The organism is Mycolicibacterium komossense (assembly GCF_025822605.1).
Lineage (GTDB): Bacteria > Actinomycetota > Actinomycetes > Mycobacteriales > Mycobacteriaceae > Mycobacterium > Mycobacterium komossense.
This window is the reverse complement of sequence record NZ_JACKTY010000028.1, coordinates 1-56,812: the sequence shown is the minus strand read 5'-3', so window position 1 is coordinate 56,812 and position 56,812 is coordinate 1. Positions and strand designations below refer to the sequence as shown.

Below are 56,812 nucleotides of genomic sequence, written 5' to 3'. Positions count from 1 at the left end.
TACGCTGCGGCCAACCCCGAGCTGGAGTGGATCAGCGGCGGCGGCTGGTCGATGGATTCCTTTCCGGGTGGGCTGCCGACGGCTGCGGCGCTGGATGCCGTCGTTCCCGACCGGCCGGCGTTCTTTCCCAACCGCGACGGTCACGGCGCCTGGGTCAACACCAAAGCCCTGGAGATCGGCGGTATCGACGACACGACGCCGGACCCGTTCGACGGTCGCATCGAACGCGACGCCGACGGCCACGCAATCGGGACGCTACAGGAAGGCGCCATGGGTCTGGTCGCCCGGCACATGCCGCTGCCGACCCAGGACGATATGGACGAAGCGTTGAAAATCGCTCAGCAGCAACTGTTTGCCTGGGGAGTGACCGGGTGGCAGGACGCCATCGTCGGTGCCACCAACGACACCCCCGACCCCCTCGATTCCTACCTGCGTGCCACCGCATCCGGGGTGCTGAAAGCACATGTCGTCGGTGCGCTGTGGTGGGACCGAAACCGCGGTCTCGAGCAGATCCCCGAGCTCGTCGAGAAGCGCGAACGCGCGCTGGCGGCAGGGTTTCGGGCCACCACGGTCAAGATCATGCAGGACGGCGTCGCCGAGAACTTCACAGCAGGAATGCTCGAGCCCTATCTCGACGCGTGCGGCTGCCCCGGAGAGAACATGGGCAAGAGCTTCCTCGACCCCACCACGCTCAAGGAGATCTCGGTCCGACTCGACGCCCTCGGCTTCCAGCTGCACTATCACGCGCTGGGTGACCGGGCGGTGCGCGAGTCGCTCGATGCGGTGGAGGCAGCCCGAATTGCCAATGGCGACAGCGATCTTCGCCACACGCTTGCGCATATCCAGGTGATCCACCCTGACGACATTCCGCGGTTCGCCGAACTGAAGGTGGTTGCGAACATGCAGCCGCTGTGGGCACGCCACGAGGGGCAGATGGACCTGCTCACGATCCCGTTCCTCGGTACCCGGCGGGCCGGCTGGCAGTATCCGTTCGGTTCACTGCAGAGGGCAGGATCGCAGCTGGCTTCGGGAAGCGACTGGCCGGTGAGCACGGCGAATCCGCTGGAGATCATCCACACCGGAGTCAACCGGGCTCCCGCCGGAGCTACGGGCCCGGCGGCGCTGCCCTTCCTCGGCGAGCAGGCACTCTCCCTCGCCGATGCGTTGATCGCGCATAGCCTCGGCACGGCTTACCTCAACCACGACGAGCAGCGCTCGGGCACCATCGAGGTCGGCAAGGCCGGCGACATCGTGATCCTCGACCGTGATATCTTCGCTGCCCCCGTGGCCGAGATCGGTTTGGCCGCTGTGATTTACACGATCATCGGTGGCGAAATAGTCTATGCCGCCACCTCGACCCTGGTATCGGCATGAGCATCATGGACGTGGCCACCGAAACCTCTGCGCCGGTGGCTGCCGCTCCCGGTTCTGTGGAACTGCGCTCGCTGACCAAAAGGTACGGATCGGCCGTCGCCGTGGACAACGTCAGTCTTCACGTGCAGCCCGGTGAGTTCCTCAGCTTGCTGGGACCGAGCGGGTGCGGCAAGACCACGACCCTTCGGATGATCGGTGGATTCGAGTTTCCCGATGATGGCACCATCGCGATCTCGGGCCACAGTGTCGAGAACCTGCCGCCGCACAGACGTTCGGTCAACACCGTGTTCCAGGCATATGCGTTGTTCCCGCACATGAAAGTCGCTGACAACGTCGCCTACGGCCTGCGCCGATCGGGTGTTGCGCGGCCGGAGATAGCCGGCCGAGTCAGCCGTGCCCTGGACATGGTGCGGATGACCGCTTTCGCCGATCGAAAGCCGGCACAGCTCTCCGGTGGGCAGCAGCAACGCATCGCGTTGGCGAGAGCTCTTGTCAATCGGCCAGCGGTACTGCTGCTCGACGAACCGATGAGCGCCCTGGACCGCAAGTTGCGGGAGGAGATGCAAGTCGAACTGAAACTGCTGCAGCACGAGCTCGGCACGACCTTCATCTTCGTGACGCACGACCAGGAGGAAGCATTGTCGATGAGCGACCGGGTCGCCGTGATGAAGGATGGCCGAATTGAGCAGATCGGCACGGCCGCCGTTATTTACGATTCGCCCGAGTCTGCTTTTGTGGCGGGTTTCATCGGCCGGCAGAACTCCTTCGTTGGCTCGATCTCGTCGTTCGACAGCACTGGGGTGAGCGTGCACACCGCCGGCCTCTCGTTGCACTCGTCGCGCCCGACCAAGGGCGACATGGCGGCCGCGAGTGGCGCAGAGGTCACCGCGGCAATCAGACCGGAGTCGGTGGCCGTCACCAGCGCGCCCCCGCCCGCACCTGCGTCGGACACGCCGGTCAATTCCGTTACCGGCACGCTGCTGGGGGTTTCCGAACTGGGACACAGCCTGCAATTGGTGATCCACACGCCCAGCGACGACCAGATCCTGGCCCGACTCCCCCGCTCCGCCAACCCGCCCACAGAGCTCGGATCGCCCGTGGTGTGTTCGTGGTCCCCAGACGCCGTTCGGATATTCACCTCGTAATAGCTTCTCGCCCAATATCTCCCGAGTCTCCCGCCCAACCTGGAAGTTACTCCATGAATCAGCCACAGCACCTGCGCGCTCTCGTTCCCGATGCGCTGAAGAACTCGCTCAGCCGCCGAGCTTTCCTGGGCGGCACCGCAGCGCTCGGAGCCGCCGCTTTTCTCGCGGCCTGCTCCAAACCGTCGGGGGGCGGCGGCTCATCATCTGATGGCCTGAACATCTACACCTGGGGCGAGTACGACGATCCCGCTGTGCTGACCGATTTCACGTCGGCCAAGGGCCCGAAGATCACGGTCGACTCCTACGGCTCGAACCCAGAGATGATCGCCAAACTCAGTGCTGCGAAAGGCACCACGGGTTACGACATCTGCGTACCGACGCACTCCTCCATCCAGCAGATGGCCACGGGCGGACTGCTCACCGAACTCGACCACACCAAGTTGCCGAACATGAAGAATCTCAACGCCAAAGTGGTCAACACTCCTTTCGACCCAGGCAACAAATACAGCGTGTGTAAGGACTGGGGCTCCACCGGCTACGTCTATGACAGCACCGTCATCAAGCGCGAACTGACGTCGTGGGCCGACTTTCTCGACGCCGCGCAGAAGGAGGCATCCGGTAGTTTCTCGCTGCTGGAAGACCAGGGCGAGGTCGCGTTCACCTACTTCTGGGCCAACGGGATCGACGAGAACACCACCGACCCGGTCCACATCGCGGCTTATCGCTCCTTCATCCTCGACAAGATCGCGCCTCATGTGCAGGCCTTCGAGTCGTCGACCAATACCTCCATCTCCTCCTCGGCCCGAACCCTGATTCACTGTTGGAACGGAGATGCCCGCCTGGGCATCCTGGCGAACGCCGAACCCGATCGGTACAAGTGGGTCTGGCCCTCAGAGGGCGCCAACCTCTGGCAGGACAACTGGGCCATCGTCAAAGGTGCGCCTCACGAGGACGCGGCCTACGCGTTCATCAACTATGTGCTCGATCCAACCGTCTCCCTCAAAGAGCTCACCTATATCGGCTACAACACCGGAATCGAAGGCATCGAGGCGGCGGCCACGAAAGCCGATATCAAGCGACCCGACATGGTCTTCATCAGCGATGACATCATGAAAAAGCTTGTCTACAGCCAGATGACGTCGGCAGACGGCACCATCATCGGGATCTACGACGAGCTCAAGGCGGCGGCGGGCAAGTGACCGTGGTAGAGGACCAAGGGGTGCAGGCGCCGAACACGGCGGGCACTCAGTCCGCGGCGCGACGCGTGCGACTGCCCGGCGGGCTGGGCGCCCTGCCGATCAGCGTGTTCATGCTGCTGTTCTTCATCCTGCCGATCGGCCTCGTGGTCTGGTACAGCTTCGGTTACAAACCCGGCCTGTACGTCACCCACGCGAACGATCTCCTCTCCTTCGACCGATACGGTGAGGCTGCCTCGCCTGCCTTCTTCGCGATCTTCGTTCGGACCCTGAAGATTGCGGTCGTCGGAACCGTGCTCTGTCTGGTGATCGCGTTTCCGATGGCCTACTGGATGGCTGTCAAGCTGGTTCCGAAATGGCGCGGTGTCGTGCTGGCCCTGGTTCTCATTCCCTACTGGACCAACTTCCTGGTGCGCACCATCGGTTGGCAGATATCGCTGACCCCAGAGGGTTTCGTCTCGAAGATGCTGCAGTGGGCCAACCTGACCGATGGGCCACTGCATGTGCTCTACACCTCGGCGGCGGTTCAGCTCGGTGTGGTCTACAACTATCTGCCACTGATGATCCTTCCTCTGTACGTCGCGCTGGAGCGTCTCGACCCGAAGCTGCTCGAGGCCAGTCGCGACCTCGGCGGCAACGCATGGAACACGCTGTGTCACATCACTATTCCGCTGTCCTCACCCGGGGTGACGGCCGGAATGCTGCTTGTCTTCGTCCCGTTGATGGGCGACTACATCACCCCGGCCGTCCTCGGCGGCGCCAGCGGCAGCATGGTCGGCCAGATGGTGGCCGCCCAATTCCAGAGCGCACAGAACTGGGCACTCGGCGCCGCCATGGCGGTGTTGCTCATGTTGGCTATTTTCGGCACGACCGCCGTGGTTGGCGGTCTCCTCAAGGTTGCAGGGCGGATCACCACCGCGATGACATCTCTGACACTGCCGGCAAAGGAGTCATCATGAGCAACCGTCGCAGGTTCAGTCCTGCCGACGCCTTCCTGAACGTCTGGGGAATGCTCGGGCTGCTGTTCCTCTTTTTCCCGATCCTCGTCATCGTGGTCTTCTCGTTCAACAGCGGGCGCACCTTGCAGACGTTCGAGGGGTTCGGCATTGAGCCGTACCTGGCGGCCCTGAGCAATCCGGCGATCGTCAACTCCATCACTGTTTCGGTGGTCACCGCCGCCGGCACCGCCGCCGCAGCCACCCTGCTCGGCACCTTCGCCGGGATCGCACTCACTCGTCGACCCGGATGGTGGGCACCTGGGCTGCTCGTGCTGCTGGGCCTGGTGATGGTGACACCGGAGATCGTCTCGGCGATCTCGTTGCTCCCCTGGTTCGTCACCCTGGGTGTCGATTGGGGACTCACCGGTTTCAACATCGGTCAGGTGCGCCTGATCATCGCCAACTCACTGTTCGCAAGTGCAGTAGTGACTTTCATCGTTCGGGCCCGAATGACCGGGATGAACGAGTTCCTCGAAGAGGCGGCGGGTGACCTATATGCCACACCGTGGCGCCGGTTCACCGACATCACCCTGCCACTGATCCGTCCAGCCGTCATCTCCGGTGCGCTGCTGGCTTTTACGCTCAGCCTCGACAACACGGTCGTCTCGTCGTTCGTCTCGGTCGCCGGCTCCACACCCTGGCCGGTCTATATCTTTGCCTCGCTGAAGGCATCGCTGCGGCCGGAGATCGCCGCGATGTCCACGCTGATGCTGGTGCTCACCTTGATCGTGCTCGGTATCGCCGCCCTGATCCTGCGACGGGATCCGGCAGGTTCTGGCAGCGGGGCCGCCGGCTTGACCGACGCGATGGTGGGGCGATGAGGCCGAATGGCATGGCGCGCAGGGAAAGGTACCGCGGCCACCAGTGGTTCGACGATTGCGTCGAGTTCTGCGAGAAGTACGACCAGAACTGTTTCGATGCGTAGTTCGAGCACCGTCCGCTTGAGTTCTTCCGTCCCCTCGTGGAGCAGCTCTTCGCCCGTGAACCGTGGAGACTCCCGCGCTGAACTCTGGATGAGTCGCGCTTCCTGAGTGCGTCGCCGCGGCCAATCGCTACCTTTACTTGGTGAAGCTCGGACTGGACACACGGCTGGCCGACTACCTCAGTGCGGCCCGCGAGGAGTGCTCATGAGCCGCGGCAGGGTTGTTCTTGTCGCACTCTGCGGGCTGCTCGTCGTCGTCGTCGTCGGCGTGGTGTTGCTGCGGGTGCAGTCGACGAATCCGGCGTCCATGAATCCCGCCGAGACAGCGCCCTCCAGCCAGACGACGGCCGTTGCCGGTGTCGCCGCGTGCCCACTGACAAGCTTGCCGCCCCAGGTGAGCGACACTGTTCGGGCCATCCGCACCGGCGGACCATTTCCCTTTCCGCGTCACGATGGTGGAGTCTTCGGCAACCGCGAGCGGCACCTACCCGAGGCCGCCAAGGGCTATTACCACGAGTACACGGTGATCACCCCCGGCGCCCGCGACCGCTCGACGAGGCGCATCATCACCGGCGGCACACCGGTCACCGATCCTCGCCAGTACTTCTACACCAGCAATCACTACGAGTCGTTCTGTTTGGTCACCGGCGCCGGAGGGCAGTGAGGCCGAGCGATGGCGCGCACTTGTACCCCGAAGCGCACAATGGCCCCTCCTTCGCCGGGGTGAAGGAGGGGCCATTGTCGATGCTGCTAGTCGCTGCTGGACGAGCCTGACGACTTCTTCGACGACGACTTGGCCGCCTTGGCCGCCGAATCGCTGCTCTTGCTCGAGCCTGATGCGCTGCCGGACTGGGCGCGGTGCTTGCCCGATCCGGTCGATCCGGCCGGCGTCGACGAGCTGTCGGTGGACGACGAGCCGGTGCCGGCACCTGCTGAGGTGGTGTCCGGAGCCGAGCCGACGGTATCGGCGCCGCCCGACGCTGCTGCCGACTTGACAGAGGACGTCGATCCGGTGGATTCCGTTGCGTTCGTTACCTTCACGGCGGCAGCCGAGGAGCGCGCCGTGCTGGGTGCCGGTGCCGCGGTCGACAGGGTGACCGTCTTGGCGGCCGTCGGCAGTTCCCCAACGGAGTTGGTGACCGCCTGTGCTGACGGCGGGACCGGAGCGCCGATCGCCTGGGCGAAGACGTCGCGAGCATGCAGCAGGGACGCGACGAGACCGGAACTGAACTGCCCCGTGTACGGGCTGAGCAGCCCGACCGTCCCCTGGGATTCGACACCGTTGAGGATCGCATCGGTGAAGGCGGCCGGCGCGTTCACGATCACGTTGATCGCCGCCCCCACATCGCCGACCTTGACCGCGTCGATAATCTGCTGGCCGGTGTTACCAAACACGTACGCCGCTCCGGCCAACGGCGAGAGCGCCGCCAGGCCGATGGGCAGCAGCACATTCGGAATCGCCGCGACGACGTTCGCGAAGTTCTGCGACGCGGTGGTGAAGATCTGCGGGATGTTCAGGAGGCTGATGGCAGGCGCGAGAACCAGACCGAGCCCGGTCTGGAACACGGTCTGGACGGCATCGTTGAAGTTACCCGCGGCAAGCTGGGTGGCCGCGGTGATCAGAGCCTGCGGGATCGACGTCACTCCCGCCACGAGGCTGCCGGCAGCCTGTTCGAGGGCAGGCGCGATGATGTTTGCGTAGGCCAGTTGGTTGGTGATGAACTGCTGCAGGATCGGCGCCGGGTCGGACTGCACCTGCGACCCGATCGCCGCGACGTTGGCGAACGTGGTCTGCAGGACCTGTACCCACTCGGTGATCGGATCGACCGCCGCAGCGAGATTCACTGCGGCCGCCGACGCGCTGAGCGCCGGAACGTGCACCTCCGGAGGTGCCAATGAGATTGGTGAAACTGCGATGGCGCCTGCCCCGACCAACGCGACGCCAGCGGTGAGATATGACCGAACAGCTAACTGCATGACTCTCCTTAAGAACTCCGGAACCCCGCGACAGAACTGACGATAGGGCAACTTACTGGGGGGTAAGCGCAGAATTGCCAAAGTCGGCAAACTGGTGGGCCGTGAGTCCAGCCGCCGGTATCCGGCCGAGTATTAGTGACAAAGTTGCTGGCCAGGAGCAGTTATTCGAATCCGCTCATGACAATATGCCCATATCGTTAGATACGGTAAGTAACAATTCGGAACCGTAGCTTACTTGCGAGTAATGTGATCAGCAGCATAGTTCGAGGTCAGGTAACGTTTCTGTAAAGCCCCGTATTGGCAAAGTGCGAGCCATTGGCCCACGGGCGACAATCCGGGCCGCTGCCAGGCTTGCGGGCGCCAGCAATTTTCAGTCGATGACACATGTTCGCCAGCCCGTGCCGAACCGAAGGCACCAGACCGGGGCGCAGTCGATCAACATCACCCGCGGTACCGTGACTGCCGTGAACTCATCGCGCAAATCTGCCTCCGCCGTGTTCGTAGCCTGCGCCGCAACGCTCGCCATGACGCTCACCGCGTGCGGCTCTGAAGCGGAAACACCCGCGGCGAGTTCGACTTCCGCCATCAAGACCGCCCCTTCCACCGTCACGCAGATGTCTACGGACGCGAACTCCTGCCCGACGACACCTCCGGCGGCTGGGGGCGCCGCCGAATGGACCTTGCCGGGAGCAACCGGCAGCGTCGCGGTGACCGGATCGACGGACACCGCCGCGCCACTGGTGAACGTGACCGCCCCGTTCAGCGTTGCCGAGACCCAGGTGCACACCCTGGTGGCAGGCAGCGGTCCGGTGGTCCCGGGCACCGCCACCGTGTCGGTCTGCTACATGGGCGTCAATGGCCGGGACGGTTCGGTGTTCGACAGCAGCTACCAGCGCGGCGAGCCGGTGGACTTTCCGCTCAACGGCGTGGTGCCGGGCTTCCAGAAGGCCATCACCGGACAGAACGTCGGGTCCACGGTCGCTGTTGCCATGACCTCGGCCGACGGCTACCCCAATGGTCAGCCGGCTGCCGGAATTCAACCGGGCGACACCCTCGTCTTCGCGATCAAGATCCTCAGCGCCAGCTAAAACAGGGTCACCAGCGTCGATTTCGCTGAATTGGCAATACATCTCGGGTAGCACGCTAGCGTCGGAGCCCATGACACAGGTGTCGGTGTGGGTGGGGGCCGGGGTACTGACCGCAGGAGTGTCGGCGGCGCTCTTGGGGGGAGCCGGTACAGCCGGTGCGAACACCGACGGTGGCCCGAACACCGGTCCCGCCAACAAGGCCGCCACAAGCAATGCCACTTCCCGCGCAGGTTCGGCACCCGATCGCGACGCAGCCGCATCGCGGAAGACCCGTGCCGCGAGCGCTTCGAGCACTGCCACAGTGCCGACGGGCGGTACCAGGAAGCTGCTCACCCATACCAGCCAGCAGTCGCCGGTCACCGCGGAGGCCACCACCGCCACCGAATCCACCGCTCCCCCTGCCGCGCCCACGTCCCGCGCCGCCAGTGCATCCCGCGCCGCGCGCGCAGCCGGTGTCACCGGTTCTGCCGCTGAACAGACCGCGACGATCCCGGGCATCGGTGGCATCCTGGGGCCATTCCAACCGGACTATCCGCCACTGGTCAGAGCGCTCGGATCGGCGATCTTCAGCCTGCTCGGTGCCGTCGTGCAGGCAACCGATGGCCCACCTGTCGTGCCGCCGGAGCTGAAGGGTTCCGTTCAGGTCAGCAGCTCCACCCTGGTCATCGCGCCCGGCACCGAGGTCGCGGCCGACTGGTACTTCCCCACCGGCGGCGGACAACCGCAGCGACTGATCTACCTGCAGCACGGCATCCTCGCCACCGGACCGATGTACAGCTACACGGCGTCGTATCTGGCGCAGCGGACCAACAGCATCGTCGTCGTCACCACGATCACCTCGAACCCGTTCGCCGACAACGGTATGTGGCTCGGCGGGGACAACCTGCACAACGCTGTCGCGCAACTGTTCCTCGACGACAACCGGACAGCACTCAACGCCAGCCTCACCACCGCCACCCTCAAAGCCGGCGCGACAGCGCTGACCGTGCCCGACGAGTTCGTCCTGGTCGGGCATTCACTGGGCGGTGGCTTCGCCCCCGGGGTCGCCGGCCACTATGCCGAGGGCCTGGTCGCCCGCCGCGCCGACGCCGGCGGCGAAGGCGACACAACCAACCATCTGGCCGGCGTGGTGACCTTGGACGGAGTGCCCTTCTCCCCCATCATGCCCAATGCACTGGATCGGCTGAAGGCGTTGGAAGACAGCAACAATGGCGATGCTGCCGATTACGTCCCGGTCTACGAGATCGGCGCCCCGCTGAACTATCTGAATTCGCTCAGCGAAATCAACGAGGATCTCACCGCCGCCCGGCCCGGAAAGTTCAACGGGGTGGTCGTCAACGGCGGTGTGCACATGGATTCCATGCTCGGCGGCAACCCGCTGATCCAGGCGGCGGCGTACCTCGTCGCGGGAATCCCGCAACCCCAGAATCCGCCCGCCGTGCAGCTGCTGATGGCGGGCTGGATCAACGACATGTTCGCCGGGACAGTCGATCCCGTCACGGGGCGCTGCCTCGGCCCCGATTGTCAGGGCGCCTACGGAGATCCCGGCGACACCATCGTCATACCCACCGACCAGGGCCAGGCATCGGCAGTGGTGATCGGTTCCGGCGCACTCCCCGCTACCCCGACGATTACGTCGGACCGCTTCGAACCGATTGCGGCGGCGTCGATTCCGCTCAGTATCGCGGTATGACCACGCTGTGGCCAGTCCCGCCGGCACCTATCGCAGCGTAGCGATTCCGGCCAGGATCAGGTCGATCCCGGCCAGGAACTGCTCGCGATCGTCGTGATCACGCAGCTGCGCAGCGATCTGACGCGTGAACGGATAGTGGGCTGGATCATGCTCCGCCCACTTCGTCGCAACGGCATCGAGGAACGCTGTGCGATCGGTATCCCGGGGTAGCAGGCGGGCATTGGCCGCATTCTGTCCGGCCACTCCGAGAATGTAGCTCACCAGTGCCGACCCCGAATTGAACTGCGCCCGTTGCGGAATACCGAGCGCCTGGAGCTGTGCGCCCACGCCCTCGAAGATGTGCAGCATCGCCGAATGCCACGGCTCCCGCGAGAGTTGGGCACCTACCCAGGGGTGCGCGTCGATGGCATCGAAGATGCCGAGCGCGATCGCGCGGATGGCCTCTTCAGGATCGGAATCGTCGGGCACATCCGTCATCACGCGGGTGATCACGTCCTCAGTGGTTGCCGCCAGAAGTTCGTCTTTGTTGGCAACATGCCAGTAGATCGCCCCGGCGCCGGTCGCCAGCCGCGCGGTGAGGGCGCGAAATGTCATGGCGCGCTCACCCCCGGCGTCCAGGATCTCGATCGCAGTCTCGACGATCCGCTCTTTCGAGAGCGCATCGGATCGCCTCGCGTGTGTGGTCACGATATCCATTTTGACATGGCTGGAACGTTGTTCCAAGATAACTGCGGAGCTCCGCCTGGAACGACATTCCAACGAATATCTGGAGGAACGATGACGACAAAGATCACGATTGTCGGGGCGGGTCTCGGCGGCCTCACCCTGGCGCGGATTCTCCATCTCCACGGCATCCCGGCAACGGTATACGAGGCGGATCCCTCGCCGGAGGCGCGCACGCAAGGCGGTCAGCTCGACATTCATCCGGAGAACGGGCAGCTGGCATTGAAAGCGGCAGGCCTCTACGAAGAGTTCGAGTCACTCATCCATATCGGCGGCGAGGCGCTGAGAGTGCTCGACAAAGACGCGACGGTGCTGATGGACGTCCCCCACGGCCCGGAGCCAGGCGATCGACCCGAGGTGCTGCGCGGCCAGTTGCGGCAGATTCTGCTCGACTCCCTGCCTGCCGGCGCGGTTCAGTGGGGCCGCAAAGTGATCTCAGCCCAATCACTGGGCGGCGGCGCTTACCAGTTGACCTTCGGCGACGGCTCCACCGCCGTCACCGAGTTGCTCGTCGGCGCCGACGGCGCATGGTCGAAGGTCCGGCCGCTGCTCTCCGATGCGACACCCGAGTATGTCGGCATGTCCTACGTGGAGGCCTATCTCTACGACGTCGATGAACGCCACACTGTGGCAGCCCGGGTGGTCGGCGGTGGCTCGATGCTCGCGTCCGCGCCCGGCAAGGGGATTCTCGCGCACCGCGAGCCGGAAAATGTCCTACACGCCTACGTCTTCTTGAACCATCCCGCCGAATGGTTCGCCGACGTCGACTTCACCGACGCCGCAGCCGCGAAAACGCGGGTGGCAGCCGAGTTCGACGGCTGGGCGCCCGAACTCACCACGCTGATCACAGACACCGACACCCCACCGACGCGTCGGCCCCTGTATACCCTGCCGATCGGACACCGCTGGGAGCGTGTGCCCGGAGTGACACTGGTCGGCGATGCCGCCCATCTGATGCCGCCGTCCGGCGAGGGCGCGAACCTGGCCATGTTCGACGGCGCCGAACTGGCGAAGGCGATCGTCGCATTCCCCGGCGACATCGAAGCAGCACTGGCCGCGTACGAGGCGGAACTGTTTCCGCGAAGCCGGTCAGCCGATGCCGAAGCCGAGCAACTCCAGCTGACCCTGTTCGGCGACGGTGCCCCGTACGCGCTCGTCGACGCCTTCACGTCCGCCCTCCAGACATGAGGTCAGCTCTTCCTGGCTGCCCCGACGAACAGGGCGCCTCCGAACCGTTGCTCGATCGCCCCCGTGCCGTGCAAACCATGGCGAGCCAGTTCGGCGGCGAATTCTGCTGCCTCGAAACGGTTTTCACGGGGGTGGTCGGTCAGCGTGCGGACCACCCAGGTATCCAACACGTGGCGCGGGAGCTCCTCGAACAAGAGCAGGCCTCCCGGCCGAAGCACCCGGGCGATTTCGGCGATCGATAACTGCCAGTCGGGAACGTGGTGGATTATCCCGAAGTCCACCACAGTGTCTATCGCCCCCGACGGCTGGTCGATAGCGCACACGTCGCCGACCGACAGCGTGACCGGCCGGCCGTGCAACCGCCGCTGGGCCTTGGTCACCATCAATTCGTCGAGGTCGAAGGCGCTCACCCGATCCGCGCCGAACCGATCGAGGATGATCTCGGACCCCACGCCGCGGCCGCAGCCAATCTCAAGTACATGCTGCCCGGACAATGCACCGCCGGCGAGTCTGCGGAACCACGCGGCTTCGACACGGTGCTGATGAGCAGCACGCAACGGATTGTTCATGGCCGCACGCTCGATCGAATTGAGTTTCATGAACTAAGGTTGACCTAACTACGGAGCGCCTACCACCGGTAAGTTGACGGACGATGCCCCAAACCCGCCAACATTCCGAGATGCCCGCGCCGCGCCCGCTCCGGGCACCTCACGGTGCGGGCCGGCTCACCTCCGGTCAGCGCATCGACAGGCACATCCACGCCGAGGGGCAGCTGGTCTATGCGGCATCCGGTGCAGTGGCCACGACGACCGAACGCGGAACCTGGATCGCCCTGACCAATCGGGTCACCTGGACGCCGCCGGGATTTGAGCATGCCCATCGCTTCTATGGCAGAACCGACATCCGGCTCATCGGAATCCCCGACGAGTTCAGCCACTCCCTGCCGCCACTCCCGAGTGCATTCGCGGTAACCCCGTTACTACGGGAAGCCCTGCTGGCACTGACCGATCGGCGAGACATCCGCCCGGACATCTACGCGCGGCTGTGCTCGCTGGTGATCGACGAACTCGCCGAGACCGCAGAACAATCCCTGCATCTGCCCGAACCTCATGACGACCGACTGCGCGCCGTCACCGATCTCCTGCACGCCGACCCCGCGCGGAGCACGACCTTGAGCGAGCTCGGACGCACTGCCGGCGCCAGCGAGCGCACCTTGAGTCGGCTGTTCCACACCGAGTTCGGAATGAGTTTCCATCGCTGGCGGACCACGCTACGAATTCACCACGCCCTGGCCCATCTCGCCGCCGGCCAGTCCGTCACCGACACCGCAATCGTGTGCGGCTGGTCGAACCCCTCGGGCTTCATAGAAGCATTCACTTCTCTCGTCGGGCAGACCCCGGGCCGCTACCAAGCTGCAGTTGCCTTGCGGTGAAAGGCGATTCGTCAGGTTGGGGGTTGTGCTGAAAATGAGTCTGCGCACCCGCTAGCATCGCCCGAACACGTTTGGCGCGCCGCCACGTGGGCTGGGAGAGGGTTATGACGAAAGTGGACAGTGTGGAAGCCACGACACCGTCGATTCGTGAACTGACGGTTAGGGGCGTTGTTCTCGGCGGTCTCATCACCCTGATCTTCACCGCGGCCAACGTGTATCTGGGCCTCAAGGTCGGTCTGACGTTCGCCACCGCGATCCCCGCTGCCGTGATCTCGATGGCGATACTGCGTTACTTCCGCGGGCACACGATCCTCGAGAACAACATCGTGCAGACGATCGCCTCGGCCGCAGGCACGCTGGCGGCCATCATCTTCGTGCTGCCCGGCCTGATCATGATCGGATGGTGGACCGGGTTCCCATACTGGATCACGGTCGCGGTGTGCATCGTGGGCGGCATCCTCGGCGTGATGTACTCGGTGCCGCTGCGGCGCGCGCTGGTGACCGGCTCTGACCTGCCCTATCCGGAAGGCGTGGCCGCGGCAGAGGTGCTCAAGGTCGGCGAGGCCGATATTGACGGCGGCGAGGGCAGCAAACGCAGCCTGCTCGCCATCCTTGTGGGTTCGCTTGTCGCAGCAGGATTTTCACTCCTGGCCGCGATGAAAGTCATCCTCAGTGACGTATCCGCCTACTTTCGGGTCGGCTCCGGCGGATCGATGGTCGGCGCGAGCCTGTCACTGGCGCTGATCGGAGTGGGCCATCTCGTCGGTGTCACTGTCGGTTTCGCGATGGTCGTCGGCCTGGTGATCTCGTTCTTCGTGCTTCTGCCGACGCTGACGTGGGGCAACATCGCCGAAGGCAGCGCCGTCGAAGATATCGTCTCCAGTACGTTCTCCACCGACGTCCGGTTCGTCGGCGCAGGCGCCATCGCGATCGCCGCGGTCTGGACCCTGCTCAAAATCATCGGCCCGATTGTCCGAGGCATCCGGGCGGCCGCCGTCTCGACCCGAGCGCGCCGCGGGGGTGAGCAGGTGGAGCTGGTCGAACGCGACCTGCCCATCTGGATCGTCGGCGGCACGATCGTGGCGTCGCTGGTGCCCATTGCACTGCTGCTGTGGTGGTTCCTCGACAGCACGCAAGTCACCGGCAACCGGCCACTCATCATCGTGGTGACCCTCCTGTTCGTCGTCTTCATCGGCGCACTACTCGCCTCCGTAGCGGGGTACATGGCCGGCCTGATCGGCTCGTCCAACAGCCCGATATCGGGTCTCGGAATCCTCGTCGTCATCATCGCTTCGGTGGTTTTGGTGCTGGTCCACGGCCGCACCGACGATGCCGCGCAGACGCTCGGACTGGTCGCCTACGCCCTGTTCGCCACCGCGGTCGTGTTCGGCATCGCCACCATCTCCAACGACAACCTGCAAGACCTCAAGACCGGCCAACTGGTAGGTGCCACGCCGTGGAAACAGCAGGTCGCCCTGGTGATCGGCGTCGTCTTCGGCGGGCTGGTGATCGCTCCCGTGCTCGATCTACTGAACAATGCCTTCGGTTTCGCCGGCGCACCGGGTGCGGGGGCCAATGCCCTGGCGGCACCGCAGGCGGCGTTGATCTCGTCGCTCGCCAAAGGGGTCTTCGGTGGGGATCTGAACTGGAAACTGCTCGGTCTCGGCGTGGCCATCGGTGCGGCGGTGATCCTGGTCGACGAGGTGCTCAGACGCGCCACAAAGTTCAGCCTGCCGCCGCTGGCAGTCGGGATGGGCATGTACCTGCCGATGTCGCTGACGATCGTCATCCCCATCGGCGCCGTGCTGGGCCGGTCTTACGACAAGTGGGCCGAGCGTAGAGGCGAGTCAGCCCAAGACACCGAGCAGAAGCAGCGTCTGGGCGTGTTGATGGCCACGGGCCTCATCGTCGGTGAGAGCTTGTTCGGGGTGGTCTTCGCAGGCATCGTCGCGGCCGCCGGCACCGACAGTCCGCTCGCGGTGGTGGGCGAGAGCTTCGCGAGCTGGGCGGAGATCCTGGGTGTGGCGCTGTTCGTGGCGGTCGTCGCCGGGCTGTACAAGTGGACGCGGCGGCTGGCCGTGGTCGAACGCTGACCACCCGGACTCGGTCAGGGCGTCGGTGCGTACGGCAACGTCGGAGGTGCCGCCGGGTCGGGGGCCGCCGGGTCGAAATATCCGGGTGGCGGCGGACCGGTTATCGGGTAGTAGCCCGGAGGTAGCGCCGGGCCTCCTTGGTAGGGCTGCGGGCCGGTCCCCGGAATGGTGCCGGTCGAGGATTCCGGGGCAGTCAGCGACACGTACCCAGGTGGCAGCTGCGGCGCGGGACCTGCGCCGTCCGGGGCACCCGTGGCGCCTGGCACGGTCGCCGGCGGCGCGGTCAGGGCCGCGGCTGGGTCAGTGGTGTGCATGGCATGCCAGATATCCCGCAGGTACCCGAGCTGACCGGGGGTCTGCCCCTGCCCGTACACCGGGTTCTGCACCTGTGGCACCTGTGGAGTGAGGTCGGCCGGCGGCGGCGGACCCACGGGTGCGTCGGCGGCGACCGCCACGGGCGTGCCGTCTGGTGGCGGCGGTGCACCTGGATCTGCGGGCACCGGCGTCGGGTAAGGCACCGCCGGATCCGCACAAGCCTGGCCGGCCATGGCCAGTGCGCCGCCGGCGATGATCACACCCGCGGCCGCGACCCTGGCGGCGGTGGCGAATGGTCTCGCACGCTGCGGTTCAGTCATAACTCTGGCTGTCCTCTCTGGTGGCGCTCCCAAACATTCAGGACAAGCGCCTAACCCGACCTGCGAGCAAGGCTAACGCCTATGTGGGCTTGGCGATACCTCATGGCGACACGCCATGATGGTCGGTGTGGAGTCGTCCCGCATCGACCGATGGCTATGGGCCGTCCGACTGACAAAAACCCGGCCGGATGCGGCGGAGGCCTGCCGAGGTGGGCATGTGCGGGTCAACGATCGGGTGGCGAAGCCGTCGACGATGATCGTCCCCGGCGACGAGGTGCGAGCGCGGGTGGGCGACACGACGCGGATTGTCGAGGTAGTCCGGGTGATCCAGAAGCGGGTCGGCGCACCGGACGCCGCGACCTGCTATCTGGACCGCACACCCGCGCCACCACCGACCGCCGCCATCCCGGTCGCTGCCCGCGATCGCGGCACCGGCCGACCCACCAAACGCGATCGCCGGATGCTGGACAAGTGGCGCGCCAGCGGTGTCTAGCGAGGACCGCGACCGCTGGGACGCAAAGTATGCCGCGACCGAGACTGCCGGTCTGCGCGACATCGCACTACCCGCCGTCTTCGCGCCGTATGCGGAGCTGTTCCCGGCGGCCGGACTTGCTCTGGAAGTTGCGTGCGGACGGGGCCGGGCCGCGATCTGGCTGGCCCGGCGCGGCCTGGTCGTGCTGGGGTTGGACATCTCCCCCGTGGCCGTTGCACAGGCCGGTGAACTGGCCCGGGCGGCCGGGATGGGCGCGCGGTGCCGATTCGACGTCGCCGACCTCGATGACGGGCTTCCGGCCGGTCCGGCCGTAGATGTGGTGCTGTGTCACAAATATCGCCATTCCGGGCTGGACAGGCAGCTGCTGGCACGGCTGAAACCGGGCGGGTTACTCGCGATCAGTGCACTCAGTGAGGTCGGCGCCGGCCCTGGCTCGTTTCGGATACCGCGCGGCGAGTTGCAGCAGGCTTTCGGTGCCCTCGACGTGATCGCCGAGGGGGAAGCAGACGGCCTTGGGTGGCTGGTCGGCCTCCTGCCTGCGCCGGACGGTAACGGGTAACCCGCGCGGTACGACTGACGGGTGGGAACGCACTACGCTTTGTTGACACCACCGGAAAGAACCGCACCCCACATGACTGGATCCCAGCGCGTCGCGCACCTGGCAGCGGCGATCGCTGTCGCCGCCGGATCGGCTGTCGGCTTCGCGAGCGGGGCGAATGCCTCCCCCTGCGATCCGATCACCCTGTCGATGACCCCGCAACCCGTCCTGTCGTGCCCTGATCCGGCTGCCCCGGCCCCCGTCGTCGGAGCGTCGGGCCCCGTTCCCGTCGTGGGAACGCCACTGCCCGATGCGCTTCCACCGCCAGGGCAGGCGCCCGCGATCCCGCCCACCTCCAACGCCGACGGCACCCAGGACTTCGGCTCGGACGGTTTTATCGGCGACGTCATGAACCAGTTCGGCAACGGCGTCCCGAGTGAGTTCATCTACGGCCCGATGGCTCCGCCTCCGCCGTCCTGACCTGGAGCACCCGGGCGCCTGTGGAGACATGTAGCTAAACGTCGGGCAGTCCGAACCAGTGGGAGAGCGATTCGCGCAGTGCGCCCCTCGCGGTCCCGGCGGGTTCGTCGACGCCGGCCGCCCAGGCAATATGACCGTCGGGGCGGATCAGGATGGCATCCGCCGGGCGGTTGTCGGCCTCGGCGGTGTGCACGTCGAGGCGGCCATGCCACCCCGGCGTAACCTCGCGCAGGTCTGCGCGGTCGGCGAGGTCGAGCAGGACGGGCCGGCCGGCGTGCAGCGTATCGGCGACGCTGCCGATGCTCCCCCGCAGGGCCAGATCGGGCGCGAAGGTGCCCGCCAACGGGTGTGGGTCGGCCCCGGGCATCGGATAGCGGAGGTCGGCTCCGGCGATGAGCGCACCGACCCGGCGCCGGGCTGGGTCGTCGAGCAGGAGTTCTGCGACCACGTCCCGCAGCGCGTGGGCCGCGGCATCGAGCCCCCGCCGCAGGGCGACCTGAGCTTGGGTGTGCAGCAACGTGCGCGCACCTGCGAGGTGGCGTTCGGCGTGATAGCTGTCGAGCAATCCGGGCGGTGCCCAGCCCTTGACCTCGCCGGCCAGCTTCCACCCCAGGTTGACGGCATCGAGCATTCCGGCGCTGACCGCGACACCGCCGGAGGGGAACAGATGAGCGGCGTCGCCGGCCAGCAGAATGCGGCGGTCCCGATACCGTTCGACATGACGAGCGTGAAAGGTGAAGCGGGTCAACCGGGTCGGTTCGCCCAGCGGGATGTCCGCCCCGAGTACGCGACGGACACTGTCGCCGAATTCGGCCACCGTCATCGGCTGGTCGTCGTCGTAGGTCCGGTTTTCCTCCTCGCTGGTGTACACGCCCAAGTCGTGCGGAGTGTAGGAACTGATGGCGAACACCCCGTTCGCCGTCTGGGTGTAACCCGAGCGGAGCCGACCGAAGCCCGGGACCAGGTAGTCGCCATCGTCGAGCAGTGTCAGCGCGTCCGGCATGCTGAACGACCCGAGCCGGTTCACCTCGGGATATGTGATGCCGGGGAACGGAATCCCGGTCAACTGGCGGACGCGGCTACCCACCCCGTCGCAACCCACCAGGTATTGCGCGCTCACCTGGTACGCATCGTCCGGGCCACAGACGTCGACGCTCACCTGCCCGTCGTCCTGGCGCAACGCCACCATCTCGTGTCCGCGCCGGATCTCCGCGCCCAGCTCGCGGGCCAGTTTCTCCAGCAGGCTCTCCATCTGCGGTTGGGGCAACAGCAGTGCTTGCATAGGGGGATCGACCAACTCGGTGAGGTCGACGTGCAGCCCGCCGAACGGAAAACGTGGAGCGGGACGGGGTTGGCCGCTGGCCGCTTCGAAACGGTCCAGAAGTCCCCGATAGCGCACCATCTCCAGCATCCGGCCGCCGAGGCCACCCGCCTTGGCCACTGCTCTGGGTTCGGGTAGCCGCTCCAACACCAGCGTTCGCACCCCTGCCAGGCGAAGCTCGCGAGCCAGCGTCAATCCCGTCGGGGCAGCGCCCACGATGATCACATCGGTTTCCGCCACAGGCATTCGCATCTCCCATTTGTGCAGGTAGTGGGGTTCGGCGAGCCATTCTGCGCCTGCTTGGGGGTCTTGCGGCAAGCCCCCCAACCGGCTATAAGTTGAGAGTGGGAGACGTTCCCATACTCTTCACCGCCACCCTCTCGGGACTGCGGTGTCGCGTCAATTACTTTGGCAGTCACGCGCTTTGGTGGACTTTTCGAAGCTGTCGCCGCCCGCCACCCAGCCTGTGACTCAGCACACTGTGTGTTCGATGTTTGCGCGGCCCGCGAGTGGGGAACTTAGCCCATCAAAATTATCGATTGAGGCGCTGGGACGTGCGTGACGCTGCCGAGCCCTCGGGGATCACGGAGCTGATTATGGTCAATAGTCTTGAGAACATGTCTTCTGCGGGTGGCGCAGGCCGCAGGATCGGGCAGATGCTGTTCGCCGCGATGGCCGGCGCAGCCGTCGTCTATCCGGTTGCGTCCGCCCCGGCGGCATCGGCCGACCCTTGTCCCGACGTGCAGGTCGTCTTTGCGCGCGGCACGTTCGAGCCGGCGGGCGTCGGGGCGATCGGCCAGGCGTTCGTCGACTCGCTACGGGCACAGCTCCCCAACAAGTCGGTAGCCGTCTATGCCGTGAATTATCCTGCCTCACTTGACTTTGCGCGTGCAGCAGACGGCGTTCTCGACGCCAGCAACAAGGTTCAGGACGTGGTGACAACCTGCCCGAATACCAAGATGGTGCTCGGCGGCTATTCCCAGGGCGCGGCGGTGATGGCCTATACCACCACCGATACTCTCCCGCCCAACTATCAACTGCCCGCTGGGATTACGGGCCCGATGCCCAAGTCGACAGCGGGTCACGTCGCCGCGGTCACCTTGTTCGGCAAACCCTCGAGCGGCTTTCTGCAGATGCTCGACCAGACTGCGCCGCCGATCACCATCGGAGCCGAATACGGCCCCAAGGCCCTCGATCTCTGCGTGGACAACGACCCGGTGTGCTCGGGCAACGGCGGCGACCCCGGTGCGCATGGTTCTTACGCAGTCAACGGGATGACCGACCAGGCGGCGGGGTTCGCAGCGCAGCATGTCACGACCGATGTGACCTAGCCACCGCTGACCCGGGCCGGCTTCGGCCATACCTGATCGAGCCATAGGGTTTCCCCATGGCAATTGTCGCGGCAGTAATCGTGGTCATCACCCTCGCGGTGATGACCACGGGGAGAGCGCCGGCCGTCCTGGCTTTGGTATGCGCGCTGGTGGTGGCCGGCCTAGTCGGAATAGCCACTCCCGCAGAGCTGTTCGCCGGGCTGAGCAATGGCGGCGTGATCACCATCGCCGCAATGCTGGTGATCGCCAAGGGGGTGCTCTACACGGGGGTGGTCTCGCGGGTCACCTACCGGCTCCTCGACGGTGTCAGCAGTTCGGTGCAGACACTGAGCCGGCTCATCCCGCCAGTCGGTGTGGCCTCCACGTTGATCAATACCACTCCGATCGTGGCGATGCTGATCCCGGCCGCGAAGGAACTCGAGCAGCGATCCGGGGTCACGGCGCGCAGCGTGCTGCTGCCCATCGCGCACGCCACCACGCTGGCCGGGTCGGCGACGCTCATCGGCACCAGCTCCAATCTCCTCATCGCCGGCCTTGCGGCGCAGTCCGGGGTGATGGTGTCGATGTTCTCGTTCGTCCCCATTGCCGTCCCGGTCGCTCTCGTCGGGTGGCTCGTTCTTCTGATCACCGCACCGCTGATGCTGCGCGGACGTTCGGAAACCGGCGAGCAACAGCCGTACTGGCACGCCGAGATACCAGTGGCCGCCGGGGCGACCGCCATCGGCCGCACCGCGGTGGAGATCGGCGTACTCGCCACACCTGACTTCGATCTGCTCGAAATTCAGCGCTGGGGCGAAGCGGTCAAGACCGATTCGGCGATCGAGGAGGGTGACCTCCTGATCTACCGTGCCACCGAAGCGGGCGTCCGAATGCTCTGGGGAACACCACGATTCGGCCAGTCCAGGCAGGATCTCTACAAGGTGTCGATCGCCACCGACGAACAGGCCACCGTGCGCGAGCTCGAAGAGGACGACGACATTCTCGTGATCGCCGCCCAGAGCGAAGACCTGTTGCGCGACACACCAGCACGCCAGGGTGAAATGTGCTTTGTCACTGCACGTTCCGCCAGCGTGCTGACCGACCACGCACTGGTCGGGCTGTGGCAGAAGGTGGCGGGCAAGGCGCCGCAGACCAGCAAGACCTGGATCGCACTGACGATCCTGACGGCGGTGATCGTCGCCGGGTCGTTCGGGCTGGCGCCGATCGAACTGGCCGCCGTCGCCGGGGCCACGCTGATGGTGGTCACCAAGGTGCTGACTCCGCGGTCTGCGGTGCGTGCCCTGAACTGGAATATCCTGGCGATCATCGCCGGATCGATCGGATTGGGCACGATCGTCGTTCGGAGCGGTCTGGGCGCCGATATCTCCGCCGCGATCCTGCACCTGTCAGCGGGCAGCACCGCTCTTCTGGTGCTCGTCATCGCGGTAGGCACCACGCTGCTGACCAATATCGTCACCAATGCCGCGGCAGCGGCGATCCTGACCCCTGTGGCACTGACGGTGGCCGAGACCAGTGGGCTGGATCCGGTGCTACTCCTGACCCTGATCGGCACGTGCATCTCGTTCACGTTCCTCAACCCGTTCAGTCACCAGACAAACCTGATGGTGATGAAACCGGGCGGCTATTCGACGGCGCTGTTCATCCGCTTCGGCATCCCGATCACCGTGGTGTCGCTGGCGGTGGCGTTCGGTGTCGGCTGGGCGCTGCTGAGCTGAACGGGTTCTAGGCCGGTAACTGCGGTTTACCGGCCCGATACCCGGGTACGCCGCTCTGATGGTCAAAGCATTCGGATACAGCAGCAATGGCGGTCCCGACGTTCAGGAGTTTCTCGATCTCGAGATGCCTACTCCCCTGCCCGACGAGTTACTCGTCGAAGTCCGAGCGGCAGGCGTGAACCCGGTCGACTGGAAAATTCGCTCCGGCCTGCTGGGTGCCGCCAGCCCCGGCGACCTTCCGGCGGTGCTGGGTTCAGAGGTCTCCGGCGTGGTGCGCGAGGTGGGTAAGGACGTCGAGGGATTTCAGGTCAACGATGAAGTCTTCGGCACCGTGGCGACCGGCTCGGGCGGCTACACCGAGTTCACCGTGCTGCCTGCGACTGCGGCGGCACACAAACCACCGCAGGTGTCGTTCACCGATGCCGCGACACTCGGAGTTGCGGCAGCCACCGCCTACGACGGGGTGACCCAGCTGGGCCTGAAAGAGGGGCAGACGTTGCTGATCAACGGGGTCGGCGGCGGTGTCGGAGTCGCAGCCGCCCAGATCGCGCGGGACCTGAACATCAATGTGATCGGCACGGCGAGCGAGGACAAACGGGCACTCGTCGAAACCCTGGGCGCCACCCTGGTGCCCTACGGCGACGGAGTCAACGGGCGGATCCGCCAACTGCTGCCCATGGCGTCGACGCCATCCTCGATCTGGCCGGCGGAGAGGGCTTGCGCGCGGTAGCCGACCTGCTCGACGATCCGACCAAGCTGATCAGTGCCGGAGATCCGGACACCACCACCGCACTGGGCGGTCACATGATCGAACGGGACCGGACCTCAAAGGTCCTCCAGATCGTCGGCGACCTGGTGGCCCAGGGCAAGCTGGATCCCCACGTCGAGGACGTCCGTCCGCTCGACGACGCGGCCGAAGCGCTCGCGGCGGTCGAGATCGGCCACGCCCGGGGCAAGGTGGTGATCGAAGTCAGTACCTGACCGCCCTGTCCGACAGCTAACCTCGGGCGATGAGCAGCGACGGTCGGAAACGGGTATTGGTCATCGGCGGCGGTTTTGGCGGGTTGTTCTGCGCCAGGGCTCTCGGCGGCGCAAACGTCGACGTCACACTCCTGGATCGGGCTGCCGGGCACGTCTTCCAGCCCCTGCTCTACCAGTGCGCCACCGGGATACTCAGCATCGGCCAGATCAGCCGCTCGCTTCGCGAAGAGCTGGTGCACCATCGCAACGTCACCACACTGTTGGGCGAGGCAGTCGAGCTCGATGCCGAGGCAAGGCGAGTCACCGCCATGCGCCCCGACAACACCCAATTCAGCGTGGACTACGACGTCCTGGTGGTGGCCGTCGGAATGCAGCAGTCCTATTTCGGGCGTGAGGAATTCGCCCAGTGGGCACCCGGCATGAAGACACTCGACGACGCGTTGAGCATCCGCCAGCGGCTGTTCTGCGCGTTCGAGATCGCCGAGACGCTGCCACCGGGACCAGAACGGGACAGCTTCCTGACGTTCGCGGTCTGCGGCGGTGGTCCCACCGGCGTGGAGTTGGCCGGCCAGATCCGTGAGATGGCCACCCGCACGTTGGCCAACGAATTCCACAGCATCGAGCCCGAAGATGCCAGGGTGCTGCTGTTCGACGGCGGTGACCGACTGCTGAAGAGTTTTGCGCCAGCGATGGCCGGCAAGGCCGCCCGAATCCTGCAGGAGCTCGGTGTCGAACTGCACCTGGGGGTGCACGTCACCGATGTGCGACGCGACGGCGTGACCGTCACCCCGAAATCGGGTGGCGCGGCCGAAGAGTACGCGACCAGGACCGTGCTGTGGACAGCCGGTGTCGAAGCGGTGCCGTTCGCGCGCACGGTCGCCGAGGTATTGGGAGTGTCCGCGGACCATGCCGGCCGCATCGCCGTCGCCCCTGATTTGTCGGTCCCCGGACATCCGGAGATCTTCGTGATCGGCGACCTCGTCGGGCGGGACAATCTGCCCGGCGTCGCCGAGAACGCCATGCAGGGCGGACTGCATGTGGCGGCCAGCGTCCGGCGCGACCTCAAAGGTGAGGCCCGCAGAAACTTCCGCTACCGCGACCTCGGTTCGGCGGCCTACATCAGCCACGGTCACGCGCTGCTGCAAGCCGGACCGATCAAACTGACCGGTTACCTCGGCTGGCTGGGGTGGGGGTTCATCCACATCGCCTTCCTGACCGGGCTGCAGAACCGGTTCAGCACCGTGGGCACCTGGTTATCTGCAATAGCTCGAGCCCGCCGAACCGACCGGACGTTCATCCTCGGCAGCGCCGCCTCCAAAGAGCCCTACACCTGGTGACGGAAACGCATGTCGCTTCCGCAGCGAAATGCACGGCGGATACTTGCTAGGGCATGCGTTGGCGCAGTAGCTCTACGGCTTCTGTCTGGTAGGCGTGTTCGGCCCACCCCAGCGGTGTCGCATGGAATCTGGGCTCCGTCATTGACGGGTCGGCGCCGGCGTCGAGTAGTCGGCTGATCAACGCGACGTCACCCTCCCAGGCGGCATGGTGCAAAGGAGTGGCGCCCTCGGCGTCGCGACTGTTCGGGTCCGCCGGAAACTGCGGCGTCACCAGTTCGACGCCCGAAACGTCGACGCCATGGTGGGCCAGCAGGGCGAGGCGTCCGGCAAAGCCGTGCTCGGCGGCCCACTCGACCTGGCGCTGCCACATCTGTGCTCGCGTCTCCATCGCTGCGCCGAGACGCAGTTCCCATGGGCTGGGACCGGCGCCGGCCAGACCGTGAGCGAACAACAGCGTCAGGTGTTCGTCGTCGGACCGGAACATCCGGTTGTAGAGGGCCTGCTGGTCCACGGGATGCGCGCCGCGCGCCAGCAGCAGTGTGGCCAGGGCGGGAGCGAACGGATGTCGGGGCTGCCGGCGCGGCCCCTGCTCGCCCTCACCGAAGACACCGGTCAACGCGGTGAACGGCGGCGTCAGTCCACCCCACAGAAAGCCGGCGTTCGGATCGGCGCCGGCATCGAGAAGCAGCGTGGCTGCCGCCAGCGTCTCGTCCTGGCCGCGCTGCAGTGGTGCTCGGGAGTAGCACAGATACAGCAGCGGCACCCAGCCGAACGGGCCGCCGCCGGCGTCGGCCGACCCAGGCCGGTCCGCCAGATGTCTGGCAAGTGCGGCCGGGTCCGCGGCCGACGCGGCGGCCCAGATGTGGCGCTGCACCAGCGACGGATCAGCGCTGAGCAGGTCGGCGGCGGCCTGCCGGCGCGGCGGCGCATCGGTGGCGTCATAGCGCAACGATGCTTCCGAACAGAACCGGTCGGCCGGCTCGAGCGCATCCTCGTCCACACTGCCCGGATCGACTCTGAGGTCATCGATGTCTGCCATGATCGCCCCCTGTTGGCTCGCTGTCAGCGAGACTACCCACCGCAGCTCGGTCCCCTACGATGGCGACGTTCCAGGAGACCGACGGAAGAGAAGCAGTGACCAGCACCGGCGACGCCGTCGACCAGCTGCGCGCGGATTACGACGCGACGCCGTACACCTCGAACTCTTTTCCGCAATCCGCACCGGGACAACTGGCTGCCATCGCCCACCTTTTCGGCTTGGACACCCCCGCGGTCCCCACCGCTCGGGTACTCGAAATAGGCTGTGCCGCTGGGGGAAACATCATTCCGTTCGCGGCAGCGCAGCCGCGGGCGCACGTAGTGGGCGTCGATCTGTCGCAGGTGCAGATCGACGAGGGCAGGGTCCGGGCGCAGGCATTGGGACTCGACAACCTGCAGCTTATCGCCGGCGATATCGCCACGATCAACCTGACCGGACTCGGGCAGTTCGATTTCATCATCGCCCACGGCGTGTACAGCTGGGTGCCGCCAGAGACTCAGGAGGCACTCCTGGCCGGCATCCGCGCGTGTCTGGCCCCGGACGGTGTGGCCTACGTCAGCTACAACGTGTATCCGGGGTGGAAGTCCAAGGAGGTACTGCGTGACGCGATGCTGTTGGCCAGCGGCGCCAGCACCACGCCGGGTGAGAAGATCCGCGATGCACGCGGCATGCTCGATTTCCTGGAGGAGGTCGCTCCGTCCGACGGCGTGATGGCCCGGGTGATCGCCGAATGTAAGGCCTCCTCTGAGGGTTTCGGGGATTCCTATCTGCTGCACGACGAACTGGAGACATTCAACTCGCCGTGCTACTTCTACGAGATGGTGGGCCGGGCCGGGGCCCACGGCCTGGCGTATCTGGCCGAAGCCCGGCCCGAGACGATGCTGCCCGGCTATTACGGTCCCACGGTCGCGGAGTACGTCAGCGCCAAGAGCTCGGGTGTGCAGGTACTGGTGGACCAGTACCTCGATTTCGTCACCAACCGCATGTTCCGGGAGTCCCTGCTGGTCCATGCCCAGCGGGCGCCGCAGGTTCGCTACGTCCCCGCGCTCAGCCGCTACCACGGACTCCACGTCGCGGCCTGGTTGCCGCCGGTCGACGGGCCGACGGTACTGGACAATTCGCGCCAGGAGTACCTGCAGTCCGACGGGGCGACGCTGTTCACCAACGATCTTGGTATCAAAGCCACCCTGGATGTGCTCAACGCCCGCTGGCCCTGGACCCTGTCCAGAGCCGAACTCGTCACCGCTGTCCACGACCGGATTCGGTCGGCCGGCTTCAGCCCGGGCGACAATCTTCCCGACGTCATCGACAGCCTGGTGGGCACGCTGATCATGCAGGGACAGTTGCGCTACCGGCTCGAGCCGGTGGCGCTGGAACCGGTCGATCCGGTGCCGCTTCGTATCGACGAAACCGCAAGGCGGATGGCGGAATCAACGTCGGGACGCAGTGCGGCGGCAACATTCAACCGCTGGCACGAGACGCTGGAGCTCTCACCGTTGGACAGCCGGCTGTTACCGCTGCTCGACGGAACGCGCGACAATGACGCCCTGGTGGATGCCCTGTCGGTAAGCCTGCGGGCACACCCGCTCGAGATCGAGTTGGCCGGCAGGCCGGTCGCCGGCGAAGCCGAACTGCGGGCGGTCCTGGCCGAATACGTCGAGACGATGCCAGCCCGCCTGACCGAGATGAAGCTGCTTCGGGTCAGGTAGGACCGGTCAGTGGACGCCGAGCGTGCCGTCGAGGTACTGGACCCGGCATGCTCGGCGTGCCAACTTACCGCTGGTGGTTCGTGGGATGGCCCCGGCGGGCAGGAATCGAATATCGATATCGGACAACCCATATCGCTGTGACACCGCGGCGCGAATTGCGTCGATCGCAGGTTGCGGGTCGGCGCGGGCAGTACGTGCGGCCCGTTCGGCGATGATGACCAGCCGGTCCTGCGGGATCGAGAACGCGGCCGCATAACCGCGCCGCACCATCGGCGAGGCGTCCGCGGCGGTCTTTTCGATGTCTTCCGGGTAGTGCTGGCGACCGCCGATAGTCACCAGGTCGGCGAGTCGGCCGGTGACATAGAACTCACCGTCGAGATAGGTGCCGAGATCACCGGTACGCAGCCAGGTCGCTGCGGCCGGTACGCCCTCTGCGTGGCTGCCGCCATCGAGCCGGGCGGCCAGCTTCGCGCCGAACGTCCGTCGGGTCTCATCGGACATCCCCCAGTATCCGCGGCCGATGTTGTTGCCGCGCAACCAGATTTCCCCGATACGCCCATCGGGTAGCTCAACGCCGCCGGCGGGATCAGTGATCACGGCCCACTGACTGCGGGCGATCTGTCCGCACGACACCTGGGGTACCGCGGTGGGAGCATCGGCACCGACAGGGACCGCACGGCCGATGGCCAGCTGCTCGCGGTCGAAAAAGACGGCACTCGCCTGGGCCTGGTGCCCGATCGTGGCCACGAACAGCGTCGCCTCGGCAATCCCGTAGGACGGTTTGATCGCCGTGGCGGGCAGACCGAAAGGCGCGAACGCTTCGTTGAACGCGTCGATCGCGCTGATGCTGACCGGTTCGGAACCGACGATCATCGACACGTTGGCGAGGTCGACATCGGCGCCGGGCGCGGGCCGGCCGCGTTGGGCGGTCCACTCGTAGGCGAAATTCGGCGCAGCGGTCACCACCCGACCCTGCCGTGAACCATCCGAGAGGGCCTGAATCCAGCGAAGTGGACGACGGATGAACGCGGTGGGCGACATCAGCGTGGAGTGTCCCCCGTACACAGCGGGGAAGCCGATCATCGAAAGACCCATATCGTGGTAGAGCGGTAACCAGCTGACGCCGTGGGTGTTTCGATCCAGCAGGTCGATCGAGAGGATCATCTGGATCAGGTTCGTGCCGACCGCCCGGTGGGTGATCTCAATGCCGACCGGCGGACGCGTCGACCCCGAGGTGTACTGCAGATGCGAGATGTCGTCTTCGACGAGTTCGACCGCGACGAAGCTCTCTCCTGCGGAGTCGGGAATCTCGTCGATGACGATGACCCGAGGGCGCGCGGCGTCGGGAAGCTGCTCGAGATGTGCGGCCACGGACTCGGTTGCAGCCGCTGTGGTGATCACCACGGTGGGCCGGGCATCGCGTAGGGCCGTCGCGAGACGCTCGGCGTGCCCGGGTAACTCAGGGGCGAACAGCGGCACCGCAATCGTCCCGGCTTTGATCGCCGCGAAGAACCCCGCGATGTAATCGATACCCTGCGGCGCGAGGATTGCCACCCGATCTCCGCGACCCGCAACCTCCTGCACCCGAGCACCGATGGCGCGCAGCCGAATTCCGAGATCGCGCCAGGAGATCTCGACGGCCCGGCCCTCGTCGGCGCCGGCATGGTCCAGATAGCGATATGCCACGGAGTCACCGACGTGCGCGATGTTGCGGTCGATGAGTGATATCAGGGTGGTGCCGGGCGGGAGCACGATGGCGCCGTCGGCGTCGAGGCAATCTTCGATCTGAAGCAGGCCGGATCGACTCACGAAATTCTGCTCCGCTGGATAGTCACGTGTGCCGAGTCATCTCCCTGCTGGCCCATCAGCGTCGTCAAGGCTTCGACAGCGAGGTTATCCGAAACCTGGACAGGCGACCGTTCTGCCCTCGGCCCGCTGTGACGCTGCTTACAGTGATATTGACGGCGGCGTCGACCCCTAAGGCGATGTCGTATGCACGATCGAAGGAGTTCACATGACCCGTACACACTTCAGTGCACTCGGCGCGGGCGGCCTCAACTGGGACAGCCTCCCGTTGAAGCTGATGGCCGGAGGCAACGCGAAATTCTGGAACCCGGCCGATATCGATTTCTCCCGCGATCGCGCCGACTGGGAGTCGCTGACCGAAGCCGAACGCGACGTCGCCACCCGCCTGTGCGCACAGTTCATCGCAGGCGAGGAAGCGGTCACCGAGGACATCCAGCCGTTCATGGCCGCCATGCGCGCCGAAGGCCGACTCGGTGACGAGATGTATCTGACGCAGTTCGCCTTCGAAGAGGCCAAACACACCCAGGTGTTCCGGATGTGGCTGGACGCGGTCGGCATCACCGAAGATTTGCACACCTACGTCGACACCCCGTCCTACCGGTCGATCTTCTATGAAGAGCTGCCTGCGTCACTCGAGGCGCTACGGACCGACCCATCGCCCGCGGCGCAGGTGCGTGCCTCGGTGGTGTACAACCACATCGTCGAAGGCATGATGGCGCTGACCGGCTACTACCTGTGGCACAAGATCTGCGCCGACCGCGGCATCCTGCCCGGGATGCAGGAATTGGTGCGCCGCATCGGCGACGACGAGCGCCGCCATATGGCCTGGGGCACCTTCACCTGCCGACGCCACGTCGCCGCCGACGATGCCAACTGGTCGGTGTTCGAGGCTCGGATGACCGAGATGATGCCGCTGGCCTTGAGCAACACCGACGATTTCTACGGGCCCTACAACGGCAACATCCCGTTCGGCCTGACGATGGATGAGTCCATGCAGTACGCCACCGACAAGGGGATGCGCCGCTTCGGGACGATCAGCAGCGCCCGCGGCCGCCCGGTCGGCGAGATCGATGTGGACTACTCGCCCCTGCAGCTGGAGGACACCTTCGCCGACGAGGACGAGAAAGCACTGGCCACCCTGAGCGGCTGACCGATCGTCCGATGATGACTACCGGCGGTTACTCGAATCTGGCGCGCCGCGCATAGCTGGATGGTCCATGATCAGTTCATGTCTGAAACCAAGATCACGGTCATCTACGACAATCCCACCGATCCCGAGGCGTTCGAGTCGGCCTACCCGGTCGAGCAACTGGAGGCGGCGCGCAAGGTTCCCGGTTACACCCGGTTCGAGACGTCGAAGGTCTGGCCCAAAGAGGACGGCAGTCCGACGCCCGCGCACCGGATGATCGACTGGTATTTCCCCGACTACGACGCCGCCAGCGTCGCTGTCACCACGCCGGAATTCGGCGCCTTCTTCCAGGCGATGGCCGCCCTGTCCACCGGCGGTGTGCGCGTGCTGTTTTCGGATATCGAAGTTACTGAATGATGCGCACCAGATAGGGCGCCATGTTGTTCGTCCGCACCGGCGACACCGTCACGCCGGTATCGGTGGTCTCCAGCATCTGGGAGTTGCCGAGGAACATGGCAACGCTCTGGCTGCCGTCGGGGCCGTAGAAGATGAGGTCACCCGGCAGAGCCTGCGCGGGGAGCACCTTCTGGCCGGCGTTGTACTGCTCGCCCGAGGTGCGCGGCAGTTTCACCCCGACGCCGGCGTAGGAGTACACCATCAGCCCGGAGGCGTCGAAGCCGACGATCTGCTGCACCGGCGCGGCCGGGACGGTGGGGCTGCCCAGCAATCCCGGAGCCGCCACCTGCGGCGCAGCCGGGACTACCGGTGCGGCGGGCAGCAACGGCGCGGTCGAGCCGGGGATGGCCGCGGCCGGGGCGGGGTCGGGACTGCTCGGGTTGCCCAGGCTGGGGCCGTTGGCATTGCCGCCGCCGTAGGCGAATGGGACACCGCGCTGCGAGAGCCCCCGTGCGATCAGGGCGTCGATGTACTTCTGGTTACCCGCCGGCCGGGTGTACGCATCAGCGTCCGCAAGACCCGGGCTCGCCACCAGCAAGGCCAAACTGATCAGGACAACCCATACGCGCCTCATTCGAACCGCACCTCTTTCCACGTCAACTGCAGATATTTTCGCCCATGCAAGAGTCCGCGAACGAATTCCCAGTGGCCACAACGCCAATGAGATGCGCGACTGTGACGCAACGGTGATCCCGTGGGTCGGCGCCGCTCGATTACTGGCAGTATTTCAACCTATTGAGTCAGTACTGCCAGTTCCGTCGCGATGGTCCTGATCCTCGGTCGCCGCCGACCTACCTGGCCGCGGCGAGCGCGGCGGCGGCCGCCGCGCGACGCATCTCGATCGCCTCACCCAGGCTGCGGGCCAGCCGGGGATTGGCCCGGACCACGGCACTGATGGCATCGCGCGGTACCGAAACCAGGGTGGTGTCGGCGAGTGCGATCACGCCACTGACCACGCGCTGGCGGGTCAGCGCGGTGGTACCGATGTAATCCCCCACGCCGAGGTCGCCGACACTCACCTGGATCCCGTCTGCGGTGTAGACGACCATGGCGACCGCGCCTTCGGTGATGAACCCGATGGCGTCGGGCACGATGTCCGCCCGCTGAATCGTCTCGCCCTCGGCATACATCAGGCAGCGACCGTGGGTCACCATGATGGCCAATGCCTCCTCGTCCAGGCCGAATGACCCGGCAACGATCCGCAGGTGGGCATCGATGTACTCCGAGTGCCGTTCCGGGGAGTTGTCGGCGCCGTCGAGGTGCAGCCCGGCCCGCTGCGCGGCATACCAGGCCCGGTGTAGCAGTTGGGTTTTCGTCGAGTTCTCATCTGTTGGAGAGGCGATCGGGACGGACACCTGATAGTCGGAGTCGCCGAGGGCGGCGACCTGCGCCGGTAGATTGGCAATCTTGGCCGGTAGCTCCTCGGCCACCGCGAGCAGCGTGGCTCTGACGGTGCCGGGCCGGTCAGCCGAGGTGAAGGAGAGTCTGGCGGTGGCCCGGTAGGACGCGCCTGCGACGCGACTGAGGTTGGTGAACGAATCGGTCGCCAGCGCACCGTTGGGGATGATCTTGACCCCGTTTCCGGTGTCGATATGCACCGAGCGCCAATTCACTTCGACCACACGGCCTTTGGCATCGGGCGCATCGAGCCAGTCGCCGATTCGGAAGGGCTGCTCGAACAGCATCAGCAACCCGGCGATCACCGGACCAACGGCCGACTGCACCGCGAGGCCGATCACGATCGAGGTCACCCCCACCGCCGTGATCAGCCCCCCGATATCAGTCCCCCACACCCAGGACAGCAAGATGCCGATCCCGACGACGATCAGCACGAGCCGGCCCAGATCGATGAAAATCGTCGGCAGACGTTCGCGCCAACTGCCGGCGCGAGCCTCGCCGAAGAGGACGGCGTTGGCGCCGGAGAGCAGGAACAGCATCACCAGGAAGCCGAATACCGTGGCCGCAATGCGCGACCATGTCGCATGCACATTGGTGTGCTCGACCTGGTCGACCAGCAGGAACAGCGCGCAGGCCGGAAGTACGTAGTTGCGCAGCAATTGAATTGGCCGGGCGTAACTGCTCTGCCGTCGGGTCAGGAAGTTCGCGAGTTCGGTCAGCACGAGCAGCACGATGGGCAGCCCGACGACGATGATCAGCGCGGGCCAGAACCAGTCCTGACTGGTCAGACTGCTCATACCGGCCGCCGCGAGGCCAACTCGAGGGACCAGATTGCCTCGGACCCGGCGGCGCCGGTGACTGTCCCCGCCGGGGCGAACGAGTAGATACCGTCGAGTTGGTCGTGGACTCTGCCGCTGACGAAGACCCCGGGGGCATTGTTCGCTCCGTGGACGCGATGCGCGAGGTCGACAGCCTCTCCCCACAGGTCGTACACCCGCGCGCGCTGGCCGAGCAGACCACTCGAGACCGACCCACTGTCGATACCGGCACGGATCGCGAGCTCGGCCCGATGTTGGGCGTTGGTGCGCTCGATGATCTCGGTGAGCTCGCTGGCGAAGGCAACGGTGCGGCTGGCATGGTCGACGCGCGGCACCACCAGTCCGCAGGTGGCAAGAAACCCGTTGTGCAGGTGGCGAACTCGCTCGATGCCGTGGCGCTCGGCAGCTTCGCCGATACCCTCGATCACCGAGTTCAACAGTCCTACCGATTCATCGGCCGATGTCGAACGGGCAAACTCGTCGAAGCCGACGAGTTCGGCGTAGATGACCGACACGTCGCGATAGTCGCCACTGATGTTCTCCTCGCCGTCGCGGTATCGGCGTGCCAGGGGCTCCGGCATCAAGCTGGCGAGCAGATCGTCGATCTCCTTGCGCTGGTCGTCGATGAGTTCCTGCTTCACGGCCAGGGTGTTGCTCATCTCGTTGAATGCCGCGCCCAGGTCACCGATCTCGTCTTTGGTGGTGACCGGTACCGCCACGCCCCGTTCGCCTGCGCTCACCCGGCGCACCGCCGCGGCAAGCCTGGTCAGCGGTCTGGTGAAGATCCGGCTGAAGAACAGCGCCAACAGGCAGACCACCAACACGATGGCCGCGATCGACAGCGCGATGTTGCGGGCGAAGTTGTTGACCGGCGCCAGCGCTTCCGACTCGTCGATCTTCGCGACCAACACCCAGTCGAGTCCGGGGATGTTCAACTGTGTGTAGGCCACCAGGGATTCGGGACCGATGTAGTCCTCGTCGGCGGTGACACCGGATTCGCCTGTCAGTGCGCGATTGACGGCGACGGTGTCGACGGGTTGCAGCAGCACGCTGCCCTTGAGTTGCACTTCCCGTTCGGCGATATCTTCCGGGGTGCCGTTGGCCACCACGTCTTTCACGAACGAGCCGGGATCGGTCAGCAGCTCACGCGACACCGACCGCATCAACTTGTCCGGTCCCGCGAGGTAGGTCTCGCCGGTGGCCCCGAGGCCGTCCGCTTCCCACCTGTTGTTGCCGGTCATCACCGAGTTGATGCGGTCGAGTGACAACTGCAGGGCGAGCACGCCGGTGATCACCCCGTCGCTGCCGATCGGCGACAACACCCAGGGGGTGGGCATCCCGAGCGACGGTGCGTAGCGTTCGAAATCGGTCACGAACGTCTCGTCGACGGACACCGCCTGCACGGCCTGCCGATAGCCTTCTGCGAGTTTCGTCGTCTTGTAAGGGCCGGTGAGCACATTGGTCCCCAGATCCACGCCCTTGTACGCGGTGTAGACGACATCACCGGTGGTGTTGAGGATCAACGCATCCTCGAAACCGAAACGCTTGGTGATGTCTGCGAAGAACGGTTGGTAGCGGGCGTTGGCCGCTGACCACGCGCTCTCATCGCCCGCCGAATTCGAAGCGAGCGACTTCTGGAAGTCCCCTTGAGCCGGAACGGTATACGCGTTCTGCAGATAGATGGCGGCGTTCGAGGTCGGCTCGAACAAGGTCGGGTCGACCTGTTTGCCGGTCCGCTGACTCAAAGCCGGAGCGAATACCGTCTGGTAGTAATCGCCAACTGCCGCCTGCGCATTCGGCGGCAACGGCGTCGTCTGCAGTGTCGCGAGTGCGGCCGAGAAGTCACGGGTCGCGTTGACCGCCGTGGCTCCGTGCGTGACGATCGACGCGCCGTCGGTGATGCTCCGGTAGTACGCGGTGATCTCCCGCGCCCGGGACTCCCGAAGCTGCGTCAGGCGGTGATATTCCGCCTGACGCAGCGAGTTGGTCCCGGACACGTACCCGATGGCTCCGGCCACCAACACCGAGGTCACGCTCACCGTCAACAGCATGATGAGAAGCTTCGACTGGAACCCCAGCGACCGAGTGCGCGTGCGGTTGGGCGCAAGTCGAGCCACAGCAGGTCCCCCAGTACGCAGTGCCGGCACAGACGATTGCGCGAATGCTAGCCGGTCACAACGCTGAGGGTCGCTGTTATCGACGAGAAGGGAAACCCGGCCCGGCGGGCCTGATCAGCTCAGTGCTGCGAGCGCCGCATCGTAATTGGGCTCCTGGCCGATCTCGGGTACCAGCTCCGCGTACGCGACGTTGCCGTCGGCACCGATCACGACGACGGCCCGACCCAGCAGCCCCGCCATCGGCCCGTCGGCGATGGTGATGCCGTAGTCCTGGCCGAAGCTGTCGCGGAATCCCGAGGCTGCGGTGACGTTCTCGATGCCCTCGGCACCGCAGAAGCGGTTCTGCGCGAAGGGCAGATCGTTGGAGACGCACAGCACCGAGACACCGGTGCCGGCCGCGCGCTCGTTGAAGGTCCGGACGCTGGTCGCGCAGACTGGGGTGTCCACCGAAGGAAAGATGTTCAGCAGCACGGACTTACCGCTGAACTGCTCGCTGCTGACCGGCTTCAGGTCGCCGCCGGTGAGGGTGAAGGCGGGGGCGGGAGCACCGATAGAGGGAAGCTCGCCGACTGTGTTGATGGGATTTCCGCGCAAGGTTATCTGTGCCATCCCCCTAGTCTGTCAGGGCCGTCGCGCGCCCGTCAGCCTAGGGTGGGGCGGACCCGGCCACTAGGTGTCGAGCTGACCGGCGATCCCCCGCTCGATCCTGGTCGCAGCGGCGGTCGGTAACACCAGAAGACCGTCGAGTTCCCTCCTGGCGAGCTCGTAAGCCTGCTGCCGTTCGGGTGCCGTCGCGCTGGCATCAGAGGCGACCCGCAGCAGCGCCTGCGCGCGTGCGATCCGCTGCTGGCCGTCGGCGGAGAAATCACTTCTGCGGGTGCGCTTCGCCTCGGCTTCGGCCGCGTCGAACGCGGTCACGTAGTTCTCCACCGCGGCGAGATACTGCGCGGCGGCCTCTCTGTCGTCGAGCAGATCCTCGGCCTTGTCCGGCCGCAACAGATCCGCCCGCAGCTTCGCCTTGTGGAATTCGATCGTGAGCGGGTTGCGCATATCGGTCATCAACGGCAGATCGAGCAGGGTGGCGAAATCGAGCTCGTAGTCCAGCCACCGACCGTCCGTGCGCGTGTGCTCCTCGACCATCCGCGTGATCGCCCGCCACTGCGCGGCCTGACTGTTTCCGGAACCGGTCGCGGGCGCGGCCGGTTGAAGCTCGTCGCCCCGTTCCCCGTGCCGGAGGTCTGCGGGCTCCTGCATTCGCCGCTGGGTGGCGGAGAACCCCTTGACCGCCGCGTAGATCACGCCGGCCAGCGGCACGAGCACGATCAGCAGCTCCACCAACCGAAACAGCAATCCCATCAGGCCAGGATGCCAGTCGCCGTGTCACCGCAGCTGTCTGTTGAGCTCAGACCGGCCAGCTTTCGCGTCGGTACGCGGCATCGAAGAACATCCACTCGTAGCGAGCGGTCGTCACGAAATGCGCGCGGGCCACCTCTTCGTCGGACGGCGTCAGGGTGGGCCCGACCTCGTCGGTCACGTGCAGAACTTCGGCGACCGTCGCCGCGAACTCGTCACCGCCGTAGCTGTCGATCCAGCTCTGGAAGCGACGGTCGGGTGAACCTCGTTCGAGCAGCGCAGCGCCGACGCGCGCGTAGATCCAATAGCAGGGTAGGACTGCGGCCAGGCCGTCGGCGAAGGTGCCGCCGTAGGTGGTGGCCAGCAGATAGCTGGTGTAGGCGCGGGTGGTCGGCGACACCTCGACGGCGCCGACGGCAGCCGGGTCCAGCCCGAGGTCGGGCAGCAACGCGGCGTGCAGGGCCAGTTCGACGTCGAAGACTTCCGCCGCGTGCCGAGCAAACATCGATGTGATGGCCGGGGTGGGTGCCTTGGCTCCCACGACTGCCAGTGCGCGGGCATAGTCGCGCAGATAGTGCACATCCTGTGCGACGTACTCGGCAAAAACGTCGGCGTCCAGGGTTCCGTCTGTGAGTCCGGTGAGGAACGGATGGTCGAGGATCGCGTCATAGACCGGCTCGATGTCCGCCCACAGCCGCGTTGACCAGGTCTCATCCGAGAGAGTCGGTGTCGTTGTAGCGCGTGCCATGCGCACACCATAATGCGTGGTCATTCCTGGCCGATCCGCAGCTGTTGTCCAGGTAGGCGACAGAGACATGCCAGAAATGCCACCTAATGTTCAGCCTGGGCGACCTTGTATTCGAGTTCGCGCGTGTCCGAAATGCCTTGACCTATGGGAGGTCCGTCCGTGGTGAAACCTGTTGTCCTGGGAGTGCTCGGTGTCCCCGCGGCCGCCCTGGCCGCGCTGGCATTCAGCGGTGGCGTCGCTGCCGCCGACGACTACGCCGGACAGTCCTACTCGGATGCCTCCGCCGCGATCAGCAGCGCAGGCCAGAAGGTGGTGATCGCGTCAACTGTGGGCGATCAGGACGCTCAGGGAGACTGCGTGGTGTCCCACTCACAGAAGGCGCCCTGGATCAAGGGCGATTCGTTTGCTCCGGTGACCGATACCGTCCTGGTCTACCTCAACTGCGATGCCAAGCTGGCCTCGAACAAGACGCCCGGCAACTCGTTGGCCAGTCCCGAGGGACAGGCCGAGAAGGCCACCGAGGATGAGGCAGCGGCCAAGGCCGCGGCTCAGCAGAACGAGGCCGACCAACTGGCGGGCACCGACCAGAGCGTCGGCGCGCCCGGAGCGCACTGAGCCTGTCTGAAGCCACAGAGACCCTCACTGCGCGTTTCTAGCCGCTCCGAGGATTCGTCGCCAGCGGGTGACGGAGTCGGCATCGATGACAGCGAAACGCCGGAGTAGGTCGGGATCCGGTGCCGCGGGCATCGGTGCGACCGGGAGATACCCGTCGATAGGTGCCAACGACCGCGACGCGGCCACCACATCTCCGTCGAGCAATGTCCTGGTGCCGAGCCCGCAGGCATACGGCAGCGCCGGAAGCGCGCCGGCCAGCGCAAGTCCGGCCGCCAACCCGATGCTGGTCTCCATCGACGACGACACCACACAAGGCAATCCACAGACCTCGGCCACCCGCAGCGCACGTCGCGCTCCGCCGAGTGGCGCGCAGGCCAGGACCGCGATGTCGGCGGCGTCGGTAAGGGCAATCCCGCCGGGTGAAATCCCAGCGGAGTACCGGGGATCACGAAGCGACTGGTCCGCAGCGATCATGACCTGGACCCGCCGCCGGACTGCGGCCAGTTCGTCGAGCGTCCGGCACGGCTGCTCGACGTACTCCAGGCCGCCGGCGGCGGAGCTCAGCGCGGCGATCGAACTGACTGCGGTCTCGACGTCCCACCCGCCGTCAGCATCGACCCGGACGGTGCCACCGGCCCCGAGCGCGTCGCGGACCGCCTCAAGTCGGGCGATATCGTCGGCGAGCGAACCTGGGTTCGCGGCGACGACGACCTCCGCGGTGGCGCAGCCCGACCCGGCGACGATCTGGTGGGCGCGAACTGGATCGACTGCGGGCACCCTGACGGCGATCGGGACCCGTCCGCGGACCGGATCCGGCCACCCGACGGTGCTGACTTCGATTGCTGCGGTCAGCCATCGCGCCAGCGTCGTCTCGTCGCTGTCGGCCGGCGGACTGAACTCGCCCCATCCTTGCGGGCCTTCCAGGAGCATGCCCTCGCGCTGACCGACACCGTCGGAGACGGAAATCGCGAAGATCGGCGCGCTGTCGAAGTCGATCAGTGTTCTCATAGGCCTCATCAAGCTAGCGGTAGAGCTGATCGGGCGGACCGTGGCACCGCCAATTAGTGTGCAGTTCATGGGCACTGTCCTGACCGTCAACGTGGCCCAGCTACGGCCCAATCCCGACAAAGGTCGACCGACCGGCATCGACAAGCGACCGACCACCGAGGCGATTGCCATTCGTGCACCCGGCCCGATGCGGAACGGTCTCGGCAGCGGCCTGGTCGGCGACGTGATCGGTAACCACCAGGTACACGGCGGCGACGATCAGGCCGTCTATGCCTACGCGCGTGAGGATCTGGATGCCTGGGAAATCAGCCTCAACCGGCCATTGACCAATGGCGTATTCGGCGAGAACCTCACCACCGACGGCATCGACGTCACCGGCGCCCGTATCGGTGAGCGGTGGTCGGTCGGCACGGACGGTCTGCTGCTCGAGGTGTCCCGACCGCGGATCCCCTGCCGCACCTTCGTGGCATGGTTGGACATCAAGGGCTGGATGAAGACCTTCACCGCCGCTGCAGTTCCCGGCGCCTACCTGCGGGTGATCCGGCCGGGCACGGTCCGCGCAGGTGACGCGGTGGTGGTCACCGAGCGCCCCGACCACGACGTGACGGTGGGATTGGTGTTCCGGGCCCTCACCCTGGCACCGGAGCTGTTACCGCGGATACTGCACGCCGACGCGTTGGCCGAGGAAGTCAAGGACGTCGCCCGCCGGCGGGCGTGAAACCGCACCAGCAGCGTCATCCTGTCGAGGGAGAAGGCAAGCGCTGGCGACCGTGACCGCCACCACTACGATGAGCAGCGCCTGTCAAGCACTTACCCACTCTGGCTCGAAAGGGCGATCTGTGACCTTCTCCCTGGCTTTGAACGACGATCAGATTCAGCTGCGTGACTGGGTGCATGAGTTCGCCGAGAAGGTCATCCGCCCCGCTGCGCCCGAGTGGGACGAACGCGAAGAGACGCCATGGCCGATCCTTCAGGAAGCAGCGAAGATCGGCCTCTACGGCTACGAGACGATGGTGACGTTGCGCTCGGACGAGACGGGACAGAGCTTCCCGATCCTGGCCGAGGAACTGTTCTGGGGTGACGGCGGTATCGGGCTGGCGATCCTGGGCACCGGCCTGGCCGCCGCAGGCATCGCCGCGGCGGGCACCCTCGAGCAGGTCATCGAATGGGTCCCGCAGTGCTACGGCGATGAGAACAACGTCAAGGTCGGGGCGTTCTGCTCGTCCGAGCCGGAAGCCGGTTCCGATGTCGCAAACATGCGCACCACCGCGAAATACGACGAGGCGTCCGACGAATGGGTCATCTCCGGCCAGAAAGCCTGGGTGACCAATGGCGGTATCGCCGACGTCTTGGTAGTACAGGCGGTCGTCGACGCCGACCTCGGCTCGCGCGGACAGGCCGCGTTCATCATGAAGGCCGACACACCGGGCATCGCGGCGCCGCAGAAGCTGCGCAAGCATGGCCTTCGTGCGTCGAACACCGCCGATATCTTCTTCGACGACGTCCGGGTGCCCGGCACCGCGTTGCTGGGCGGCAAGGACAAGCTGGACGAGAAGCTGGCGCGGGCACGCGAGGGACAGAAAGCCGGCGGCCAGGCGGCGATGGCCACCTTCGAACGCACCCGCCCGACGGTCGGGGCGATGGCGATCGGGGTGGCGCGGGCGGCCTACGAATACGCCCTGGAGTATGCGAAGGGTCGGGTCGTGTTCGGCCGTCCCATCATCGAGAACCAGGCCATTTCGTTCATGCTGGCGGATATCGCCACCGAGATCGATGCCGCGAGACTGCTGGTCCGCCGCGCCGCCTGGATGGGCGCGACCGGTGAACGGTTCGCGGCGGCGGAGGGCTCGATGAGCAAGCTGAAAGCAGGGCGGGTCGCCGTCTGGTCGACCGAACGCGCGATCCAGATTCTCGGTGGCGTCGGCTACACCCGCGAATACCCGGTGGAGCGAATGCACCGCGACGCCAAGATCTTCGACATCTTCGAGGGCACCGAGCAGATTCAGCAGCTCGTCATCGCCAGGTCGATCTCCGGCGTCCGGCTCGTCTGAAGCGTCACGCACCGAATGGCCGTGCTGAGAACTCCCGACGACCGCTTCGACGGGCTGCCGGGCTATCCGTTCGCGCCGAACTATCTCGCCGTCGAGACCCGCGGTATCGATCCGTTGCGGATGCACTACGTCGACGCCGGTCCGTCCGACGGACCGGCGGTTGTGCTGCTGCACGGCCAACCCACGTGGTCCTACCTGTACCGGGCGGTCATCGCGGTACTCGTCGAGTCCGGCCTTCGGGTCATCGCACCGGACCACATCGGGTTCGGCCGGTCCGACAAACTCACCGACCCCACCGACTACACGTTCCGGCGCCACATCGACTGGGTGCACTCGCTGATCGTCGGTCTCGAACTGCGCGATGTCACACTCGTGGTCCAGGACTGGGGTGGGCCGATCGGGCTGAGCGTATTGACCAGGGAACCGCAACGATTCGCGCGGGTGCTTGCCACCAACACGATTCTGCACACCTGCGATCCGGCCTTGGCCGGTGCGCTGGCCTGGCCTCACCACGGAGTAGGCGACGACCGGGTGCTGTTGCAGGAGACGCTGCTGGACTATGTGGCGTACTACCAGCGCTCCCCCGACATAGTGCCGAGCTTCTTCCTCGACGCCGTCGCCGGTCCACTGAACCCGGAGGTCCTGGCGGCCTACGACGCGCCGTTTCCCGACCGTTCGTACAAAGCGGGCCTGCGACAGTTGACCGCATTGGTGCCGCTGACCCGCAACGACCCCGGCGCCGCGATCGGCCGGGCGACGATGACAGCATTGCGACAATGGCGACGGCCATTTCTCACCGCGTATTCGGACGGCGATCCGGCGACGCGTGGCTGGGAAACCATCTTTCAGCAGCAGATCCCTGGGGCTGCCGGCCAAAACCACACGACAATTCCCGGAGCCGGCCATTTCGTCCAGGAACAACGCGGTGCGGAATTGGGCCACCTTGTCGCCGACTTCGTTCGGGCCAATTAGGCCACGCAATTCCCGCGGGGCCCTTCTCGTCAAAATGCCTACTCGAAATTGACGGTAGAGTGTTACCAGAGTGACTGCAGTGATTATTGGGTAACCGCAGTCAAACGCTACCTACGAACAGGGTCGAGGAGACGGACTGTGTCCGCCACGTGTGAGTCCACCGGCAACGGGACCCGGTTGACGGCCGTTGTCACCGGGCTGATGGCCGTCCTGATGGCATCCCTGGTCAGTGCGACCACCGGAGCGCCCGGCGCATCGGCCGCCCCGTCCTGCCCTGACATCGAGGTGGTCTTCGCCCGCGGAACCGACGAGCCGGCCGGTATCGGCCGGGTCGGGCAGGCGCTGGTCGACAGCCTCAAACCCTTGGTGAAGGGCAAGTCGATCGGCACCTACGCCGTCGACTACCCGGCCTCCTACGACTTCCTGGCCGTTGCCCAGGGCGCCAATGACGCCAGCACCCACATCCAGTCCATGGCCGCGAAGTGCCCTGACACCAAGATGGTGCTGGGCGGCTACTCCCAGGGCGCCGCGGTCATCGACGTCATCACCACCGCCCCGATCGCCGGACTGGGCTTCGCGGCGCCGATGCCGGCCGCCATCGCCGGCCACATCGCCGCGGTGGCTGTTTTCGGCAATCCCTCAGCCCGGCTGGGTCAGCCCCTGACCCGGATGAGTCAGGTGTATGGCGCCAGGACTGCCGACATGTGCAATACCGCCGACCCGATCTGCTCATTGGGCAACAACTTCGACTCACATGTGAAGTATCCCGAGTCCGGTCTGGTCAAGACCGCCGCCAAGTGGGTCGCCGACCACATCATCCCGCCGCCGCAAGATCGTGCGGCGCAAAAGGATTCGTCGAAGGCCGACAGCGCGCAGAAATCTGTCCGCGCCAAGTCTTGACTCGATCCAGAAAAGTACGACATAGTTCTACCCGTGTCTTCGGGGTCAGGTTTCGCGGATCTGCTGCGCGACGCAGCACTGCGGGTGACCCGTCCGCGGATTGCGGTGCTCGAAGCGGTTCACCTACACCCGCACGCCGACACCGAGACCCTCTTCACAGCGGTTCGTACCGATCTGCCCGACGTTTCCCGGCAGGCCGTCTACGACGTGCTCAACGCGCTGACCGCGGTCGGACTCGTACGGCGAATTCAGCCGTCGGGCTCGGTCGCCCGCTACGAATCGCGCGTCGGCGACAACCATCATCACGTCGTCTGCCGGTCCTGCGGCGTGATCGCCGATATCGACTGCGCCGTCGGCGAGGCGCCCTGCCTGACACCGTCGGACGCCGAGGGTCGCCTCGACGGCTACGTCCTGGACGAGGCCGAGGTCATCTACTGGGGCTTGTGCCCAGACTGTTCGACGTCAATCACTTCGGGATCACGCCCGTGATCACAGCCCGATTCACCACTCCCGAAAGGAAATACAGTGCCTGAGCAAACCAGTCCCCCCATCGGGGAGGCTCAGACGGAGCCAGCCGAAAGCGGTTGCCCGATGACGATCAAGCCCCCCGTCGAGGGTGGCAGCAACCGCGACTGGTGGCCCAATGCGGTCAACCTGAAGATCCTGCAGAAGAACCCCCCGGCCATCGACCCGACCGACGAGGACTACGACTACCGCGAGGCCGTCAAGTCGCTCGATTTCGAGGCCTTCGAGCGCGATTTCGACGCGCTGTTGACGGACTCGCAGGACTGGTGGCCCGCCGACTTCGGCCATTACGGTCCGCTGTTCGTCCGCATGTCGTGGCACGCCGCGGGCACCTACCGGGTGGAGGACGGCCGCGGCGGTGGCGGGCGCGGTATGCAGCGCTTCGCGCCGCTGAACAGCTGGCCCGACAACGTCAGCCTGGACAAGGCCCGCCGCCTGCTCTGGCCGCTCAAGAAGAAGTACGGCAAGCAGATCTCGTGGTCCGACCTCATCGTCTATGCCGGCAACCGGGCCCAGGAGCAGATGGGCTTCAAGACCGCCGGGTTCGCCTTCGGCCGTCCCGATTTCTGGGAGCCCGAGGAGGACATCTACTGGGGCGCCGAGCACGAGTGGCTGGGCTCCCAGGAGCGATACGCCGGTTCCGGCGGCGACCGGACCAAGCTGGAGAATCCGCTCGGTGCCAGCCACATGGGTCTGATCTACGTCAACCCTGAAGGCCCCGAGGGCAATCCGGACCCGGCGGGCTCTGCCATCGATATCCGCGAGACGTTCGGCCGGATGGCGATGAACGATATCGAGACCGCCGCACTGATCGTCGGTGGCCACACCTTCGGCAAGACCCACGGCGCCACCGACATCCAGAACGGGGTGGAGCCCGAAGCCGCCCCGCTCGAGCAGTTGGGCCTGGGCTGGAGCAACCCCGGCGTGGGCAACGAGGCCGTCAGCAGCGGTCTCGAGGTGACCTGGACCCACACCCCCACCAAGTGGGACAACTCGTTCCTGGAAATCCTCTACGGCAACGAGTGGGAGCTGACCAAGAGTCCTCAGGGCGCCAATCAGTGGAAGCCCAAGGACGGCGGCTGGGCCAACTCGGTGCCGATGGCCCAGGGCACCGGCAAGACCCACCCGTCGATGCTGACCAGCGACCTGGCTCTGCGGGTGGACCCGATCTACGAGCGGATCACCCGTCGTTGGCTGGATCACCCGGAGGAACTGGCGCAGGAATACGCCAAGGCGTGGTTCAAGCTGCTGCACCGGGACCTGGGCCCCGTCACCCGTTACCTCGGCCCGCTGGTACCGCAGGAGACCTGGCTGTGGCAGGACATCATCCCGGCAGGCACGCCGCTGTCGGATGCTGAAGTCGCCAGCCTCAAGGCAGCCATCGCCGAGTCCGGTCTGACTGTCCAACAACTGGTTTCGACCGCGTGGAAGGCGGCCTCGTCCTTCCGGTCCAGCGATCTGCGCGGCGGTGCCAACGGCGGTCGGATCCGGCTGCAGCCGCAACTCGGCTGGGAGGTCAACGAATCCGACGAGCTGGCACAGGTGATCGCCAAGCTTGAGGAGATCCAGCAGGCGTCCGGCACCGCAGTGTCGTTCGCCGACCTGGTGGTCCTCGGTGGTGTGGTCGGCCTCGAGAAGGCAATCAAGAGCGCCGGATTCGACGTCGAGGTGCCGTTCACCTCAGGTCGTGGCGACGCCACCCAGGAGCAGACCGATGTCGAGTCGTTCTCGTACCTGGAGCCCAAGGTGGATGGCTTCCGCAACTACGCAGGCAAGGGCGATTCGCTGCCGCCGGAGTACCGGTTGATCGACCGGGCGAACCTGCTGGGCCTGTCGGGGCCGGAGCTGACGGTGCTGATCGGCGGCCTCAGGGTGCTGGACGTCAACCACGGCGGCACCAAGCTGGGCGTGCTCACCGACAAGCCAGGCCAGTTGACGAACGACTACTTCGTCAACCTCACCGATATGGGCACCAAGTGGGCTCCGTCGTCGGCCGATGACGGCACCTACGTCGGCACGGACCGGGCATCGGGCGCGCAGAAGTGGACCGCCAGCCGCGTCGATCTGCTGTTCGGCTCGAACTCGCAGCTGCGGGCGCTGGCCGAGGTGTACGCCGAGGATGACTCGAAGGAGAAGTTCGTCAAGGACTTCGTCTCCGCGTGGACCAAGGTGATGGACGCCGACCGCTTCGACGTCTAGGTCGTCACAGGGACACCGCCCCGCGAGCCCGTCGGCTCGCGGGGCGTTGTTGCTGCTAGAGAGTGCGTATTCCCTGATACAGCAACACAATTCCGATCACCAGCAGGATGACTGCGGTGATAGCGGCGTGCTGGCGTTCGATCCATTCGCGGACGCGCTCCAGCGGCCGGGCCAGCCGTTCGGCGGCCACCGCGTACGCCAGCATCGGGATCAACACGGTCGACCCGGCGAGCAGGGCGTACACCGCGACGGCGAACCAACTGCCCGGCGACCCCAGAGCTGCCGTGCTGATCGCCAGGCCGGCTGCGGCATTGATCACCAGGAGCTTGGGGTTGACGAAAGTCAACACCACGCCAAGGCCGGCCGCACGCAGTGGCCCGATTCTGCCGACAGTCTTCAGGAAAGCCGGGGCTTGACCGGCCTTTCGCCGAGTGAGCCAGCGCCATCCGCCGAAGGCGATCAGCACCACGCCGATCCCGATGCGCACATAGGCCGCCCAGTGCGGCGTCGCCTGCCCGGCGCCGCCGAACGCGCGCGGCACCGCCACGAAGGCCGACGTCAGTGCGATCAACCCGGCCAGCCAGCCGAACAGGAAAGCCAGTCCGGTGGGGCGCGGACGGGCGGTGTGCAGGACCAGTAGCAGCGCCGGGATGATCGACAACGGCGATGCCGCGACCACGAGCGCCAGCGGAATCAGCTCGCCAAGCAGGGATCCCCATGCGCCCCCGGCCACGCAGACCCCTTCCTGTTAGTTAGAAGGGCTCATAGTACGTACACAGTGGAACCAGCATCTCGGCCGACGTCAGGGAACCGTGGTGGCCGATCAGGCGCGAATGGTGGGGTTCCGCTGCAGACCGGGTCACCGCTCCGTGACCGTTGGCAACCACGACGACGTCGCCGATCCGTGCGGTGACGTGTGCCGCCACCCGCGGGCCGAACCACCCGGACGCGATCACCTCGGCGCGGGTCAGCACCGTGAAATCTGCGCCGAGAACGGTGCGCCACGCCGCCGCCACCTCGTCAGCGGCCCCGGGTTCGGTGTAGACGTGCCGAGCCCGGGGTTCGCCGCCGACGGCCCGGACGCCGACCCGCAGCTCTGAGTTCGTGTCGAAGTCGACGGGCTCGGCTATCTCCACCATGCCGTGGTCGGCGGTGACGATCAGCGCCGACCCGACCGGCAGCCGCTCGGCGATCAGCCGGACCGTGAGATCGACCTGAGCGAGCTCCAGCGCCCAGGCCTCCGAATTCGGGCCGCGCACATGTCCGGTCAGGTCCAGGTCGCCGTGATAGGCGTAGACCAGCGACCGATCCCCCTGACCAAGAGCGGTGATCACCCCGTCGACGAGGTCACCGGACGAGAAGCATGGCCGAAACTCGCTGCCGCGCAACGCAGCCCGGGTGAGTCCGGACCCATCCTGATATGTCGGGGCAACCTGCGTCACCGTGACACCCTCGGCGCCGGCGCGCTCGAACGCGGTTGGAACCGGCTGAAACTGTTCAGGCACAACACCTTTGAGAAGATCCACCCTCGGGCCCTTACCGGTGAGTCGCCAGTTCAGCGGATTCATCAGCCGATCGTGGCCCGGGATCGCCAGTAGATAGCCGACGATGCCGTGTTCGCCGGCCGGGACACCGGTGCCGAGGGAGGCGAGGCTGGTCGCGGTGGTGCTGGGGAATCCGGCCGTCAGTGTCCGCTGCGGCGCGCCGTTGGTCAGCGCAGCGTTCAGAAAGGGCGCGACATCACGATGAGCGGCCAGCAGCTCAGCGCCCATCCCGTCGACCAGGAGTACGGCAACGCGACGAGCACCGTCGGTGCCCAGACCGATCCGGTCGGCCTCCCCCGCCACGCCGAGCACACCCAGTACTGAGGGGATGAGGTCAGCCAGGGCACCGTTCCCATAGCGGGGGGTGACGAATGGTGGCACGCCGCTAAGTCCGCCGCGGCAGCTGCGAACTGATCAGCGGCACCAGTCGCTGCGCCATGTAGATGTGTCCGGCGTCGGTGGGATGGACCCCGTCCGGACCGATCAGGTCAGGTCGGCCCGCGAACCAGCCGGCTGCGAGCGGGTCGAAGAACGATGCGCCGGCCCACTGCGCCTGGGACTTGAGGACATCGCGGATCTGCAGAATATCGGGGGGCGCGTCGGGGGTCGGCCATGGTGGCCCGACGACGAGCAGGTTCGCCGACGGGGCGAGCTGGCGTGCCAGCGCGAAAGCGTCGTGGGCCATCCCGGCCAGCACCGTCGGATCCACCCCCTGGTCGTTGCGGGAGCCGAAGAACACGACGAGGTTGTCGTCGGGGTGCACCACCCGGCCGGTCAGGTCCACGAAGAGGCTGCCGTGGTCGCCGCGCACGCCGTAGCCGGCACGTCCCTCGGCTGCAACGTCGGGCGAGATCTGCACCCCCTGATTGGCCAACGCGTCAAAGGCCTGGACGGTCCATCCCTTCGGGCCGACGCCACCGATGTCGGTGCCGTTGGTGTAGGAATCGCCGATCACCGCGATGTGGTACAGCGGCGACTGGCGGTTCGCCAGTCGATAGTCCGTCGCTGGTCGGGCGGCCGCGCCAATACCGGCTACCACGGCCAGTGCGATCGCCAGCGCGATCAGACGACGCATTGCCACCTCCACTGTCGTCACTGCCACTGCTCTATCTGCCAAAGCCCCCGCCGCTCGAAATCAGCCTAGGGCGGGGAACCGAGAAGTCCCGCCCAACCCGCTGGACGTCACATTGCTCGTCGCCTGCGTTCCGGTTCCTCTGCCGTGTCGGCGTGCACGGCGGTGAGCTGGGCGTCGGGCCGCACGCGGCTGGCGTCGGCCATCCTGCGCATCCAGCGGCGCGCCGGCTCCTCCACGAAATGGAACAGCAGCATGGCGGTGCCGAAAGCGATGCCGATCATCGCGAGGACGATCAGCTTCCACTGGCCGACGGTCGGGACCAGGGCGAACTGCTCCCCCAGCCAGAGCCACGCCGTGTGCACCAGCTCGTGGACCATGTAGAGGCTGAACGACACCTGCCCCAGGTAGACCATCGGCCGCAGTGCGAGTAGCCACGGCAGACTCCCCGCACCGACTGCGAGGGTCACGACGAGCGGCAGAAAGAGCACGTCGACCAGAGCGCCCGCGTCGTACAGCCAGGGCTGCGGATGCGCGTCGAACCAGTACAGGGCACCGACGGCCACCGCGACCAGCAGCACGGACAGGTAGCCGGCGCCGAGGCGAGATCGGTCGCTCAACTGCAGTTTGCGGACCGCCGCGCACGCGAGCGCACCCGCGGTGAACTGCATGATGATTCTCGGCAGCCAGCTCCACGGGGTGTAGAGGTGGCCGCTCGCCAGGAGCAGTACCAGCGGCGGCAGGGTCGCCGCGAAGGCCAGCCACATCAGGCTGCGGGCGCGGGTGACCCGGGCAACGCGGAAGATCACCAACGCGAGCCCGCCGAAGAGCAGGTAAGCCAGCCATTCCGCGCTGATCGACCACGCCGGCCCGTCCCAGCTCGTGCCATCGAAGAAGGGCTGAAACCACAGCTGGACCAGCAGTAGCTGCCGCAGATAATCGGTCGCGTTGAGGGTGCCGACGAGCTTCGACGGCACATGGCCGACATAAAGCGTGAAGATGATCCACGCGGCAGCCAAGTGCATGGTGACCAGGTAGACCGGCCACACCCGCGCCAGTCGCAGCCAGAGGAAGCGCACTGTCGCACGCGCCGACCAGGTGGGCCCCATCTTGTCCAGATAGTTCAGCGTGATGACGAAACCGCTGAGGATGAAAAACAGGTCCACTCCCTGGGCGCCGCGGTCCAGGATCGGCCTCAGCGCGGATGCCACCGACGGTGCCGCCGCCCACAGCAGCGGGCGAAAGTGAAACAGCACCACCCACATTGCCGCGACAATGCGAAGACCGGACAGGGCCTTGATCTCTCCGGTACGCAAAGCCCTCTTCCCGTGACTCCGGCCATCAGCCGGCCGGTCTGCTCGCTTCGCCGCGCCTGCACCAGCCGGCACGTTGAGCGCGAACTGGCGCCTACGAATCAGGCCTTCCCCCGGCGCCGGCGGCACTGGCACATTACCAATCAGGCTGCGGCATTGTCGCGCACGCAACGCTGTGGAGTTGCTGGTGGCGAAGCGGACCGCTCGACAGGCAACGGCCATGGCCCGCATCTGCGTGGCTAATCAGTGAATAAATCCGCATATGCGGATCAATCGGTTGTTAAGCCTCTTGGGCCGGCGCTACGATGCGGCGGTGCCGATGATCCGCGTCCGCGAGGCGGCCGAATTGCTCGGGGTCAGCGATGACACGGTCCGGCGGTGGATCGAGGACGGCAGTCTGCCGGCCAGCCAGGATGCCTCGTCGCGCAAGGTGATCGATGGCGCCGCGCTCGCCGACTTCGCCAGGACCAACGCGGCGACGGCGCCCAAGGATCCGATCGGCGTTTCCAGCTCGGCCCGGAACCGATTCGCCGGCCTAGTCACCAAGGTCACCGCCGACACGGTAATGGCACAGGTCGAAATGCAATGCGGGCCATTCACAGTCGTCTCGTTGATGAGCTCGGAAGCGGTGCGGGAGCTGAATCTCGAGCCGGGCAGTATCGCCGTTGCGGTCGTCAAGGCCACCACAGTCATCGTCGAGACCACAACCCCCCAAAAACCCTGAGAGGGGAGATCATGAGACGTTCACGAGCGATCGCGTTGGCCGGCGCCGCGGGACTGGCACTGGCATTGATGGCGGGCTGCGGCTCCAGCGGGCAGTCGTCCTCGAGCGGTACGTCCGTCGTCGGGACGTCGGCGAGTTCGGATTCCGGCGGAAAACTGATGGTGTTCGCCGCCGCCTCCCTCAAGGGCACCTTCACCGACATCAGCAAGCAGTTCGCGACGGACAACCCGGGCACATCCGTCGAATTCAACTTCGCGGGTTCGGCTGATCTGGTCACACAGCTGACGCAGGGCGCGCCCGCGGACGTCTTCGCCTCAGCCGACACCAAGAACATGGACAAGGCCGCGGCGGCCAACCTGCTGGCCGGCGATCCCGTGAACTTCGCGGCCAACACGCTCACCATCGCCGTCGCACCGGGTAATCCCAAGCACATCGCGTCCTTCAACGATCTGACCAAGCCCGACACCACCGTGGTGGTATGCGCTCCCCAGGTGCCGTGCGGGTCGGCAACGCAGAAGGTCGAGGACGCCACGGGAGTCAAGCTCGCTGCGGTCAGTGAGGAATCCTCGGTGACCGATGTGCTCAACAAGGTCACGACGGGACAGGCCGACGCCGGGCTGGTCTACGTGACCGACGCGATCAGCGCCGGCGACAAGGTCACCTCGGTGCCGTTTCCCGAATCGTCGGGCGCGGTGAACATCTATCCGATCGCCGCGCTCAAGCAGTCCACGAATGCGGCACTGGCCAAGAAGTTTATCGACTACGTGACCAGTGAAGCCGGCCAGAAGGTGTTGTCCCAGGCTGGATTCGCCAAGCCCTGATACCCGGCCTGTGCCCCCGCAACCGGCTACTGTGACACCCATGCGCACTGTGATCTCGGTGATAGCGCTCGGGTTCGGCGTACTCCTGGCCCTGTTCGGTCTGCTGTGGTTCCTGCAAGGCATCGGCGTGGTCCTGGGCAGCCCGATGAGCAACACCACCACGTGGACGGTCATCGGGCCGATCACGGTGTTGATCGGGATCGCCATCGCCGTGATCGGGTGGCGAGCCAGGAAATCCTGACAGTCCTCGGGACGCACAAGGCGCACCCGCTCGGGGTGCGCCTTGTGCGTTCCGATGGTCAGCGGCCGCTGTGCTGAACCGAGGTGTCCACCTTGGGTACGTGCACATCGGGCGTGATCTGGTCCAGCCACGAATGGTGATCGATTCCGGCGGGAACGAGGATCGAAGTCACGGCAGCCGGGGCGTCGACGACGGCCGCCTGCGCGGGCGCGGCGAGCCCGACGACCCCCGCGGCCAAGGCGCCGGCAACGACGGTGGCAAATCCGAGATTCTTCACGGTGCTTACTCCTCCTGGTTCAAGCGGATCGCGCTCGAACCCTGTTGCGGCCTGTCTGGTGGTCATTCTGGCCGGTCTGAGTGGTCCAACTCCGCTGCCGGGCGCTTTAATTCCACTGGCAGCAATTGATCGTCGGATGGCAGGGATCGAGCGGTCCGGCCCAGATCACGGCAACGGGCACTAGTCTCGGGTGCTGTGGCATCTCAGATCAGTCGTTACCGGACGATAGCGGCGGGCCCGCAGGCGATCTGGGAGGTGCTGGCCGACTTCGGCGCCCTCAGCGGATGGGCCGACAACGTGGATCACTCCAGCGTGCTGGAACACGGTCACTCCGAGGGAACTGCCACCCCGATCGGGACGGCGCGCCGCGTGCAGATCGGACGCAACACGCTCGTCGAGCGGATCACCGCTTTCACCCCGTCAACCGAACTGGCCTACGACATCACCGGATTGCCGGCATGGGTCGGACAGGTCAGCAACCGCTGGAAGCTGACGCCGACCGCCACCAACGGCACAGTCGTGACCTTGACCAGCACAGTCGACACCAGCCGCCGCCTGCCCCGGCACCTCGGAAGGGGTGTCGAGCACGTCGTGTGTCGGGTGCTGGCCAAACAGTCCGATGCGATGCTCGCCGGGCTCGCCGACAGTGTTGAGTCCCGCCGTGGCTGAGCACCTGTCGGACCGTCCCGACATCGTGATCGTGATGACCGACGAGGAGCGGGCCGTCCCGCCGTACGAGGCGCCGGAGATATTGGCCTGGCGTGACGAAATACTCTCCGGCAGAAGATGGTTCGACGAGCACGGGGTCAGCTTCCGTCGGCACTACACCGGATCGCTGGCGTGTGTGCCCAGCCGCCCGACCATCTTCACCGGCCAGTATCCCGATCTGCACGGCGTCACCCAGACCGACGGCCTCGGAAAGATGTTCGACGACTCCCGGATGCGCTGGCTGCGCAGCGGCGAGGTGCCGACGCTCGGTAACTGGTTACGCGCCGCGGGGTACGACACCCACTACGACGGCAAATGGCATATCTCCCACGCTGATCTGCCCGCCCCGACCGGTGGTGGCGCGCTCGCCACGAACGACGATGACGGCACGGTCGATGCCGCCGCGGTGCAGCGCTACCTCGACGCCGACCCGCTGGGCCCGTACGGCTTCGCCGGCTGGGTCGGCCCTGAGCCGCACGGAGCGTTGTTGGCCAACAGCGGTTTTCGGCGCGACCCGTTGATCGCCGATCGAGTGGTCGCCTGGCTGGAAGACCGCTACGCTCGACGACGGGCCGGTGACGTCGATGCCTTGCGCCCGTTCCTGCTGGTCGCCAGTTTCGTCAACCCGCACGACATCGTGCTCTTCCCCACCTGGGTGCGGAGCAGCCCGGTCGAACCGTCGCCATCGGACCCGCCGCCGGTACCCGCCGCGCCGACCGCGGACGAGGACCTGGCGACAAAGCCGGCAGCGCAGATCGCCTTCAGGGAGGCGTACTACTCCGGTTACGGTCCGGCAGCAGCGATAAACCGGACCTACGACCGCAACGCCCAGCGCTATCGCGATCTCTACTACCGCCTGCATGCCGAGGTCGACGGGCCGATCGATCGCGTCCGCCGCGCGGTCACCGAGGGAGGTTCCCACCACGCGGTGCTGGTCCGCACGGCCGATCACGGCGACCTCCTCGGCGCGCACGGCGGATTGCACCAGAAATGGTTCAACCTGTACGACGAGGCGACGCGGGTTCCGTTCGTCATCGCCCGGATCGGTGCCAACGCCACCGCGCCCCGAGTCGTCACGGCACCGACCTCGCATATCGACCTCGTCCCCACGTTGCTCGCGGCGGCCGGCGTCGACACCCGAGCGGTCGCAGCCACTCTCGCCGAGTCGTTTTCCGAGGTGCATGATCTGCCCGGCCGGGACCTCATGCCGGTGGTCGACGGTGCGCGCGCCGATGACACTCGCGCCGTGTACCTGATGACCCGCGATAACATGCTCGACGGTGACAGCCGGGCCTCGGGCCTCGCTCGCCGGTTGAAACAGACGGTGAAACCTCCTGCACCGCTGCGGATTCAGATCCCTGCTCATGTCGCGTCCAACTTCGAAGGCCTCGTCGTCCACGTCGACGAGGCGGCCGCCGCCCACGGCGCAGGCCACCTGTGGAAGCTGGTCCGCAGTTTCGACGACCCCGCGACGTGGACCGAACCCGGTGTCCGGCACCTGGCGGCGAACGGTATCGGCGGCGAGGCGTACCGGATGTCCCCGCTGGACGACCAGTGGGAACTCTACGATCTGACCACCGATCCGATCGAAGTCGACAACCGCTGGGCCGACCCCGACCTCGACGCGCTGCGGCAGCACCTCAGAACGCAGCTCAAGACAGCCCGCACCGAGTCGATTCCCGAGCGAAATGCGCCGTGGCCCTATGCGGTGCGTCGGCCGGTGACGGCCAGACGCCGAAACCAGAGGATCCGGAACGCCTGATAACAAGCCGGTTACGGCCAGCGTGGGCTACCGGCCCCATCCCAGACCTGGGCTTAGCTGGTCGGGTGAATGCGTTCCGGTACGGCGTCATGACGGTGCTGACCGCGATGCTGCCCGGCCTCCTGATGGTGGCTGGCGTGTCGGCGGTCGCTCATGCCTATTCACGCGAAGGCCTGCCGGTCGAGCAGATCGACGTGCCGTCCCCGTCGATGGGCCGCAACATCCGCATCGAGTTCCAGGGCGGTGGACCGCATGCCGTCTATCTGCTAGACGGTCTGCGGGCCCAGGACGACGCCAACGGCTGGGATATCAACACCGCTGCGTTCGAGTGGTACTACGAGTCCGGCGTATCGATGGTGATGCCGGTGGGCGGGCAGTCCAGTTTCTACACCGACTGGTACCAGCCCGCGAAGGGCAGCGCGGGGACGTTCACCTACAAGTGGGAGACCTTCCTGACCCAGGAACTCCCGATCTGGCTGGCGCAGAACAGGGGCATCGATCCGACCGGCAATGCCGTGGTCGGGCTGTCCATGTCCGGCGGTTCGGCGCTGACCCTGGCGATCTGGCATCCCAGCCAGTTCATCTTCGCCGCCTCGCTGTCCGGATTCCTCAACCCGTCACTTGGGCTGTGGCCCACGATGATCGGCCTTGCCATGAAGGATGCCGGCGGATTCAGCGCGGGGAACATGTGGGGCCCGGCCAGCGATGTGGCCTGGCGGCGCAACGATCCGATGGTCAACGTCCGCAGGCTGGTGGCCAACGGCACCGCGGTCTGGGTTTACTGCGGTACCGGCACCCCGTCGGACTTGGATTCCAGCGGTGACGCCAATGCCGGCGGGCTGTTCAGCGCCGGGTTCCTGGAGAACATCACGCTGAACACCAACAAGCAGTTCCAGGAGAGCTACCTGGCCGCCGGCGGGCGCAACGCCGTGTTCAACTTTCCGCCCAATGGCACGCACAGCTGGGGTTACTGGGGCGGTCAATTGCAGGCGATGAAGCCGGATCTGCAGCGACTGCTGGCTCCGCCGCCGCCTGCCCCACTACCTCCTGCGCCGCCGGGCTGACGGTGATCGACCCGGCCCTGCGGGACTACCCGGTGGATCCGCCACCGTTGGTCGGCGGTGTCTACCTCGACCAGAGCTGGGCCGATCTGACGTTCGTGCACTGGCCTGTGGAGCCGGAAACCGTCGAGCATCTGTTCCCGCGCTGGACCCGGCCGGATGTGTTCTGCGACGGCCTGACCTACGTCGCTTTGGTGCCATTCACCATGTCCCGCACAGCAATTGGCGGATCGGTGTTTGCACTGCCGTATTTCGGCCGGTTCCTGGAGACCAACATCCGGTTGTACTCGACCGACGATGCGGGGCGCCACGGCGTGTTGTTCTGTTCGCTGGAAACAGCACGGCTGGCGGTGGTGCCGGTGGTCCGCCTCGGGATGGGAGTGCCCTACACCTGGGCGCGGATGCGCACGACGAGATCCGGTGATCGCATCACCTATGACAGCGTGCGGCGCTGGCCCCGGCGCGGCCTGCGCAGCCACCTGACGATCGCCATCGGGGAGCCGGTGGCCCCGACTCCGCTGGAGGTGTGGCTCACCGCCCGCTGGGGCGCGCACACCCGCAAGGGCGGCCGGACGTGGTGGGTGCCGAATACGCACGGCCCATGGCCGCTGCGCAGCGCACAGGTCGTCGATCTCGCCGACGATCTGCTCTCGGCCAGCGGCGTGCGCCCGGCGGGTGACCGAATGCGCGCCCTCTACTCCCCCGGCGTGCGCACGCAGTTCGGTCGTCCCGTCGCGCTCGCCTAGAGCAGCTGCGCCGCCGTCTGGCAAATGGCGCCCTGGGTAGGACTTATAGGCTTAGACAGGCTAAGATCTCCGATATGAAAGGCGCTCTTCTTGCCGCTGTGCTCACCTCCGCCGCAGTAGTCCTGGCCCCCGCTGCGCAGGCTGATCCTGATACGGATTTCGCCAATGATCTGCACAGCTTCGGGATTTACGGTCCGCGTGACTACAACGCCTGGATCGGCAAGATCGCCTGCTGCGCAGGCTGATCCTGATACGGATTTCGCCAATGATCTGCACAGCTTCGGGATTTACGGTCCGCGTGACTACAACGCCTGGATCGGCAAGATCGCCTGCAAACGGATGTATGACGGTCTTGACGGCGACGCCTACAAGTCCGCGCACTTCATCTCCTTGCAACTGCCCAAGGGCAGCAGCACCGCGCAGGCCTGGCAGTTCCTGGGTTCCTCGATCAACTACTACTGCCCCGACAAACTGCCTGTCCTGCAGNCAGCCGCAGTCCCGCAAAGCTGAAAGGTGAGGTGAGCGCGATGCGCCGATCTGACAAGAGCAGGTTCGTTCGAGCCGGCGTCGCCGCACTGGCCGTGGCCGCTGCGATGGCCAGCGTGCCCGGCCTGGCCGCCGCCGACGCCAGCGACGACTACCCGATCCCCAACCGGATCATCAAAACCCAGTGCACCGTCGAGCAGTACATGGCCGCGGCCCGCGACGTCGAGCCGATCTATTACTCCCGGTACATGATCGACTACAACAACCGCGGCCCGGACATCGAGCAGATGGCCCGCGATCGCATCTACTGGTTCTTCTCCCTCGACGCCGCCGGTCGGCGGCAGTACTCCGAGGACACCGCCACCAACGTCTACTACGAACAGGTCGCCACCCACTGGGGTAACTGGGCCAAACTGTTCTTCAACAACAAAGGCGTCGTCGCCAACTCCACCGACGTCTGCATGAACTACCCACCCAGCGACCCCTCGGTCTGGGTCTACTCACCGACGTCTGCATGAACTACCCACCCAGCGACCCCTCGGTCTGGGTCTACT

58 protein-coding genes and 1 pseudogene (1 of these 59 cut by a window edge) are annotated in these 56,812 nt (G+C 66.0%); 39 read left to right on the top strand and 20 right to left on the bottom strand.

From position 1 onward, the window contains the following. The 6 genes from H7J73_RS11260 to H7J73_RS11235 all read left to right on the top strand — a co-directional run. Positions 1–1,374: the 3' portion of an amidohydrolase gene (locus H7J73_RS11260; RefSeq protein ID WP_264067442.1), read on the top strand. The gene continues 279 nt to the left of window position 1, outside the view; the window shows 1,374 of its 1,653 coding nt (coding positions 280–1,653); its start codon lies off the left edge, out of view; the stop codon is at positions 1,372–1,374. Further along, complete coding sequence (locus tag H7J73_RS11255) at positions 1,371–2,519, top strand: ABC transporter ATP-binding protein (RefSeq protein WP_264067441.1); 1,149 nt, start codon at positions 1,371–1,373, stop codon at positions 2,517–2,519. Before H7J73_RS11260 ends, H7J73_RS11255 begins: the two co-directional genes overlap by 4 nt. A 53-nt stretch (positions 2,520–2,572) precedes the next feature. Further along, positions 2,573–3,718 carry a polyamine ABC transporter substrate-binding protein gene (locus H7J73_RS11250; protein ID WP_264067440.1) on the top strand — a complete coding sequence of 382 codons (1,146 nt, stop codon included), beginning with the start codon at positions 2,573–2,575 and terminating at the stop codon, positions 3,716–3,718. After that, entirely contained in the window at positions 3,715–4,674 is a 960-nt protein-coding gene (locus tag H7J73_RS11245; RefSeq protein WP_264067439.1) for an ABC transporter permease, read from the top strand. Before H7J73_RS11250 ends, H7J73_RS11245 begins: the two co-directional genes overlap by 4 nt. Further along, on the top strand, positions 4,671–5,534 hold the full coding sequence (locus tag H7J73_RS11240) for an ABC transporter permease (protein WP_264067438.1): 864 nt from the start codon (positions 4,671–4,673) through the stop codon (positions 5,532–5,534). The genes H7J73_RS11245 and H7J73_RS11240 overlap by 4 nt, the downstream gene beginning before the upstream one ends. 408 nt (positions 5,535–5,942) lie before the next feature. Continuing rightward, entirely contained in the window at positions 5,943–6,299 is a 357-nt protein-coding gene (locus H7J73_RS11235; protein ID WP_264067901.1) for a guanyl-specific ribonuclease, read from the top strand. Positions 6,300–6,385: 86 nt separating this feature from the next. Here the strand turns inward: H7J73_RS11235 and H7J73_RS11230 are convergent, their stop codons facing one another. Continuing rightward, positions 6,386–7,612: a hypothetical protein gene (locus H7J73_RS11230; RefSeq protein ID WP_264067437.1), complete on the bottom strand. Its 1,227-nt coding sequence runs from the start codon at positions 7,610–7,612 to the stop codon at positions 6,386–6,388. A gap of 370 nt (positions 7,613–7,982) precedes the next feature. Further along, the gene (locus H7J73_RS11225) at positions 7,983–8,198 is read right to left on the bottom strand and encodes a hypothetical protein (protein WP_264067936.1); all 216 of its coding nucleotides are present in this window, start codon (positions 8,196–8,198) and stop codon (positions 7,983–7,985) included. Here H7J73_RS11225 and H7J73_RS11220 point away from each other — a divergent pair. Further along, entirely contained in the window at positions 8,137–8,700 is a 564-nt protein-coding gene (locus tag H7J73_RS11220) for an FKBP-type peptidyl-prolyl cis-trans isomerase (protein WP_264067900.1), read from the top strand. The genes H7J73_RS11225 and H7J73_RS11220 overlap by 62 nt on opposite strands. A gap of 70 nt (positions 8,701–8,770) precedes the next feature. Beyond that, a complete protein-coding gene (locus tag H7J73_RS11215; protein ID WP_264067436.1) occupies positions 8,771–10,393 on the top strand; it encodes an alpha/beta hydrolase in 1,623 nt (540 codons plus the stop codon). A 27-nt stretch (positions 10,394–10,420) separates the two neighbouring features. Here H7J73_RS11215 and H7J73_RS11210 read toward each other — a convergent pair whose 3' ends face one another. Then, complete coding sequence (locus H7J73_RS11210) at positions 10,421–11,089, bottom strand: TetR/AcrR family transcriptional regulator (RefSeq protein ID WP_264067435.1); 669 nt, start codon at positions 11,087–11,089, stop codon at positions 10,421–10,423. A gap of 81 nt (positions 11,090–11,170) precedes the next feature. On the opposite strand from H7J73_RS11210, the gene H7J73_RS11205 reads away from it, so the two are divergent. Beyond that, on the top strand, positions 11,171–12,304 hold the full coding sequence (locus tag H7J73_RS11205; RefSeq protein WP_264067434.1) for an FAD-dependent oxidoreductase: 1,134 nt from the start codon (positions 11,171–11,173) through the stop codon (positions 12,302–12,304). Between the two features lie 2 nt (positions 12,305–12,306). Here the strand turns inward: H7J73_RS11205 and H7J73_RS11200 are convergent, their stop codons facing one another. Continuing rightward, positions 12,307–12,903, bottom strand: coding sequence for a class I SAM-dependent methyltransferase (locus H7J73_RS11200; protein ID WP_264067433.1), 597 nt, complete (start codon positions 12,901–12,903; stop codon positions 12,307–12,309). An 80-nt stretch (positions 12,904–12,983) separates the two neighbouring features. On the opposite strand from H7J73_RS11200, the gene H7J73_RS11195 reads away from it, so the two are divergent. After that, a complete protein-coding gene (locus H7J73_RS11195; protein ID WP_264067432.1) occupies positions 12,984–13,736 on the top strand; it encodes a helix-turn-helix domain-containing protein in 753 nt (250 codons plus the stop codon). Between the two features lie 104 nt (positions 13,737–13,840). Beyond that, a complete protein-coding gene (locus H7J73_RS11190; RefSeq protein WP_264067431.1) occupies positions 13,841–15,829 on the top strand; it encodes an OPT family oligopeptide transporter in 1,989 nt (662 codons plus the stop codon). A 14-nt stretch (positions 15,830–15,843) separates the two neighbouring features. Here the strand turns inward: H7J73_RS11190 and H7J73_RS11185 are convergent, their stop codons facing one another. Then, positions 15,844–16,464: a hypothetical protein gene (locus H7J73_RS11185; protein ID WP_264067430.1), complete on the bottom strand. Its 621-nt coding sequence runs from the start codon at positions 16,462–16,464 to the stop codon at positions 15,844–15,846. A 115-nt stretch (positions 16,465–16,579) separates the two neighbouring features. On the opposite strand from H7J73_RS11185, the gene H7J73_RS11180 reads away from it, so the two are divergent. The 3 genes from H7J73_RS11180 (at position 16,580) to H7J73_RS11170 (ending at position 17,975) form a co-directional block, all read left to right on the top strand. After that, a complete protein-coding gene (locus H7J73_RS11180; protein WP_264067428.1) occupies positions 16,580–16,957 on the top strand; it encodes an Hsp15 family ribosome-associated heat shock protein in 378 nt (125 codons plus the stop codon). Then, complete coding sequence (locus H7J73_RS11175) at positions 16,950–17,516, top strand: class I SAM-dependent methyltransferase (RefSeq protein ID WP_264067427.1); 567 nt, start codon at positions 16,950–16,952, stop codon at positions 17,514–17,516. The genes H7J73_RS11180 and H7J73_RS11175 overlap by 8 nt, the downstream gene beginning before the upstream one ends. 72 nt (positions 17,517–17,588) lie before the next feature. Next, positions 17,589–17,975, top strand: coding sequence for a hypothetical protein (locus H7J73_RS11170; RefSeq protein WP_264067426.1), 387 nt, complete (start codon positions 17,589–17,591; stop codon positions 17,973–17,975). 34 nt (positions 17,976–18,009) lie between these two features. On the opposite strand, the gene H7J73_RS11165 is transcribed toward H7J73_RS11170, so the two are convergent. Continuing rightward, positions 18,010–19,542: an FAD-dependent monooxygenase gene (locus H7J73_RS11165; RefSeq protein ID WP_264067425.1), complete on the bottom strand. Its 1,533-nt coding sequence runs from the start codon at positions 19,540–19,542 to the stop codon at positions 18,010–18,012. Positions 19,543–19,952: 410 nt separating this feature from the next. Between H7J73_RS11165 and H7J73_RS11160 the strand changes: the two genes are divergently transcribed. The 5 genes from H7J73_RS11160 to H7J73_RS11140 are packed head-to-tail and all read left to right on the top strand — an operon-like array spanning position 19,953 to position 24,660. After that, entirely contained in the window at positions 19,953–20,627 is a 675-nt protein-coding gene (locus H7J73_RS11160) for a cutinase family protein (RefSeq protein ID WP_264067899.1), read from the top strand. A gap of 56 nt (positions 20,628–20,683) precedes the next feature. Beyond that, on the top strand, positions 20,684–22,342 hold the full coding sequence (locus H7J73_RS11155; protein ID WP_264067424.1) for an SLC13 family permease: 1,659 nt from the start codon (positions 20,684–20,686) through the stop codon (positions 22,340–22,342). A gap of 58 nt (positions 22,343–22,400) precedes the next feature. Continuing rightward, positions 22,401–23,072 carry an NADP-dependent oxidoreductase gene (locus tag H7J73_RS11150; RefSeq protein WP_264067423.1) on the top strand — a complete coding sequence of 224 codons (672 nt, stop codon included), beginning with the start codon at positions 22,401–22,403 and terminating at the stop codon, positions 23,070–23,072. Beyond that, the gene (locus H7J73_RS11145; RefSeq protein WP_264067422.1) at positions 23,060–23,323 is read left to right on the top strand and encodes a zinc-binding dehydrogenase; all 264 of its coding nucleotides are present in this window, start codon (positions 23,060–23,062) and stop codon (positions 23,321–23,323) included. Before H7J73_RS11150 ends, H7J73_RS11145 begins: the two co-directional genes overlap by 13 nt. Positions 23,324–23,352: 29 nt before the next feature. Further along, positions 23,353–24,660 (top strand): NAD(P)/FAD-dependent oxidoreductase, encoded by a 1,308-nt coding sequence (locus H7J73_RS11140; protein WP_264067421.1) that lies wholly within the window; start codon positions 23,353–23,355, stop codon positions 24,658–24,660. Between the two features lie 46 nt (positions 24,661–24,706). Here H7J73_RS11140 and H7J73_RS11135 read toward each other — a convergent pair. Next, a pseudogene (locus tag H7J73_RS11135) lies at positions 24,707–25,684 on the bottom strand (ankyrin repeat domain-containing protein); the annotation flags it as partial. A 110-nt stretch (positions 25,685–25,794) separates the two neighbouring features. Here H7J73_RS11135 and H7J73_RS11130 point away from each other — a divergent pair. Beyond that, positions 25,795–27,408 carry a class I SAM-dependent methyltransferase gene (locus H7J73_RS11130; RefSeq protein WP_264067419.1) on the top strand — a complete coding sequence of 538 codons (1,614 nt, stop codon included), beginning with the start codon at positions 25,795–25,797 and terminating at the stop codon, positions 27,406–27,408. Between the two features lie 6 nt (positions 27,409–27,414). Here the strand turns inward: H7J73_RS11130 and H7J73_RS11125 are convergent, their stop codons facing one another. Beyond that, entirely contained in the window at positions 27,415–29,217 is a 1,803-nt protein-coding gene (locus H7J73_RS11125; protein ID WP_264067418.1) for a fatty acyl-AMP ligase, read from the bottom strand. A gap of 205 nt (positions 29,218–29,422) precedes the next feature. Between H7J73_RS11125 and H7J73_RS11120 the strand changes: the two genes are divergently transcribed. Both H7J73_RS11120 and H7J73_RS11115 read left to right on the top strand, forming a co-directional pair. Continuing rightward, the gene (locus H7J73_RS11120) at positions 29,423–30,364 is read left to right on the top strand and encodes a R2-like ligand-binding oxidase (RefSeq protein WP_264067417.1); all 942 of its coding nucleotides are present in this window, start codon (positions 29,423–29,425) and stop codon (positions 30,362–30,364) included. A gap of 78 nt (positions 30,365–30,442) precedes the next feature. Further along, positions 30,443–30,760, top strand: coding sequence for an EthD family reductase (locus H7J73_RS11115; protein WP_264067415.1), 318 nt, complete (start codon positions 30,443–30,445; stop codon positions 30,758–30,760). Here the strand turns inward: H7J73_RS11115 and ripD are convergent. The 6 genes from ripD to tenA all read right to left on the bottom strand — a co-directional run bounded on the left by ripD (position 30,750) and on the right by tenA (position 37,233). Next, positions 30,750–31,373 (bottom strand): NlpC/P60 family peptidoglycan-binding protein RipD, encoded by a 624-nt coding sequence (gene ripD / locus H7J73_RS11110; RefSeq protein ID WP_264067414.1) that lies wholly within the window; start codon positions 31,371–31,373, stop codon positions 30,750–30,752. The genes H7J73_RS11115 and ripD overlap by 11 nt on opposite strands. A gap of 217 nt (positions 31,374–31,590) precedes the next feature. Next, on the bottom strand, positions 31,591–32,994 hold the full coding sequence (locus H7J73_RS11105) for a mechanosensitive ion channel domain-containing protein (protein WP_264067413.1): 1,404 nt from the start codon (positions 32,992–32,994) through the stop codon (positions 31,591–31,593). Continuing rightward, a complete protein-coding gene (locus H7J73_RS11100) occupies positions 32,991–35,066 on the bottom strand; it encodes an adenylate/guanylate cyclase domain-containing protein (RefSeq protein WP_264067412.1) in 2,076 nt (691 codons plus the stop codon). Before H7J73_RS11100 ends, H7J73_RS11105 begins: the two co-directional genes overlap by 4 nt. 180 nt (positions 35,067–35,246) lie before the next feature. Beyond that, the gene (gene tpx, locus H7J73_RS11095; protein ID WP_264067411.1) at positions 35,247–35,741 is read right to left on the bottom strand and encodes a thiol peroxidase; all 495 of its coding nucleotides are present in this window, start codon (positions 35,739–35,741) and stop codon (positions 35,247–35,249) included. Positions 35,742–35,801: 60 nt separating this feature from the next. Then, a complete protein-coding gene (locus H7J73_RS11090; protein WP_264067410.1) occupies positions 35,802–36,488 on the bottom strand; it encodes a hypothetical protein in 687 nt (228 codons plus the stop codon). A 46-nt stretch (positions 36,489–36,534) separates the two neighbouring features. After that, complete coding sequence (gene tenA / locus H7J73_RS11085) at positions 36,535–37,233, bottom strand: thiaminase II (protein ID WP_264067409.1); 699 nt, start codon at positions 37,231–37,233, stop codon at positions 36,535–36,537. Positions 37,234–37,392: 159 nt separating this feature from the next. Between tenA and H7J73_RS11080 the strand changes: the two genes are divergently transcribed. Beyond that, complete coding sequence (locus H7J73_RS11080; RefSeq protein ID WP_435405467.1) at positions 37,393–37,848, top strand: hypothetical protein; 456 nt, start codon at positions 37,393–37,395, stop codon at positions 37,846–37,848. A gap of 24 nt (positions 37,849–37,872) precedes the next feature. Here the strand turns inward: H7J73_RS11080 and H7J73_RS11075 are convergent, their stop codons facing one another. Continuing rightward, a complete protein-coding gene (locus tag H7J73_RS11075; RefSeq protein ID WP_264067408.1) occupies positions 37,873–38,856 on the bottom strand; it encodes an o-succinylbenzoate synthase in 984 nt (327 codons plus the stop codon). A 67-nt stretch (positions 38,857–38,923) separates the two neighbouring features. On the opposite strand from H7J73_RS11075, the gene H7J73_RS11070 reads away from it, so the two are divergent. The 6 genes from H7J73_RS11070 to katG all read left to right on the top strand — a co-directional run bounded on the left by H7J73_RS11070 (position 38,924) and on the right by katG (position 45,503). Then, positions 38,924–39,574, top strand: a complete 651-nt coding sequence (locus tag H7J73_RS11070; protein ID WP_264067406.1) for an MOSC domain-containing protein — start codon at positions 38,924–38,926, stop codon at positions 39,572–39,574. A 121-nt stretch (positions 39,575–39,695) separates the two neighbouring features. Next, complete coding sequence (locus H7J73_RS11065; RefSeq protein WP_264067405.1) at positions 39,696–40,907, top strand: acyl-CoA dehydrogenase family protein; 1,212 nt, start codon at positions 39,696–39,698, stop codon at positions 40,905–40,907. 15 nt (positions 40,908–40,922) lie between these two features. Next, the gene (locus H7J73_RS11060; RefSeq protein ID WP_264067404.1) at positions 40,923–41,879 is read left to right on the top strand and encodes a haloalkane dehalogenase; all 957 of its coding nucleotides are present in this window, start codon (positions 40,923–40,925) and stop codon (positions 41,877–41,879) included. A 201-nt stretch (positions 41,880–42,080) separates the two neighbouring features. Then, positions 42,081–42,779, top strand: coding sequence for a cutinase family protein (locus tag H7J73_RS11055; RefSeq protein ID WP_264067897.1), 699 nt, complete (start codon positions 42,081–42,083; stop codon positions 42,777–42,779). Between the two features lie 33 nt (positions 42,780–42,812). Next, positions 42,813–43,268 carry a Fur family transcriptional regulator gene (locus H7J73_RS11050; protein ID WP_264067403.1) on the top strand — a complete coding sequence of 152 codons (456 nt, stop codon included), beginning with the start codon at positions 42,813–42,815 and terminating at the stop codon, positions 43,266–43,268. Positions 43,269–43,370: 102 nt separating this feature from the next. Beyond that, the gene (gene katG, locus H7J73_RS11045) at positions 43,371–45,503 is read left to right on the top strand and encodes a catalase/peroxidase HPI (protein ID WP_264067402.1); all 2,133 of its coding nucleotides are present in this window, start codon (positions 43,371–43,373) and stop codon (positions 45,501–45,503) included. A 55-nt stretch (positions 45,504–45,558) separates the two neighbouring features. On the opposite strand, the gene H7J73_RS11040 is transcribed toward katG, so the two are convergent. The 4 genes from H7J73_RS11040 to H7J73_RS11025 all read right to left on the bottom strand — a co-directional run bounded on the left by H7J73_RS11040 (position 45,559) and on the right by H7J73_RS11025 (position 49,435). Then, a complete protein-coding gene (locus H7J73_RS11040; RefSeq protein WP_264067401.1) occupies positions 45,559–46,236 on the bottom strand; it encodes a GAP family protein in 678 nt (225 codons plus the stop codon). A gap of 19 nt (positions 46,237–46,255) precedes the next feature. After that, the gene (locus tag H7J73_RS11035) at positions 46,256–47,428 is read right to left on the bottom strand and encodes an alkaline phosphatase family protein (RefSeq protein WP_264067400.1); all 1,173 of its coding nucleotides are present in this window, start codon (positions 47,426–47,428) and stop codon (positions 46,256–46,258) included. Between the two features lie 4 nt (positions 47,429–47,432). Further along, entirely contained in the window at positions 47,433–48,122 is a 690-nt protein-coding gene (locus tag H7J73_RS11030) for an Rv0518 family GDSL lipase (RefSeq protein ID WP_264067896.1), read from the bottom strand. A gap of 107 nt (positions 48,123–48,229) precedes the next feature. Continuing rightward, complete coding sequence (locus tag H7J73_RS11025; RefSeq protein ID WP_264067399.1) at positions 48,230–49,435, bottom strand: acyltransferase family protein; 1,206 nt, start codon at positions 49,433–49,435, stop codon at positions 48,230–48,232. Positions 49,436–49,745: 310 nt separating this feature from the next. On the opposite strand from H7J73_RS11025, the gene H7J73_RS11020 reads away from it, so the two are divergent. From H7J73_RS11020 to H7J73_RS11010, 3 genes are read left to right on the top strand one after another with little or no spacing between them, the layout of a single operon-like run. Continuing rightward, positions 49,746–50,156: a TOBE domain-containing protein gene (locus H7J73_RS11020; protein WP_264067398.1), complete on the top strand. Its 411-nt coding sequence runs from the start codon at positions 49,746–49,748 to the stop codon at positions 50,154–50,156. A gap of 11 nt (positions 50,157–50,167) precedes the next feature. Further along, positions 50,168–50,977, top strand: coding sequence for a molybdate ABC transporter substrate-binding protein (gene modA / locus H7J73_RS11015; RefSeq protein ID WP_264067397.1), 810 nt, complete (start codon positions 50,168–50,170; stop codon positions 50,975–50,977). Positions 50,978–51,017: 40 nt separating this feature from the next. After that, positions 51,018–51,218 (top strand): hypothetical protein, encoded by a 201-nt coding sequence (locus tag H7J73_RS11010; RefSeq protein WP_264067396.1) that lies wholly within the window; start codon positions 51,018–51,020, stop codon positions 51,216–51,218. Positions 51,219–51,276: 58 nt separating this feature from the next. Here H7J73_RS11010 and H7J73_RS11005 read toward each other — a convergent pair whose 3' ends face one another. Continuing rightward, positions 51,277–51,495 (bottom strand): hypothetical protein, encoded by a 219-nt coding sequence (locus H7J73_RS11005; RefSeq protein ID WP_264067395.1) that lies wholly within the window; start codon positions 51,493–51,495, stop codon positions 51,277–51,279. Between the two features lie 195 nt (positions 51,496–51,690). Here H7J73_RS11005 and H7J73_RS11000 point away from each other — a divergent pair, with 195 nt between their 5' ends. The 7 genes from H7J73_RS11000 to H7J73_RS10970 all read left to right on the top strand — a co-directional run bounded on the left by H7J73_RS11000 (position 51,691) and on the right by H7J73_RS10970 (position 56,776). Further along, positions 51,691–52,164, top strand: a complete 474-nt coding sequence (locus H7J73_RS11000; RefSeq protein WP_264067393.1) for an SRPBCC family protein — start codon at positions 51,691–51,693, stop codon at positions 52,162–52,164. A 4-nt stretch (positions 52,165–52,168) separates the two neighbouring features. Beyond that, a complete protein-coding gene (locus H7J73_RS10995) occupies positions 52,169–53,965 on the top strand; it encodes a sulfatase-like hydrolase/transferase (RefSeq protein WP_264067895.1) in 1,797 nt (598 codons plus the stop codon). 65 nt (positions 53,966–54,030) lie between these two features. Further along, on the top strand, positions 54,031–55,029 hold the full coding sequence (locus tag H7J73_RS10990) for an esterase family protein (protein ID WP_435405466.1): 999 nt from the start codon (positions 54,031–54,033) through the stop codon (positions 55,027–55,029). A gap of 5 nt (positions 55,030–55,034) precedes the next feature. After that, on the top strand, positions 55,035–55,772 hold the full coding sequence (locus tag H7J73_RS10985; protein ID WP_435405482.1) for a YqjF family protein: 738 nt from the start codon (positions 55,035–55,037) through the stop codon (positions 55,770–55,772). A 74-nt stretch (positions 55,773–55,846) separates the two neighbouring features. Beyond that, positions 55,847–56,017 (top strand): hypothetical protein, encoded by a 171-nt coding sequence (locus H7J73_RS10980; protein ID WP_264067391.1) that lies wholly within the window; start codon positions 55,847–55,849, stop codon positions 56,015–56,017. Then, positions 55,938–56,282 (top strand): DUF732 domain-containing protein, encoded by a 345-nt coding sequence (locus tag H7J73_RS10975; protein ID WP_276031156.1) that lies wholly within the window; start codon positions 55,938–55,940, stop codon positions 56,280–56,282. Before H7J73_RS10980 ends, H7J73_RS10975 begins: the two co-directional genes overlap by 80 nt. 83 nt (positions 56,283–56,365) lie before the next feature. Continuing rightward, complete coding sequence (locus H7J73_RS10970; RefSeq protein ID WP_435405481.1) at positions 56,366–56,776, top strand: DUF5078 domain-containing protein; 411 nt, start codon at positions 56,366–56,368, stop codon at positions 56,774–56,776. Positions 56,777–56,812 lie beyond the last annotated feature (36 nt).

Coding starts and splice junctions, on each gene's coding strand:
- H7J73_RS11255 (WP_264067441.1), top strand. CDS start 1,371: ATGAGCATCATGGACGTGGCCACCGAAACCTCTGCGCCGGTGGCTGCC.
- H7J73_RS11250 (WP_264067440.1), top strand. CDS start 2,573: ATGAATCAGCCACAGCACCTGCGCGCTCTCGTTCCCGATGCGCTGAAG.
- H7J73_RS11240 (WP_264067438.1), top strand. CDS start 4,671: ATGAGCAACCGTCGCAGGTTCAGTCCTGCCGACGCCTTCCTGAACGTC.
- H7J73_RS11235 (WP_264067901.1), top strand. CDS start 5,943: ATGAATCCCGCCGAGACAGCGCCCTCCAGCCAGACGACGGCCGTTGCC.
- H7J73_RS11230 (WP_264067437.1), bottom strand. CDS start 7,612: ATGCAGTTAGCTGTTCGGTCATATCTCACCGCTGGCGTCGCGTTGGTC.
- H7J73_RS11220 (WP_264067900.1), top strand. CDS start 8,137: ATGACGCTCACCGCGTGCGGCTCTGAAGCGGAAACACCCGCGGCGAGT.
- H7J73_RS11225 (WP_264067936.1), bottom strand. CDS start 8,198: ATGGCGGAAGTCGAACTCGCCGCGGGTGTTTCCGCTTCAGAGCCGCAC.
- H7J73_RS11215 (WP_264067436.1), top strand. CDS start 8,771: ATGACACAGGTGTCGGTGTGGGTGGGGGCCGGGGTACTGACCGCAGGA.
- H7J73_RS11210 (WP_264067435.1), bottom strand. CDS start 11,089: ATGGATATCGTGACCACACACGCGAGGCGATCCGATGCGCTCTCGAAA.
- H7J73_RS11205 (WP_264067434.1), top strand. CDS start 11,171: ATGACGACAAAGATCACGATTGTCGGGGCGGGTCTCGGCGGCCTCACC.
- H7J73_RS11200 (WP_264067433.1), bottom strand. CDS start 12,903: ATGAAACTCAATTCGATCGAGCGTGCGGCCATGAACAATCCGTTGCGT.
- H7J73_RS11195 (WP_264067432.1), top strand. CDS start 12,984: ATGCCCGCGCCGCGCCCGCTCCGGGCACCTCACGGTGCGGGCCGGCTC.
- H7J73_RS11190 (WP_264067431.1), top strand. CDS start 13,841: ATGACGAAAGTGGACAGTGTGGAAGCCACGACACCGTCGATTCGTGAA.
- H7J73_RS11185 (WP_264067430.1), bottom strand. CDS start 16,464: ATGACTGAACCGCAGCGTGCGAGACCATTCGCCACCGCCGCCAGGGTC.
- H7J73_RS11180 (WP_264067428.1), top strand. CDS start 16,580: ATGATGGTCGGTGTGGAGTCGTCCCGCATCGACCGATGGCTATGGGCC.
- H7J73_RS11170 (WP_264067426.1), top strand. CDS start 17,589: ATGACTGGATCCCAGCGCGTCGCGCACCTGGCAGCGGCGATCGCTGTC.
- H7J73_RS11165 (WP_264067425.1), bottom strand. CDS start 19,542: ATGCCTGTGGCGGAAACCGATGTGATCATCGTGGGCGCTGCCCCGACG.
- H7J73_RS11160 (WP_264067899.1), top strand. CDS start 19,953: ATGCTGTTCGCCGCGATGGCCGGCGCAGCCGTCGTCTATCCGGTTGCG.
- H7J73_RS11155 (WP_264067424.1), top strand. CDS start 20,684: ATGGCAATTGTCGCGGCAGTAATCGTGGTCATCACCCTCGCGGTGATG.
- H7J73_RS11150 (WP_264067423.1), top strand. CDS start 22,401: ATGGTCAAAGCATTCGGATACAGCAGCAATGGCGGTCCCGACGTTCAG.
- H7J73_RS11140 (WP_264067421.1), top strand. CDS start 23,353: ATGAGCAGCGACGGTCGGAAACGGGTATTGGTCATCGGCGGCGGTTTT.
- H7J73_RS11120 (WP_264067417.1), top strand. CDS start 29,423: ATGACCCGTACACACTTCAGTGCACTCGGCGCGGGCGGCCTCAACTGG.
- H7J73_RS11115 (WP_264067415.1), top strand. CDS start 30,443: ATGTCTGAAACCAAGATCACGGTCATCTACGACAATCCCACCGATCCC.
- ripD (WP_264067414.1), bottom strand. CDS start 31,373: ATGAGGCGCGTATGGGTTGTCCTGATCAGTTTGGCCTTGCTGGTGGCG.
- H7J73_RS11105 (WP_264067413.1), bottom strand. CDS start 32,994: ATGAGCAGTCTGACCAGTCAGGACTGGTTCTGGCCCGCGCTGATCATC.
- H7J73_RS11100 (WP_264067412.1), bottom strand. CDS start 35,066: ATGCTGTTGACGGTGAGCGTGACCTCGGTGTTGGTGGCCGGAGCCATC.
- tpx (WP_264067411.1), bottom strand. CDS start 35,741: ATGGCACAGATAACCTTGCGCGGAAATCCCATCAACACAGTCGGCGAG.
- H7J73_RS11090 (WP_264067410.1), bottom strand. CDS start 36,488: ATGGGATTGCTGTTTCGGTTGGTGGAGCTGCTGATCGTGCTCGTGCCG.
- tenA (WP_264067409.1), bottom strand. CDS start 37,233: ATGGCACGCGCTACAACGACACCGACTCTCTCGGATGAGACCTGGTCA.
- H7J73_RS11075 (WP_264067408.1), bottom strand. CDS start 38,856: ATGAGAACACTGATCGACTTCGACAGCGCGCCGATCTTCGCGATTTCC.
- H7J73_RS11070 (WP_264067406.1), top strand. CDS start 38,924: ATGGGCACTGTCCTGACCGTCAACGTGGCCCAGCTACGGCCCAATCCC.
- H7J73_RS11060 (WP_264067404.1), top strand. CDS start 40,923: ATGGCCGTGCTGAGAACTCCCGACGACCGCTTCGACGGGCTGCCGGGC.
- H7J73_RS11055 (WP_264067897.1), top strand. CDS start 42,081: ATGGCCGTCCTGATGGCATCCCTGGTCAGTGCGACCACCGGAGCGCCC.
- katG (WP_264067402.1), top strand. CDS start 43,371: ATGACGATCAAGCCCCCCGTCGAGGGTGGCAGCAACCGCGACTGGTGG.
- H7J73_RS11030 (WP_264067896.1), bottom strand. CDS start 48,122: ATGCGTCGTCTGATCGCGCTGGCGATCGCACTGGCCGTGGTAGCCGGT.
- modA (WP_264067397.1), top strand. CDS start 50,168: ATGAGACGTTCACGAGCGATCGCGTTGGCCGGCGCCGCGGGACTGGCA.
- H7J73_RS11010 (WP_264067396.1), top strand. CDS start 51,018: ATGCGCACTGTGATCTCGGTGATAGCGCTCGGGTTCGGCGTACTCCTG.
- H7J73_RS10980 (WP_264067391.1), top strand. CDS start 55,847: ATGAAAGGCGCTCTTCTTGCCGCTGTGCTCACCTCCGCCGCAGTAGTC.
- H7J73_RS10970 (WP_435405481.1), top strand. CDS start 56,366: ATGGCCAGCGTGCCCGGCCTGGCCGCCGCCGACGCCAGCGACGACTAC.